The sequence below is a fragment of the Shewanella mangrovisoli genome, assembly GCF_019457635.1.
GTDB lineage: Bacteria > Pseudomonadota > Gammaproteobacteria > Enterobacterales > Shewanellaceae > Shewanella > Shewanella mangrovisoli.
The window spans coordinates 2,190,552-2,248,222 of record NZ_CP080412.1 but is presented as its reverse complement, the minus strand read 5'-3'; the positions used below and the strand labels follow the sequence as shown (position 1 = coordinate 2,248,222).

Here is a 57,671-nt window from a genome sequence, read left to right as displayed (position 1 = left end):
GCAAGCGCCTATGCGACGCAGCTTAAAGTCTTTCGCGCTAAGGTGGCACTTAACTTTTACCAGTCCTTAAACCAGCAAAGCTATCCGGATTTACCTGCTGAATTTAGCAAAAGCTTTGGGGCGAACTGGGTGCAAGCGATTGATTACCCATATAGTTTCAATGCTATCGCCAACGAAGGCCCCCGCTATTATCAATCCCTGTGGCAAGCCAAACTCGCAACGCTTGTTCATCAATCCACCCAAGACTGCCAAGATAAACTTGGGCTTTTTAATCTCCTCGTGGTCAATGAAACCGCACTCACCTTGAGCGAGCAACTGCGCGCCATACTTGGCGAACCCGTAGATGCCGCTGCGCTTATCCAAAGGATTATCCATGTCTCAGGATCTGAAAATCACCCACACACCACAACTGAAACACAAACTCACGCTGCCCATTGCGCTTTTTAGCGGTTTAGCCTTATTTACCGCGCAGAATGCTTTCGCCAATTCGCAAAGCACGCCCATAAGTCACACCTGGCTTGAGAACTCACAAAACGTTCTCAAGCCAAACACCACGGATAAAACCGAATTAAGCCAAAGCGACGTTGCGCAGCTTATTCAACACAACCTTGAAACCCATCTCTATACACTCCCGCCTCGGGTGCAGGGGCATTATGGGATCCGCCTCTATCGCCTGACGGGCGATGAGCAATATGCCAACGCCGCGTTAGTCGATCTTTATGCGGTAACCGAAGCCCAAGCGTTTTATGCCTGCCAAGTGGATAACCCTGAGTTTGTACGTCAAGCCTCAGAGAACGCCATCGCAGAACTGGGGAATGGTCCCAGAGCCAAGGCCCGAAAAAAAGCCCTCGCGCCCTTTCCTGAATTTTTATTTTACTCCGATGTACTACTGCGATTTGCCAGTCGAATCGATGAGTTAGGCTTTACAGGTCCATGCCATAGTCAAATGATCCAAGCCCTCAAAAAAGCCGACTTACGCCAAGGTTTGACCGATCCCGCAATGATTAAAGCCTGGGCAGCGCAGCTAATTAACTATGTGTATTGGGCCAAACAATTGGGGGTGGGAGATTATCTAGAGGATTATAAAACGGCATTTACTCGGGTTTACCCCGACGCGCAGGATGCCACTCTCAGCAAAGCACAGTTTCGCAACAAGCTCTACGGCCTGACGCATTTTATCTTTGCCGCGAGTGAATATTATCAGCATCGGGTGGATGCCACTGAATTTGCATGGATTTTGGACTACTTCGATGCCAACATTGAGCGGATTTTACAGGATGCAACCGACGATATTATTGCCGAAGTCGGCATTAGTTTTCTGCTAGCGGGCAAGACTGACCATCCCGTCGTGGCTCAAACTCGGGCTTATATTGCCAACTCGTTTGATGCCAACAGCCAAATTATCCCCTCACCCAAGGGCAATCCTGACTTAGCCCTTGGTGAGCATCGCAATGTGCTTGCGATAATGTTGCTTAATTGGCCAGAAACCCTCTATCCCGGGCCTTATCTTAACGAACTTAACGCGACGAAAAAGTATTTACCTATGGGCGTGACGCCTAAGGTTATCGATTAATCCATTACCCATAAAGCTTACTGATCAGAGGTTGTCACGCCGCCACATTGCAGCGCGATAACCTCTTTTACAATTAACACGATAATAGTATTGAAAAAACGATCATAGCTCGCCACTATAAGCCTCAATCTATCGCTTTTTTAGAAACCTGTCGTTTTCGACATGAGGACAACCATGACTCGCGCGAAATCCACCCTTGAACAATGGCGTATTTTACAGGCTGTCGTCGACTATGGCGGCTACGCGCAGGCGGCGGAAAAGCTCAACAAGAGCCAATCCTCACTCAATCATGCGGTGGCAAAGTTACAACATCAGCTCGGGATAGAGCTACTCGAAGTTCGAGGCCGCAAAGCTTACCTGACACCGCAGGGCGAAGTATTATTGCGCCGTTCGCGCCATGTGACTCAGGCGGTCAACGAGTTAGAACAACTAGCCAGCAACCTCGAGCAAGGTTGGGAACCCACACTCACCATTGCCCGCGAAATCGTCTATCCGATGGAAAGTCTAGTGTGCGCGCTAAGTGACTTTTTACCCCACAGCCGCGGCACACGCATCATAATGTTGGACTCAGTCATCACAGGTACTCAAGAATTAATCCTTCAGAATAAGGTCGATATTGCGATTTGCGCCGGAATTCCACCAAAGGGCTATTTATCCGAGCCTCTGTGTGAGCAGGAGCTGCATCTGGTTTGCCACCCGAGCCACCCCTTGGCTGAAATGGGTACCTTAGACGATGACAAGCTACTGGCGCAGCACCTGCAACTGGTGATCAAAGACACGGGCCTGCAACCCAATGTGGATATCGGTTGGTTAAAGGCCGAGCAGCGCTGGACAGTATCGAACTTCCATGAGGCGAAAGTCATTTTAAATCAGGGGATTGGTTTCTGCTGGATCCCATCATTCCTTATCCAAGAAGAGTTAGCCGCAGGCAAATTGGTGCGCTTACACCTCCAAGGCAGCCAGAAGCGACGGATTATGTTAAGCCTTGTGATCCCAAATCGTGACCAACAGGGCCCCGCCTCAAAACTGCTGGCCTCTTATCTCCTCAAACATCATGGTGTGAGTACAAGCGAGTAACGACGCTCACCTTCTTCCATCGTGTGCGGCAAAACCAACTCTTGGCTAGCAGGGAATCACTATGGGTTTATCTTTAATAGCGACTGAACTTGCCAAACAAAGCAGGCTTAAGTGATCAGTCTTTATGGCCAAACGCTAGATAGTTAGATTTGAAGACATATCGAGAATAAGAGGCTAGACATTCACATCTAAGAAGCGCGGACGGTGCAATGCTAAGGTCTGAGGGTTGAACAAGCCGCGTGTATTTTGGCGGCTTGAAGACTCGAGCGCTAATTCATTGGAAATAACACTATTCCCCTCATTGCTAGGCGAATGAGTGGTTAGTGCCGAATCATCTATCCGCTCGAGTGAAACATCATCCGAACCTGATTGATTAAGTTCAGCGTTTCCCTTACTCGCCAGCGTTGCCACGGCGACCGAGCCATAGAAGCGCACCGCATTACTGCCGTTTGTTGTGTAACTCAAGCCGCTCTTATTGTCACGAGGCGACGCCAACCGCTGCATAGCAACCTCTGGCGCTTCATCCTTATTTGGTACGGCACCAATCGCTAAGGTCGCCGTTGGCGGCTCAATGGTCTCTGTCGTATCAACTTCAGCGTTACTTGCAGTATCTGAGGTATTGCTTGATGCCACCTGAGCCGCAATGGCTTGCTTAATCTTATCAATCACTTCTGTCACAGGTGCCGATGGTTCATCTTGGGGCGCAGTGATATTGCCATTAGCATCAATCTTGCCCGTGACTTGAATTTGCCGCTCCTTAAGCGGTGGTAAACCTTCAATCTGTGCCTCGGCGCCAATCAGCGTTTCTGTTGTCGGTTGATCAACAATCTGCTGCTGACGTTCCTCAGCAAGTTTAGTCTTGGCCTCATTCATTTTCTGTAACGCTTCTGCGGCAACACGAATATCCGCCGAAGAGGGATCAACAGGTGCCATCGCCGCGGCATAGACTTGCTTCATCTTATTGATGGTCGCCAGTGGATCGCCAGGCACTATCGACACATCGATTTGCACCTCACCGTCAGTCGCATAACGCTGACCATCAGCCCCTTTTTCATACTTGAAACTGGGGCTTTGAGCATATTGACCGCCCACACTGGCATGGGCATGCTCATGGGCTTTGACTTCTGTGTCCCTTGATTTTAATGCTTCCACTTGGGCTTTTTGTTGCTCAATTGCCTTTTCTTGCGCTTGTTTAACTTGCTCTTTCGCTAAATCTTGCTGACGAGTTTGCTCGTCCTGAGCCTGCTGCGCTTGTTTAGTTTGGTCGGCTTTGGCAAAAACCTCGGCTAACGCTTGCTGCTTTTGTTCCTGCTCTTGTATCGCCTGTGTCCTTGCCTGCTTGGCTTGTTCATCTCGCGCATCTTGAGCCTGAATTTGTTCCGTTTGAGTCTGCTGCTGTTGCGTTTGAGCATTTGGGGTTATTCCAGCACCGACTTGGCCACTTTCACCCGAGGGTTCACTAAAAATACGGCTTAACTGCTCACTCAAACCGCTGGATTGTTTGCTATCAGGAATCGCATTTGAATTGGCAAAAGCTGAAGCGCTGGAATGTGATGCTTTGCCTGCCGCATCTGCTTCTGCAAATTCAGTCGCAAAGGGAGAAACCACTGCACTTGAGGCATTTGGCAATATGCCATTTGACTCTGTTGGGCCAATATTCGCACCGACTGGCGTTGATGTGGAGAAAATATTGGCTACCCCCAGGCTCGCCGAGCCAACACTGCTACTGGTAGTGGCAATGGTGGCCGCAAGGCTTGGGGCTGGAGGAGAAAAAGGCGTAACAGCACCACTTGTGGCGCTAAAACCAACATCCGATGCACTTAAGGTTGATACTGATGGCTGAGTGGATATGGCAGCAATTTGGCCCTCCCTCATTCCGCCAATGGAGCGGGGGCCGGTAAGTAAGCTGAAACTACTATTACTTGATGCTAGTAGGCTTGTATCTAACGGCGCCGAATGTGGCTGATTGGATTGTAGTGCTTGTGAAAGCGGCTTATTCGAATGTAACTGTTTTGAATTCAGCTGTGCCGCGGCGTTTTCACCGAGTGAGGTGAAAGCCTTCTGAACGGAGACTGAATCAACATTAGATGAAACATGAGGACTAGCAGGTTTGATATCAGTCAATAACGTGGGCGGTGTCGTACTCATGGGCACAGCTTGGCCCATCGCAGCCCCGAGACTGCTTAATGATGGCGCAAGTGCCCCACTCGCTTCGAATTTTGCTGGATTCAGGTTAACGGTTGAAGCGGAGAGCGTTGCGACCGCCTGACCATTTCCCCCTTGATACGTCTGCCCGCCTTGAGGTTTTCCCCCTTTTGACGATTCAATAGACTTATCTGCACCTAAAAACGAAGTGGATGGCGCGCCAATTTGTGATGACAGCGCCATAACCGACATAACTATACCTTGATGTTGATTATCGAACCTATTGCTTCAGATTCACGTTCAAGCACCTCAGTCGATGCCTCACCTTGTCGCAATGATTTGTTCGCCGACAGTAATGCAGAGGTTTTATCGGGCTCATCTACCGCTTTAGCGGTTTCTGTGGGCGCAGTACTTTGCGAAGGGCTAGGTTTAGCCACATCAATCGTTGCTTGCGTTAACCCTGATTGGGCCGTTTGCAAGCCTTGCAGACCGGAAGCATAAGCAGATTGGATTTGCATAGGAGTTTTCCTGCATCTGGTGATAACTGGGTTAATTATTAATCAAACCTCAGGCAAAGTACAGGTTTATCCCCCTCCATAAAGGCATTTTAAAATCACTTTAAGCCCACGATTAACACGCAATCCAAGCCGATTCCCAATCCTTAAAAACCGGGTTAAATCCCTTGAGTCGCATCTGAGTCATGACCTGCTCAACAGTACGTTCATCGCTTATCTCAAATTGATCTAATTGGCTCTCTGGCGCCTGATAACCGCCTGGTTGCGTGGAACTCCCCGCACTTATCTGCGTAATCCCTAACGGCAGTAAGTTATCCCGAAGTGATGGTGCTTCGCGTGTCGATAAACTGATATCAAGTTGCTGATTAAACAGCCTGAAGGCACAGATCATCTGCACCAGTCCAAGATCGGTTAAATGCACTTTTGGTGCGATGCCGCCAGTACAAGGCCGCAAACGTGGTAAAGAAATACTGAAACGACTACGCCAGTAATGCCGTTCTAAATAGTCCAGATGATGGCCCATCAGTAAAGCATCAAGCCGCCAGTCATCTAAACCCAGTAGCACACCTAGGCCTATCTTATCGACACCCGCGCTGGCAACGCGATCGGGCGTTTCGAGTCGATATGCAAAGTCCTGTTTATTGCCTCGGGTGTGATGCTTGGCATAGGTCGCCGCTTGATAGGTTTCTTGATACACCATCACAGCATCCAGCCCTAGCTCGACAAGCTGACGATAATCAACCTCTTCAAGCGGCTGTACCTCCATGGCTAAATAACTAAACTGCTGTTTTACAATGGGTAAAACATGCTTAAAGTAATCCATCCCCACTTTGGTTTCATGCTCACCCGACACCAGCAAGATGGAGTCGAAGCCACGGGATTTGATAATCGCCATTTCGGCCGCAAGTTCCTGCTCATTGAGCACTTTGCGCTTTAGTTTATTGCTCATGCTAAAGCCGCAATAGTCGCACTCGTTGGCACACAGGTTCGACAGGTATAAGGGCAGATAGAGTCCGATATTGGCCCCAAAGCGTTGCCGAGTGAGCGCCACCGAGCGCTGAGCCATCTCTTCGATATAGGGCTCGGCCGCTGGAGACAACAAGGCGAGTAGACTCTGTAGATTACCCTCGGGTTGCATCAGAGCGCGCTCAACCTCTACTGCCGTGCAGGAATATAACGCCAGCAATAACTTATCCCGTTCAATACGGGCAAATTGGTCGACAAAACTCATTGCTGCAAGAATCCCGTTAGTGGACTGGTATGCACAGCCTGGGTTTGAACTCGGCCAAGCCCCGCTTCAAAGGCGCGGCGCCCACAATCCACCGCATCCTTAAAGCACTGCGCCATTTCAATGGGATAAGTACTGCTCGCGATGGCGGTATTAACCAGCACGGCATCGGCTCCTAGCTCCATCGCGTGGGCCGCATGGGAGGGCGCGCCAATTCCCGCATCAATCACCACGGGCACTTTTGCCTGCTCAATAATCATCTTGATAAAAGGCTCAGTCACCAGCCCCTGATTGGTGCCAATTGGGCTTGCCAGTGGCATCACGGCCGCGCAGCCAACCTCTTCTAAACGTCGGCACAGCACAGGATCGGCATGTACGTAGGGCATCACGATAAACCCGCGTTCACAGAGGATTTTGGCCGCGGCTAATGTTTCGACCGCATCGGGCATTAGGTATTTGGGATCGGGATGAATTTCAAGTTTAACCCATTGTGTTCCCAGCATTTCCCGCGCTAATTCCGCGGCGAATATCGCTTCTTTAGCATTACGCGCGCCCGAGGTATTAGGTAAGAGTCGCACGCCCGCTTGCCTTAGTGGCGTAAGCAAATCATCGGCCCCCGTCTTTAAATCAATTCTTTTCATCGCAACCGTAACCAACTGCGATTTAGACACCTTAATTGACTCCAGCATCAGCTGACTTGAGCTGAACTTACCCGTACCCGTAAATAATCGTGATTCAAATTCCACGCCCGCAATCGTTAACATCTTAACCTCCCGCGACAACGGCAAATACATCAATTTTATCCTCGTGGTGGCAGAGGATAGATGACCATCTGTGTTTTGGTACAACAGCCTCGTTAAGCACTAAGGCAACCGAGTGTTGGCAAATATTTTGTGCTTCTAACAGGGCTTGTAAACTCAGCGATTGTTGAAGTGTCTGGGGCACATTATTGAGATGAATTAAAATCATAACAAACCTCGGTTAGGGACAGATTTGAATGAAGCGGCTGTAGTTGATTGCATTAATGCACTTGGCTTTAATCCGCACACCTCGCACTCGGGATCACGGGTTAAGGCAGCCGAATGCCATTGGAGTGACTTGGCATTGAAACGCCAAAATCGGCCAAGTAACGCTCTAGTGGAGGCTATTGGTTGGCTTGTCTCTTCGAAAGATTGATTACCCGTTTGTTGTGTTGTAGAAGTTGGCGGCGTGGCTAGGAGCAACAATTGCATCGCAAGCAGCGCCTGCATCGATGCCATCACGCCCACACTGGGGCCGAGCACTCCTTGGCTGCTACAGTTTTGTGGCGCGCGAGTATTCGAGGGGAAAATACAGTGATAACAGCCGCCCGTAGGGAAACGCTGCTTATCAACGGCAAACAGTTGGCCGTTGAAAGCGGCAATCGAGGCGCTCACCAGAGGCAAGGCATGCTCAACACACAGCCGATTGATACAATGGCGCGCCGCAAGATTATCCGTACAATCAAGTACTAACCTAGTCCCTACGCCATGGGCTAACAGATTCGAAAATACCGCGTTCGCAGACTCAAGAGTCAAATGCTCAGCAACGGCATCAATCTCACAACCTTGCGCCAACACGGCCAATTTCTGTTTAGCAATGAGGGTTTTGTGATGACCAATATCGTCGTCACTAAAGAGTAATTGACGCGGTAGATTGGACAATTCCACCCTATCGCCGTCGACAAGCGTTAAGCGCCCAACACCAGCGCAGGCTAAATACTGCGCCGCCAGTTGTCCAAGGCCGCCTAGGCCTACGATAAGCACATGAGCCTGTTTCAGCTGCAACTGGCCAGCCTCGCCGACCTCGGGTAAAAATATTTGCCGCGAATAACGAATAAAGTCTTTATCGGCAAGGGATTGCGCCTGCGTTTGTGTCGTGCTCATAGGCTTGACTCCCAGACTTGCGTCAATTCTGCAAGGGCCATTATTGGATCTTTTGCCTCGGTAATCGCCCGAACCACGGCAATATTGCTCACCCCAGTCGCTTTGACTTGCGAAAGATTCGAAGGTCCTATGCCGCCAATTGCGACTAAGGGATAGTGTGCATTTAACAGCTCAACATAATGAGTGAGTTTGAATAAACCCTGCGGCGCCGATGGCATTTGCTTGGTGGTCGTTGGGAAAATATGCCCAAGGGCAATGTAAGATGGCGCATATTGATGGGCACGCAGCAACTCGAAATAACCGTGGCTCGAGATGCCAAAAGCTAATCCTGCTGCGTGAATGGCGTTAAGATCCGTCACCGCTAGATCTTCTTGGCCAAGATGGACCCCAAATGCGCCATGCTTTATCGCTAATTGCCAATGATCATTGATAAAAAGCTGCGCACCATAATGCTTACCTAAGGCAATCGCGGTTTGGATTTGTGCCTCGAGTTCGTCCGACGTTAGCGCATTAAACTTTAGCGCATTAGACTTTATCCTGAGCTGTACCGTCTTCACGCCCGCCGCCAATAACTGCTCGAGTAACAGTAAGTTATCGACAACGGGATAAATCCCTAAGTCAGGATCAAGGCGCTTAAACGCGCCGCATTGCACATCACTGGATTCACTCAAGCTATTATTAGGATAAGCAGTGACGTGAGGATACGCCGTTAAATTGTGCGGCCAAGCGGTACGCGCGAGTGGCCCAGGACCTTTGCCAATCCCCTCTGCATAAGTTAAGCCTTGATTAACATAGGCTTTTGCTACCACAATGGCATCCTGCAATACAAAGCCAAAGGCTAACACCGAGGCGATGGCTGAAGACAGAGTACAACCACTGCCGTGGTTATGGCGCGTATTTATCCGCGCGCTGCTGAGCCAAAAACCGCCATTCGCGTCGAGCGGTGAGCAGCCCGTAACCTGATGACAAATCAGCAGATCTTCCGCCATACGCTGATTATCTTTGGCACTGCGATGATTTGTGATATCGCTTTGTTGATCGCTTAAGCTATCCCTTGTATTAATGACTACACTTGCCTGAGCCGCAAAATCAATATCGCCACCCTTGGCTAATACGCTGCAGTCTAATTGTTCAGAGAGTTGCATTGCCGCAGCGGCGAATTCTGCTTTTGTGTGTAATGGTGACGCTTGTATGTCTTTGGCTACAGTAAGCCTTGCCAACTCCTGCACATTCGGCGTTATCAGACTAATCAAGCCCCTAAAGGGAGTAAAATCCAGAGGCTGGTTCACCGTACTTTTATCCCCGAGTTCATCCCCACAGCTTGCAACCATCACAGGGTCGAGAATAACAGGGACGAGTGGAAACTGGGTTTTAAAACCAGCCAACCAATCGGCAACTAAATGCAGTTGCTGCTGATTCGCGAGTAAGCCAATTTTAATCGCCTGAGGCGGTAAATCGGCTAACAGGGTCGCGAGCTGTGTGAGTAGCATTGCTTCACTCACTGGCTCAACTAAGTCCACCGCCACCGAACTTTGGGCCGTTAACGTGGTGATCACGCTGCATCCATGGCCGCCCAAATCCTTGATGGTGGCTAAGTCGGCTTGGATCCCCGCGCCGCCACCGCTGTCCGAACCCGCAATGGTCCAGACGATAGGTTTAGGCGCTAAGTGGCTATCATGTTTAGCAGGGGTCATTATCAAACCTCCGCAACCTGTACTGAGGGTTGGAGCTCTGTCCCATCCTGATGCTTGGTCGATTCATTGGCAGTATTAGCTGTATTGGCTGCATTAGCATCGCCTAGCGGCAGATACAGTTTGGCACCCGAGGCCGCAAACTCGGCCGACTTTTGCGCCATGGCCGCAGCTAATTCATCTTGGGTTTTGACTGTGATCTGCTGGATAGTTTCTTTGCTAGCTTGCCCTTGTGGAGCAGAGTTAATCAATGCAAGCCCTTCAGTCGTTTCATGATTCTGGCTTGACGAAGCCGCAGCTGACGCTCCCGCCGCTAAACTTGCCGCATAGTCACGTACATCTTGGGTGATCTTCATCGAACAGAATTTGGGGCCACACATAGAGCAAAAATGCGCAACCTTGGCCGACTCCTGTGGCAGGGATTCATCGTGGTAGGCACGTGCAGTATCAGGGTCGAGCCCCAAGTTGTATTGGTCTTCCCAACGGAATTCGAAACGCGCCTTAGATAACGCATTGTCGCGGATCTGCGCGCCCGGGTGACCTTTAGCAATATCGGCCGCATGGGCGGCAATCTTGTAGGCAATCAGCCCTTGCTTGACGTCCTGCTTATTGGGTAAACCTAAGTGTTCTTTTGGCGTCACATAGCAAAGCATGGCGCAGCCATACCATGCGATCATCGCCGCGCCGATCCCAGAGGTGAAATGATCGTAACCGGGTGCAATATCGGTAATTTGTGGACCTAAAGTATAGAACGGCGCTTCGGCGCAGTGGATAAGCTGCTTATCCATATTCTCCTTGATAAGCTGCATCGGGATATGCCCAGGCCCTTCGATAATGGTCTGCACATCGTATTCCCAGGCAATTTTGACTAGCTCGCCTAAGGTCTCCAGCTCGGCAAACTGCGCCTCATCATTGGCATCGGCAATGGAGCCTGGACGCATACCATCGCCTAATGACAGCGACACATCGTAGGCCACGCACAGCTCGCAAATCTCACGGAAATGGGTATAGAGGAAGTTTTCTTGATGGTGGCTCAAGCACCATTTGGCCATAATCGAGCCGCCGCGGGACACAATCCCAGTAACCCGTTTGGCAGTCATGGGCACATAGCGCAATAACACGCCCGCGTGGATGGTAAAGTAATCGACGCCCTGCTCCGCTTGCTCAATCAAGGTATCGCGAAACACTTCCCAGGTCAGGTGCTCAGCCACACCGTTTACTTTTTCCAAAGCTTGATAAATCGGCACTGTGCCAATCGGCACTGGCGAGTTTCGGATGATCCATTCGCGGGTTTCATGGATATACCGCCCTGTAGACAAGTCCATCACAGTGTCCGCCCCCCAACGGGTTGACCAGACTAACTTTTCGACTTCCTCCTCGATGGAGGACGTAACCGCCGAGTTACCGATATTGGCATTCACTTTCACCAAAAAGTTACGGCCAATAATCATAGGTTCAGCTTCTGGGTGATTGATATTTAACGGAATAATGGCGCGGCCACGGGCAATTTCGTCGCGGACAAATTCAGGGGTAATCGATTTACCGATCACGGCGCCAAAGGATTCACCTTGGCCGCGGCGGTTTAAGATTTCATCCTGCACCTCGGCGAGCGCCATATTTTCCCGAATAGCCACATACTCCATTTCGGGGGTAATGATCCCTTGGCGGGCATAGTGTAATTGGCTCACGCGCTTACCCGGTAAGGCACGGCGAGGGCGAACAATCGCACTTGAGCCAACCTCGAAGCGCAGATGGTCAAACCCATCATCCTTCAGGCGCTGCTGGGTAAAATCTGAGGTCGCACAATCGAGCACTTCGGTATCTTGGCGCTCGATAATCCAAGGTAATCTGAGTTTGGCTAGTCCTTGGCGCACGTTAATTTGCGCAGCCGGATCGGAATAAGGACCCGCGCAGTCGTACACCGGAATGGGAGGATTTTTCTCGACTATGGGCGCAGTTGTAGTGCCGCCAATCCGCGTATCGGTTTGCAGAATTTGCCGCATCCCTACACGGAGATCCTCACGGCTTCCCTGCAAATACAGCTTTTGCGAATTAGGATGTTGTAATGGTTTAAGGGTATCGATAAAGGCTTGGGCCTGGGCGCGCGCCGCACGGCGGCTCGTTTGCCCTTGGGTGTTCACGGCAATCGATTCTGAGGACGATTCTAAACTGGACATAAGCAATCTCACTTTAACAAATAAAAATGGGGTTGCTTGTCTGGAGACTTGAGTGTTGAAGCTGAGCCTTGCAAACCCTAAGCGGATTTACGGACTCAATAACGACTAAATCGATGGGTTAATACAGGGCAAAAGGTGGCCGCTGAGACGATTTAATGGATGTTATTATGCTTGTTTCCTTCGCAGGTTTTAACCTGATCAGGTTCAACGGATCCCGAATAAACGGTCTCAGCCAAGAGGCACTCCGACAAGATGGGCAAAAGTATAGGCAGAAGCGCAGTGAACAAACAAGCGTAATTTCAGAATAAAAATTAAATTATCAATCAAAAACAAAGAATACATAACACACTGTATTTAAACGTTTTTAATTTAAATATGTTTTATAACTCATGGATAAAACTATTTTCAGTGAAAATTTATCATCACTATTTTTTAACCTTTTGGCCGCTTTACCATCATTTTATCCAGTTGCGCCTTAATAGCATCGTCAATTTCTTGATTCATTTTCTTGCCACTGCAATTGAAGGGAAACCCTAAATTCTCAGCATAGGGATTAATTTGGGTACCGACTTTAACGACCCGATAGCAGGTATCCCCTTTACGGACAATTCGATTAGGATCCAGTTCTAAATCTAAACTGGTGGGGCCGCTAAAATCATCGGCATTGGGCACAATCAACACCTCCATCTCGGAGCTCATTTCAGATAAATTTGACCGTTTAGTGTAATGATTTGCCTGCTCTAACACTAAATCATCTAAGGCTTGCTCACGCTGACGTTCAAAATAACGCTGGGTAAATAACCCCACACTGCCAGCTGCACCGCTGCTTTGCTCACCAGTATCTGACTGCTGAGTACTTACCGCTTGGGCCGAGCTTGATTGGACTTCTGCCTTTTGAGGATTAACAGCCTCTTTTGCACTCTGCTGGGTTTGCTCCTGTGTTGAAGTCTTTGAAACTGCTCTATTTGACCCTTGTGCACTGACTTCAGGAGGTTTTGCAATCTGTTCTATCGGTTTAGGTGTCGGCTTTACCGTGGGTTTTGACGGCATTTTTGCGGCTGGTTCAACATCCACTGTCAGCTGCGTAGTGTTAGGCGGCGAAGTTATCGGCTCACTAGAAACGGTAGGTTCTTCAACGGAGGAATCTTGAGGCGGATCCGCTGGAGCGGTTTGCGTTGGCGGCGCATAAATAAAGTATGCCTTTAACGCCTTGGTTGTAGTCCGTGCGTTGGAAGATGATTCGGTAAACGACAGCCCTAAGTGTTCCGACTGGGTTCGCCATAGGAAAATCAATAACAACAGCAGTAAGCCATGGCCAAAGATTACCCAAAACAATGGCTTAAGATTGAAATACTGCGACCACTCTCGCCAGCTAAGATTTGAAGATGTTTGAAATGTGCTATCGATATCTTTTTGGTTAGCCTCATGCAAATTAAGGCTTATACCGCTCCCCAAAGGCTCTGCATGAGCGCTAAAAGGCTTAGCGTTCAAATCTGTAGCGCCTTGGGCTGTAGCGCTGAAAGACGTTGCACAAAAAGGCATAGCGGAAAATGCTACAGTCTCATCGTTTGTCACGCGGCCGTACGCATCAAAACTAAGATCATCTTCTGGGGTTATATTCGAGCGAACAGGCAAAATCCATCCCTTAGTACTTTATGGACAAAGTACTTAACAAATCCATGACATCTACGGGGGATTAGAGAAAGCGTATCGCACAAAGTTCCAAGGCATTGACATTAATCAGTCGTAAACAGCCACCATAATGTTGTACAACTAGATAAGAGCTCGCCTAAGTCTCAGTTGATGATGTTACCCTTAAAATAAATTAGCTTACACGTGTAAGCTAATTATGGCTTTCCAATTTATCAACTGATAGACTCAGTCATTATCGCCATCGAGTGGATCAACAGCATGCCAAGCCAGAGTTTGATAGAGCCGCAAATGAGTCATGAAAAATCATTGAATATCAGTGGCTATAGCCTTAGTGAGGAGATAGCCAATAGCATCAGCCATGGCCTAGGGGTGATCGCAGGCGTGGTCGGCTTAGTCTTTATGATCCTCAAGGGCGCCGACCACCTCACCAGTATTCAGCTCACAGGTGTTATTATTTATGGTGCAAGCCTTATCCTGTTGTTTTTAAGTTCTACCCTGTATCACAGCGTGACGCATGTAGGCTGGAAACATAAACTTAAGATTGCCGATCACTGTGCCATCTACTGCTTAATTGCAGGCACCTATACCCCACTGATGTTAATCAGCCTGCAAGGACAACTTTCGACCATTATCCTGACGGCGATTTGGTCCTTGGCTATTGGTGGGATTTTATTTAAGACTTTGTTTATTCATCGCTTTAAAAAAATGAGCCTAGTGCTCTATTTAGTGATGGGTTGGCTGTGTGTGACTGTAATGGGCGATTTGACGGCGGCGATGTCACCGCTAGGATTTAAGCTTCTACTATTGGGCGGGTTGTTTTACACCTTAGGGGTGGTCTTCTATGTTGGTAAACGCATCCCATACAATCACGCGATTTGGCATTTATTTGTATTGGCGGGCGCGATGAGCCATTTCTTTTGTATTTATTTAACCGTGATCTAGACGCTAGGCTACTCGCACAACAGATCCTCATAAGCCATCCTCAGGATGGCTTTTTTATGGCGGCGCTTTAAACCACTGTGCAATAACGCCATCAAGCAGACTTTATCTACAGCAACTCTTCTACGATTCGTTTGAGCAGAAAGGTTTCCCTGTCAATGGATTGCCCTTTATTTGCAAACGTTCGCTGAATTTCTTCATTATGGGCAATCGCTTGGTGGATATTGATCCACTCGGGGCGCATGCCATTTTTAATCTCATGGGCTTCAAGTCTTGGCTCACCTAAGCCGCGCTCGCCAAGGCTCATATCGATTTCGCACAGGTAACAGTAAGAGTCCATGTGTACAACATTTGCGCCCTCACGAAACCAGGAACGATATTCCTCATAACGACCAAAGGGCGCTAACACTTTGGCGGCAATGGCGCCGGTTTCTTCCTGCAACTCGCGGATAAGTCCAACTTCAAGGCTCTCGCCCTTATCTACCCCACCACCAGGCAAACCGTAATCGCGATATTTTTGGGTATAGAGCAGCAAAATATCTTCCCCCGATAGCACTATGGCACGGGCGGCTTGGCGATAAAAAATCTTCGCCTGTTTAAGATTGAGATTGGCAGCTTGGGTGGACTTCAATAAACGCATAATAAAACTCAAGATTAACGGCCTAATAGCATAAACCAACTCGATGGATTTACAGAGTAAAACCGTTTCAACGCCAAGGCTAAGCGCTCAATGACTACATGTTGACCTATGAGGTTAACAATTCAGTTGCTGCAAAATGTGCTGATAGGCCGCCACAATTTGCGACTTGTTTGGTATGCGATGCGCAGGAATACGCTGATAATGGCCTATGGTTTGGTCAAGATACCGCTTGGCTTGGTTGGTTTTATCCGCATTTAGCCCTTGCCACATGATTGAGCCCGTCGCACTTAAGGGCACAGCTTGATTTGTTTTTGAGCTGGTATTCGTCTTTGAGCTAGCATTCTGAGTTAAATGCAGTATTTCGTAGAAACGTTGGTTTTCTTCGAGTAAATATTCATCTTTAAGGGATAAGCCCAATTCCGCCAACGCGCTGCGCACATGGTAATTATGATGCACGGGACACAAAATAAATTCGAGCTGGCAGGCGCCTTGACTAAGGTCATGATTGCCCGAATCAGTTCCACTCTGAGCAACATGTTGAGTTTGCTGGTTTATAACAATACTGCGCACCAATTCAACCAACAACTCACCGCCCACACCCGCAATAATCACTAAGTGCTTGGCTTGTTTGCCGTATTGCACCAGTGGCAAGGCCGCCACGTCGAGGCAATGCACTTGCCATTCACTCTGGGTATTGGCCTGTTGCTCAGCGTTTTGAGTGTTTGAGATAGGCTGCTGGGGGAAAAACCTTGCTAACTCAAGGCTAAGTTGCTGCATCAAGGGTGCGACACAATCGACAAAATGCACCTTAGGTGCAGCATTTCTTTGCAGTAGTAGCATGCCGAGTAAACCATGATCGCAGCAGCAGTCCCAAATATGATCGTATCCAGGGCCCACCATTCGATTGATCTGCTGTAATCGCTGACTGATTTTCACCGCTCACTCCCAAACCCGTTTATATCACTGCCCATATCGGCTTAGTGCCTTAAACACCTAAAGCCCCTTAAACACAATAAGAAAGCCAAGAAAGCCGCGCATTCTACCCGAGTCAGCGGTTAAAACCCATCTCTTTACGCCTTACTATCCGACTGCCGCCTAACCGCTCACTATGGTGAATACGTATGCAAACCATTGCGAGCAAAAACCCATCGCCACTAGTATGCATTGACCCATATTCACTATAAAAACAAGGATCAGGGAATGTTCAGCAATCCTCTTACCCACGCGCGCCACATCAACTCGCCAAAACGACATAGCCGCCATTGGGCCGCCAACCTATTTACGCCCAGCTTGCTAGCACTCAGCATTGGCAGCCTGCTCAGCACCAGTGCCACAGCGCAGACCCTCAACCTAAGCTCCCCCGATAAACAAATCGTCTTGAGTCTGAGTGATGATACGGGCCGCCCCGAATACCAAATTCATTTTCATGGCAAATCGATTATCGAACCGAGCCGCTTAGGCTTAGTCTTTGCCTCACTGGGGGAATTAGGCCAGGGTCTACGCATCAAATCGAGTAACAGCGCCAGCGCAGATGAAAAATGGCAGCAACCTTGGGGTGAGCAAGAGTGGATAAAGGATCAACACAATCAACTGAACGTGGTATTAACCGACGGGAAAATCGACTTAAAACTCGAGTTTAAAGCCTTTGACGATGGCATAGGCTTTCGTTATCACTTAGCGGCTCAAAACGCCCTGCCAGCTAATACACAGCTTGCCATTACCGATGAACTCACCGAATTTAATATTGGTCAGAGTGATAAGGCCACCGCCTGGTGGATCCCCTCTCGGGGATGGAACCGCTACGAATATTTGTATCGCACCAGCGCGCTCAATCAGGTCGACAGAGCCCATACTCCTTTTACCTTTAAACTGGTCGATGGCACCCATTTAAGCATTCACGAGGCGGCGTTAGTTGATTTTGCCTCGATGACCCTCGATCAACAGCGTGATGGCAAGCTCAAGGCCGATCTCACCCCTTGGTCAGATGGTATTCGGGTTAAAACCCAAGCGGGCTTTTATACCCCATGGCGCACGATTCAAATCGCCGACAAGGCCACGGGACTGCTTAATTCGCACCTTATCCTCAACCTGAATGAGCCCAATAAACTGGGGGATGTCACTTGGGTTAAACCGGGCAAATATGTCGGTATTTGGTGGGGTATGCACCTCAATGAAAACACTTGGGGCTCGGGCCCAACACACGGCGCAACCACCAGTGAAACTGAGCGCTATATGGATTTCGCCGCCAAGTACCAGTTTGATGGTGTCTTGGTCGAGGGTTGGAACCAAGGTTGGGATGGTGATTGGTTCCATAATGGCGACCAATTCAGTTTTACCAAGGCCTATGATGATTTCGATTTACCCGCCATTACCGCCTACGGCGCGAAAAAAGGCGTGCGCCTAATTGGTCACCATGAGACAGCAGGCTCAGTGACCCATTACCGTAATCAAATGGATGATGCCTTCGCCCTGTATGAAAAACATGGCGTGACCCAAGTCAAAACCGGCTATGTGGCTGACGGAGGACAAATCAAACGCATCGATGAGAACGGTATTACCCGTCACGAATGGCACGATGGTCAGTTTATGGTTGGCGAATATCTGCAAAGCGTGACCGAAGCCGCCAAGCACCATATCAGCATCAACAGCCATGAGCCGATTAAAGATACAGGGCTTCGTCGCACCTATCCGAACTGGCTTGCCCGCGAAGGCGCACGCGGACAGGAATATAATGCCTGGGGCAGTCCTCCAAATAGCCCAGAGCACACCGCCATGCTGCCCTTTACCCGCATGCTGGCAGGCCCTATGGATTTTACCCCGGGGATTTTTGACTTAGCGCCTAAGGGCTTAGATGCCGAAAACCGCGTGCAAACCACCTTGATGAAGCAGCTCGCCCTGTATGTGGTGCTCTATAGCCCAATCCAAATGGCTGCTGACTTACCGCGTAATTATCAAAAACATTTAGATGCTTTCCAGTTCATCCGCGATGTGCCAACAGACTGGTATCAAAGTATCGCACTGGCTGGCGAAGTGGGTGATTATGTGGTGTTTGCCCGCCAAGCCAAGGACCAACAGGATTGGTACTTAGGCGCGCTGACCGATGAAAATGCCCGCGATGTTAAGGTTAAACTGGATTTCCTCGACCCAAACAAACGTTATCAAGCACAGATCTACCGTGATGGCGCAAAAGCCGATTGGAAAACCAACCCATATGATTATGTGATTGAAACCAAAGAGGTTAGCGCCAAAGATAGCCTGGCATTACAGCTAGCCAGCAGTGGCGGCACAGCGATCCGCTTTAAAGCGCTGTAAACTCAAGCGTTAACATGTACGCTTAAAAACCTCGAGCGACAGTCACTCTTGCAACAGTGACTATTGCAACAGCAATCGAAACGATAGTGGCCATTACAATAGTCACCAAGAAGCCCTTCTTGGTGACTATTTTTTATTATTGAGTTGCTTAGTTTTAGTTACAGCGCCTAACAACCGTTGGCGGATTTCATTTGAGCAGTACCACGGCCCTCCACTAGGATGCAAATCATCGAAAGTTAGCTTAAGCTAAACTCCCCCAATGCTTAATGGTGACGACCTTGCGATACACGGCTAATGAACTCGAAATGTGCAGTTTTAAGCGTTTTGAGACCCAATTTGCCCACTTAGGCTTTAATCATTTTCAAGCCATTGCCCCACTGCGCCCTTGGGTTCAGCGCTATTTTCACTTGCGTGTCGCGGCGGATTTACTCGAGCCAATCGACCAAACCTTCTATCCCGATGGCGGCACAAGCCTGCATTTTTATTTGCCATCGCCCGGCATTGGCGACGCGCCTTCGGTGTATTTTTACTCGGGCCAGCAGCGGCATTACCACAGCTTCGCACCGGGTACCGAGCAAATTACGGTGCGTTTTCAGCCCAGTGGCGCCTTCCATTTACTGGGGGTTGAGTTTGCCGCCATGCAGGCCGATACGACAGCAAGCGTTATCGATGTGACCCAGTGGCCCATCGTCGGTTTAACAACGCTCTTATACCAACTCGTTGATACGCCCAAGCCAAGCCAGCGTATCGCCCTCGTGGAACGTTGGCTATTGCAACGAGCGCAGCAATTAGACTTAAGCTTATCGACGCGAATGAGCCTAGTGCCCGCAACCTTGCCTCGACTCATTCAAACCCAAGCCAATTTGGAGACCTTTTACGGGCAACTCCCCATGAGTCGTCGCCAATTTGAACGCAAATTTAAGCAGGAAACGGGTTTATCGCCCGCGCAGTTATTGCAGCTGAATCGAGTAAAAATTGCCCGCAACCTATTGAGTCAATCGCCGTCGCTTAGCCTCGCGCAGGTGGCCTTCGATTGTGGATTTTACGACCAAGCCCATCTACATCAGCATTTTTTACGGGTGATGCAGCAAACACCGGGACAATATAAAAAACGCAAGATGTCGCAAATCTCCAATATCAAGGACGATTAATCCCTTAGATTCAAGCCTCAACTTACAGGAGGCTTTATGTCAGAACGTATTCCGCGCCAACAGATTTACCAACTCCAACCCGAGCTCGCCAAGGCACTCATTAGCCTAGATAAAGCAGCCGCTGACTCGGCTTTTTCGCCATTATTGGTACATTTAGTCAAACTGAGGGCATCGCAACTCAATGGCTGCGCGTTTTGTCAGCGAATGCACGCCGAAGAAGCGCGACACGACGGTGAAACCCAGCGCCGTTTAGATTTACTGGCCGCTTGGCACGAAGTCGATGATCTCTTTGATGCACGGGAGCAAGCGGCGCTGCGCTGGACGGAAACCTTAACCCGCGTCGCCCAATCGCCAGTGCACGACAGTGAATACGCCGCGCTCGCCGAGCATTATTCAGAGAAGGAGATTGTCGATCTCACCAGCCTAATTATCGCCATTAATGGTTGGAACCGCATCGCGATCGCCTTCCATCTTCAACCGCTCTAGTCGCGCTAAAATTATCGCAAGCCTGTTCTTCAAAGCCAGCAAGGGCACCTACTCTGGTGCCCTCAATACCAGCACTCGCAGCAGTCATGTTTTGGCGAGCATCCAATATCTAACAGCATTGATCGGCTGACTCAGTAAAGAGGGATAGCAGTTTGGTCAAGGAAATATTGATAGTGACTCACGCTAGATAAGGGATTTTTGTAGCCTAGTGGCACTGTTCGGTCTTTAACCAGAGCATGGCTTCAAATTGGGGTGATGAGGATGGTGTCGTGATAAAAAACTTCTCGATATCGACTGAAGTGATACTTTCGCAGCGCGCACTAAAATCGGCATTCATCTGCTTAACAAAACCTGAGGCGAGAATGGCTTCCTTAAATCCCTCCCGTAGGGCCACCACCTTTGGGTTATGTATATTGCCCGAAGAAGCCAAAGCATCGGCTAACTCCTGAGGGTAATGTCGCTGCAGATAAGTGTGCAACTCGTGCTGAAGACCATCGAACTGTGCAAGGGTTGACACTTGTACCGAACGAATCCACACCGACTTGGGAACTGCGGTAATCGCGTCTTTCAAGCTATCTACACCCGTGCTTGAGGCAAAAATCACCGCGTCATGATCTGCTAATCTTGTCTGCCACTTAAGTGGCTCAGCAACTGTGACTTCTGAAAACAGTGCGACTTGAGAGAACAGTGCGAATAAGACTGCCGTGAAATAACGTTTCATTCGAGATCCTTTCGATTTGTCATTACGTCCATAATCGACAGCAAGGTTTATAACTCCAGCGCTAATTGCAGCATATCCTTATGTTGTAATCCCTGTTCAAACAGAGGTTCGTCGTAATGGGTTAAGAAGTGGTCTTTTATCACAGCCTCGACTCTAAACCCCAGTCGCTGATAATAAGTGAGTTGATACCCAAAGCTACCCGTACCCAACTCCACACGAACCACCGACTTTTTCGCCAATTCAGTTAAGGCAAATGACAGTAACACAGAACCAATTCCCTGCCGCTGATAGTCAGGCCGCACCGCCATATTGAAGATTTCCGCAACCTTATCGCGAATGAGCTTAGCCACACACACGGCCACAATCTCATCCTTATACTTGGCGGCAAAACACCAAGCATTATCCAAATACGCTTCGATACTGGCAGTGGAAGGATCGGCCTCTAACAGCAAGGCCATAGGGACTTGTTGCGCAGGCACCCATTCAAGATCCACAGGCTGCATTAAATTTTGGGTATATTCCATTATGTTTTTAGCTCGTATCCCTACCCTTTAAATCTGCTCAACTAAAGCTTCTAAACCTGCTGCGGCCCGAGTAGGTACAAACTCCACCACCTCAAATTCGGCCACCTCTTCGATATAGAAGGGGTCGAGTTTGACAATGGTTTCAAGCTCGGCGCGATTATCAGCCTTGGCAAGGATCACTCCGCCAGTGCGGGGTACCTTACGACCGGAGGCGATAAAGGTGCCCTTGGCATAATATTCATCGAGATAGGCAATATGGGCCGCCAAATGCAGTTCCACATCGGCCAGCGGTTTTTTGTAGGTTAAGGTGATAACAAACATAGGGTTCCTTAAGGGCGTAATACCAAGCCAGAATGAATATTCAATTGCTCTTGCCACACACGTCAATGGCGGCAAGTCGCTAACGGTCAGTAAAGTCTGGCGACATAGTGATGCATTATGCTTTCGCTATCAATAGCCTAGAAAGATGAGTCTGTTGATTAAATTGAAAATGATCCATGTACTTCCACCAATTAGCAGATTTCAACACATTCCCACTCATCACAACGCGAGTAACCCAATTCCAAGACGCTACACTCATCCCCACCGATGTGATAACAGGATACATCTAGGGTTTAAACCCATCCACACCTCACGTAAAATCCACACACTATTAGTTACAAGGCTGTTTCGCCAGGGTTATCAAGGAATGATGAATACGTATGTAAGCGGTTGTGCGTCAATTGGCGCTGCGGCTACTATAAATTCGCTAGTTTCACCCTCTGCTTGTGGGGTTGAACACTGTGAGGTCGTTTCTGGTGGTTGCCTTTGAGGATAGCTGTCAGGCTTAGGTTCTTTTCTGCTACTGAGCATTTGCATCATAGCGTATGAAAATGAATTTATTGGCGAATATGCTTCTGAGGGAGAGGTATATTCGCCATTTTTTCACCCACACGACCAGGCGGTGATGCATTTTCTGTGGAAGCTAGCACAACACGCGTAAAACTGAGCAAAGGCCATTGAATAGGCCACACATTATAACGATAAATGACTCAAGGCAGCCCCGCTGCCCGCTACTGAAGGGAAGTTGCATGTCCGCGGATCAACAAACGGTTACCCCATTAGAGAATTTCTCGCCCAAGGTGGCGCAACGCGCCGTGCATAAGGTACAACCCGAGCTGAATTTCTGGCAAATCTTCAATATGTGCTTTGGCTTTTTGGGGATCCAATTCGGCTTTGCACTGCAAAATGCCAACGTCAGCCGCATTTTCCAAACCCTTGGCGCCTCTATCGATGATATTCCTATCCTGTGGATTGCCGCGCCGTTAACCGGTCTGCTAGTTCAACCTATTATTGGTTATCTGAGCGATAACACATGGGGGCGCTTAGGTCGCCGCCGGCCGTATTTTTTAATCGGCGCCATTTGTACGACTCTTGCTATTTTTGTGATGCCACATTCCCCTACGTTGTGGATTGCCGCAGGTATGCTGTGGATTATGGATGCCTCAATCAATATCGCCATGGAACCCTTCCGTGCCTTTGTGGGGGATAATTTGCCTCCCAAGCAGCGCACCCAAGGCTATGCCATGCAAAGCTTTTTTATCGGCATCGGCGCGGTTGTGGCTTCAGCCCTGCCCTATGTTCTCAGCAACTTCTTTAATGTCGCCAATACAGCGTCCGCAGGCGAAATAGCCGATTCTGTGCGTTATGCCTTCTATTTTGGTGGCGCAGTGCTGTTTCTCAGTGTGGCTTGGACTGTTATCTCCACCAAAGAATATTCCCCCGATGAACTCGACGCCTTCCATGGCAATGCTGACTCAAGTGCTGAGGAGCAACTACATCGCACTCGTACCCATAAGAATTATCAATTTGCCGCTATCGTTTGGATGGCCGTAGGCGCACTACTGACTCTTGCGGTTTGGGCACAGGATTTAGATAAGCAGCTGTATATTTTAACCTTAGGGATTTTTGCCTTTGGCCCATTGCAACTTTACTGCGCACTGCGTTTAGGCAAATCAACGCCCTCACAACGCGCGCAACTGGGCATTGTCTTTAATGTGGTCGACGATTTATTCCATATGCCGAAGGCCATGCATCAGTTAGCGATAGTGCAGTTTTTCTCTTGGTTCGCGCTATTTGCGATGTGGATTTACACCACCTCGGCGGTGACGTCCTACCATTTTGGCAGCAGCGATGTGTTGTCTAAGGCCTATAACGATGGCGCCGATTGGGTGGGTGTACTGTTCGCCTCCTACAACGGATTTTCGGCCATTGCGGCCCTGTTTATCCCACTGCTTGCTAAACGTATCGGCATCAAACTGACCCACACTTTTAATATGTTCTGCGGCGGTTTTGGCTTGATCAGTTTCTATTTTATTAAAGATCCCAGTCTGTTATGGCTGCCTATGATTGGAGTGGGTATCGCCTGGGCCTCGATTCTCTCCGTGCCCTACGCCATGTTATCCGGCGCCTTGCCGCCGAAAAAGATGGGCGTGTACATGGGGATCTTTAACTTCTTTATTGTGATCCCACAGCTGCTCGCAGCCAGTGTTTTAGGCTTAATTCTTAATGGATTATTTGATGGTCAACCCATCTACGCCCTGATCACCGGCGGCGTTCTGATGCTCTGCGCCGGAATTGCCGTGCTCTTTGTTGAGCAACCGAATACTCAGCACACTCAAGTATAAATCCTACAACTCAGCAAACTTGGCGTTTAGGCGTTTGGGCAACTCAACGCCAAGACGCATAACTTACAACAAGAATAAATCGCAATTAGCACCATCTATTGATTGGGGAGATTTTGATGAATATGGAATCAACAACAGTTAGCAGCTTTTCTGACCGCCGCGACTTAAGCCGTAAGCCGATTGCGCTTGCGATCGCCGCAAGCCTTATTGGCGTTGCCAGCTTAACAGGCTGCTCACCCTCGGCCCCCAATACTGACGTATCCACACCGACCGTCGCCAAATCCGCAAACGTACAGATTGCCCCCGGCGCCCCCGGCAAAGCGCCTACTTGGGCGTTCTCCGGTAAAACAGGGATTGGCACCTCCTATGAGCCTTATACTCAAGGGCAATATCAAGATAGTGCCCAAAATCCCATCAGCCGCGTGTGGTTCTCCGTCGCGCAGGGGATTTTAACCGAAACCATGTACGGCCTTATTCACAACGCTCAACTCAAAGAGTTGCAATTTGTGATCATCGGCAATGGCTTTGTCGATACAGAGAAAGACAACACGATCAGTAGCATTGAATACTTAGATACCGATGCCAATGGCCGCCCACAATCCTTGGCCTATAAGATTATCAATCGCGACGTTGAAGGTAAGTATCAGATAGAAAAACATATCTTTACCGACCCCGACCGCGATACGCTGATGATGCGCGTGACGTTTACCGCCTTTGAAGCGGGCATCACACCGCATTTATACGTTAACCCCCATATCGATAATGCGGGTGCGAATGATATTGGCAGAATCGATCATCAAGCCCTTATCGCTCGCACCGCTGATCCACACAGCAGTGTAATGACGGTGAAATCGGATATCGATTTTGCGCAGGCGACCACGGGCTTTGTCGGTGTATCCGATGGTTTGGCCGATTTAGCCGATAATGGCAAGCTCGATACCCTTTATCAGGCCACCAGCAGCGCCGAAAATCCGACTCAAGGCAACATTGCCTTTACCGCCAGTTATCCCACACTCCAAGCGAATCAACCTCTTAATGTGAATTTGGCGATTGGTTTTGGCCATGATGAAACCAGCAGTTTAGCCAATGCCAATGCCAGCCTAACGTCGGGGTATGATGCTGTGCTGAGCCAATACAACGCCGGTTGGCACAGTTATTTACAATCACTGCCCGCGATGCCTGCTATGGCGCAAAGCACCACAGATAATGGCAAACTGCTGTATACCAGTGCCATGGTACTCAAGGCGCAGGAAGATAAAACCTACGCGGGCGCCCTTATCGCGTCGCTTTCTAATCCTTGGGGCGATACCGTCCCTGCTGTCACCCCCAGCACGGGCTACAAAGCCGTTTGGCCCCGTGACTTTTACCAATGCGCCATGGCATTTCTCGCCATGGGCGATACCCAAACGCCTAAAGTCGCCTTTGAGTACCTTAAAAAGGTGCAAGTGAGCGACAAAACCCCAGGCTTTAGCGGCACACCCGGTTGGTTTTTACAAAAGACCCATGTGGATGGCCAAATCGAATGGGTGGGCGTACAGCTCGACCAAACGGCGATGCCGATCATGCTCGGCTGGAAACTCTGGCAGGCAGGCGTACTCAGCCAAGCGGAACTGAGCCATTGGTATCAAGAGATGTTAAAAGCCGCGGCGGACTTTTTAGTTAGCGGCGGAGAGGTGAATCTCGACTGGAATCACACCCAAATTACGCCACCGAAAACCCAACAAGAACGTTGGGAAGAACAAGCTGGTTATTCGCCTTCCACCACGGCCGCAGTGATCGCAGGCTTAGTGGCTGCGAGTGATATTGCCAAGGCAGTAAACGACAGCGATGCTAGTCAGCGTTATTTAGCGACCGCTAAAACGCTTAATCAACAACTTGAAAAACACTTAGTGACGACCCAAGGTTTGCTCACGGATGGCCAAGGCATTAAGGCGCCTTATTATCTTCGCTTAAGCCCGAATGGTGAGCCAAACACCGCCGAGACACTCGCCGCTAATAATGGTCGAGCGGGATTAGATCAACGCCAGATCCTCGATGGCGGCTTTTTAGAACTGGTTCGCTATGGCGTACGTGGCGCAACCGATAAGCTGATTAATCAAAGTCTTGCGCTGGTGGATAACACCGAACTTGAGGACAATTTACGCCTCAAATACAGCTTTACTGCAAAAGATGGCAGTAGTGTACCCGGCTTTAGACGTTACGGTAACGATGGCTACGGTGAAGATACTGTCACGGGCGCAAACTACGCCGAATCGGGCAGTAATAGCGACAACCAACGCGGCCGCGTCTGGCCCTTCTTCACCGGCGAGCGTGGACATTTTGAGCTGGCCCTCGCCAGCGCCAAGGGAGAGCTAACGGGTACTCACGCGCAGCAAACCAAACAGCAGCTTATCAATACCTATGTGCAAGGGATGGAAACCTTCGCCAACGCGGGTCTGATGCTCCCCGAGCAAGCATGGGACGGTGTAGGTAACGCCACTCGCTACCAATATCAACTCGGCCAAGGCACTAACTCCGCCACCCCGCTCGCCTGGACCCACGCTGAATATATCAAGCTGGTGCGTTCAATGAGCGACGGTCGAGTATGGGATAACTACCCTATCGTCCCAGAAGCGTTGAAATAAATCCTACTCGAGACAATCTAAATGTGTCCTTTAGTGCTGATTAGCACTAAGGGACTCTCTTTGGAAACGCTCTTAAGGGGTTATTTCTAAGGTCTATCTCTAAGATCTACTTCTAAGAGCTATCTCTACGATCTAACCTTAAGAGCAATCTAAAGGAACTATCTTAAAGAACTATCCTTGCAGCTATTTAAAGCAGACTTCTTTGTAACTATTTGATTTAAATATGGTAATTCTACCGCGTGGCTTGCACGCTTTTTTGGGCGTATTCCTGAGGCGTGCAACCAAATAAGGCTTTAAATGCTGCGCTAAAACTACTGACACTTAAATACCCAAGGCTATGGGCCACGCTCGTCGTGCTCTCCCCTTGGGTTAACCGCTCAAGGGAGTTGAGTAATCGGTATCTTTGCCGCCATTGCCTGTAGGTCTGCCCGGTTTCGGCTTTAAAGAGTCGTTCTATGGTTCGAATACTCGCCCCCGCGCTTTGGGCTAATTCGGCCAAGGTATACTCCGCCTGCGGTTTTTTGATCAATAACAGGATCACTCGGCCAAGACGTGGATCCGAGCCCGCATTCAAGTAGGTATTCACACTGTCGAGCGCATCTAACTCGTCTATGGCACTTAAACCCAAGCGAAAATACTTGGCTGGTTCCATTGTGGCGTCTTGGCATAGTTTCAGTACCATTTCACGCATTAGCTGCGTCATTGTAACCATCACCACCTGTGTGTCCTGCACTCTGACGCGATAACTGGGGTCGATATATAAATTGCGAAGATGAGCTTGGGTTTCACAGTTAATTTGATGCCGGCAACCACTGGGGAGCCACACAGCATGGGTCGATGGCACCACCCAAACCGCATTGTCGCTTTGAACCCGTAAAATCCCTTTTGCCGCCCAAAGTAACTGCCCCCGAGGGTGAGAATGGGGTTCGACGCCCATTTCGGCCTCAAGATTGCGCGCATTACTCAATACGGGACGATTTGCATCTAACGTGAATGCAAATTGGCTGGGCGCCAACATTGTCGCTTTAGAAATAACATCTGACACATTACCACCTTAAAACGCCATATTAACTGGGCTATCTTAGGCCGCAATATCAATGCCCGCAATATTAAGGTGATCCCCTATGGGTAAGTTAAGTATTAAAAAATGGCTGGTCTTTAGCGCCATGCTCGTCGCAGTCTTGTTGGCCATGTTTCCACTACAGCAGCACTCTGCACTTTTTTCCTACAGCGCATCGGTCGTACTCATCACCCTGTTATTTTGGAGCACTGGCTTTATTCCGCCCTTTATGGCGGGGCTGATCTTTTTTGCCTTGGCCACCATTTTTAAACTGATCGATCCCAGTGCGTTGTTTTCGGGATTCGGTTCGGCGGCGGTGTGGTTAATTATCTCTGGCTTTGTGATTGGTAGCGCCATTTCAGAGTCGGGCTTGAGTCGCCGCCTCGCCGCCGTTATCGCCCCCGCGTTAACCATGAGTTATCCACGCATGATTGCGGGACTGGTCATCAGCGCGATGCTACTGGGATTTGTGATGCCATCCTCCGTGGGGCGCGCGGTAGTGATGCTGCCCATCGGCATGGCCTTGGCCGAGCAGCTCGGTTTTAGCCGTGGCAGCAATGGCCGAATAGGCATAGCCACCGCCCTAGCACTTGCCTGTAATATGCCAAGCCTTGCGGTGCTGCCCGCCAATATTCCCAACATGATTTTGGCTGGTGCGAGCGAAAACCTGTTTAACGTGCATTTTGGCTATGCTGAATATCTGTTTCTGCACTTTCCAATTTTAGGTCTGCTCAAATCGGCCATCATAGTGGCACTCGTGGTGTATTTGTTTCCGGCCAAGATTGATAAAACCCAGATTGCGGCAACGACGGATATCGAAGCGTATGATGTGGTCAAGCAAGTTAAACTCGCTGTGTTACTCATCATCACCCTGCTGTTTTGGATAACAGACTCATGGCATGGGATTAATCCGGCATGGGTGGGGCAAACGACCGCCATCATCCTCTTGCTGCCGAAATGGGGCATTATTGAGCCAAAGCGTTTTAATCAATCAGTTGATTTTTCAACGGTTATCTTTGTTGCCGCCGCGCTAGGATTAGGCGCCCTAGTCAATCAATCTGGGCTCGGTAGCGCACTCGGCCAAGCATTCAGCCAATACTTACCCTTGTCGCAAGGCGCCTCTTTCCTAAACTTTATGTCCTTATCATTGATATCGACCTTAACCGGATTAGTGGCAACCGTGCCTGGTGTGCCTACGGTACTCACCCCCATGGCTGCCGACTTAGCGAATGCGACTGGGTTTTCTCTGCCCGCGGTATTGATGACCCAAGTGATCGGCTTTTCGACGGTGATTTTCCCCTATCAAGCGCCGCCGCTGATTTTGGCAATGCAACTGTCGCAGGAGTCCCTCGCCCATCTACTGAAAGTCACCTTACCCTTAGCGCTGATCACCTTATTAGTGCTGATGCCGCTCGACTACCTCTGGTGGCAGTTGTTGGGCTGGATAAGCTAACTCTCCCCCAGAAGCATTAATCGGTTTTCCTGCGACAAACGTTAAGATAAAGGCGACATTAAGCAATTTATACTTTGGCCAGTTATGCCAAAGCTCGCAGACCAAAGCCCATATGCCTGAGCTTAGGCAAAAGCTCAGCTTAATATCGCCTTAAGCAGTTATTTTGCCTATTGAGCAGAGGGTAACTCAGTAGGCAGTCACTGAGCTGGCAGTAACAGAGCCGTATGCGGCGGCGCCATTAAGCGGATATCTTCAGCAAGCTGTATTAGGCCTTTATCTAGGCTGCTGACAAGAGCCGGATAACCTTCTTCAGGCAAAGAGACACGATATTGGAACGGCTGCTCACGCAGCACTTGCTGCGTATTATCCATCAGGCGCCACTGCCCGCCCACAACAGCCTCACCTGTATAGCTGCCATAAAATTCAGTCACTATCAGGTCGAGTTGGACGGATTTCGCAGGACTATCGGTTGCTAAGGCCCATCTAGCAGATGCGCTGCATGACTGGCTTAGCAAATTGTTTAATCTCAATTGGATTTGCTCGGCCAGAGAACCTGCCCATAAATGCTGCCTTGCTACGACCAGCTCCTGTGCAGAGGTTTGATAGACCAAACCATGGGTATTGAGATAGTCAGTCAAGTTCACCCGATTAACCGTTAATGAGCACGGCTCGCCAGAACGGATAACGCCACGGCTGGTATCCGTTGTACCTGAAACTGCCGTATGTTGCAGGGCGATAAAATAGGTTTGAGGAGTGGGCTGACTGCTACAGCCCGCCATTAAAAATGCAATCAATAACAGTAAAATACGCATATTAGTTACCTTTAACTGGGATGGGGTCTGCGGGCAGATCTGCCCCTAAAATAAGTGCGTTAGGCTTTTGATTCAGCTGACGCGACAAGGGCGCTAATTCTTTCATTAAGGTTTGCAGTTGCTGCAGACTGGTCTGTAGTTCGGCATAAACGCTCGACTCTGGCCCATATCCCTTCGCCGTCAAGCTTACGGCTTTCAAGGTTTGTTGTATTTCTGCGGGCAGCGACATCATTTCTTGCTGCTGTAACACTTGGTCTAAGCTCGCGCCCACCTTATCCCACTGCACCAATGCACTGGCGGTATTTTGTAGCGTGGTATTCACCTCAGAGAAGGTTTTTTCCAGCGGTAAATTATTGAGCTTGCTGATAAGCTGCCCAACTTGCTTTTGGATCTCAGCCACACCCGCGCGCTGCGTCGGGAATACCGGATAGCCCATAAAATCGGCGGTTTGATAGGGCTTAGCATCGGCGTATAAATCCAGGTCGATAAACAAGGCACCCGTGAGTAAATTGCCGGTTTTCAGGCTCGCCCGCAGACCCGAGTGCAACTCTCGCTCGATTTCAGCGCGTAAATTGTCCAAGCCTACCTGTTCGGCATGCTCAAACACCCGCGCTAGTTCGATTTTGACCAATACGGGAATCGTGCCATGGCTAAAGCGACCAAAATGCGGATCGAGTTGCTGCAAAGTGAGCGGTGATTTCACCACTTCGCCTATGGTGATGCCACGGAACTCTACCGTCGCACCGTCGTGTAATCCACGAATAGACTCATCGAATAACATCACGAATTCTAAGTACTTGTCGTATACGCTTTGGCTCGCAAGCTCCTGTGAGTCATACAACCTAAAATCATGGCCATCCTCTGTGATTTTTGCCCCTGCGAGGCGCCCTTCGGGCAAACGGAAACTCACACCACCAGAGAGCAAGGTTTCGAGCGACCCCACCTGCAGATTTAACCCTTTGGCCGAGAGTTGCATGTTAATGCCAGAGGTCAACCAAAACTGGCTGTTATCCCGAACGAGTTCATCGTAGGGTTTATTGATAAACAGCTGGTAAAAGGCTTCGCGCCGCTCGGTGTTAAAGCCTAAGGTTTCCACTCGGCCGACTCTAAAACCTTCATACAGCACAGGATCGCCCACACTTAACTTACCGGCCTGCGGGCTAGTCAGGGTGATCCGCATCCCCTCCTCGTCGGCCGATGCCACTGGCGGATTGTCCAGCACAGTAAATTCATACTGGGGCGTCGAAGATTTCCCTGGCTCTAGTTCGATATAAGCGCCTGAGAGCAAGGTATCTAATCCCGAGACGCCTTCCATACCAATCCGTGGTTTTACCACCCAAAAACGTGCATCTTGCTTTAACATGCGTTTGGCATCATTTGAAATCCGCGCAGTTGCAACAATGGCGCTGTAGTCATCGCTCAATTTAATGCTTTCTATCACCCCAACATTCACATTGCGGGATTTTAAAAAGGTTTTACCGACTTCTATGCCCTCGGCGGTTTTTAAATGCAGCTGGATTTCGGTCCCTAATTGGCTGAAATAGCTATACAACATCCAGCAGCCAATCATGGCGGCGATGATAGGGATCAACCACACGGGCGAAAGCTGTCTAACCTTAGACTCTTTCGCTCGGATATTTTCATTATTTATCATGTTACTACTCATATTAAATGGGTTATTTTTCGCAGTTGTTGGTGCTGGATTGTCGCCACAGCACGCGAGAATCAAAGGCGATTGCCGACAGCATGGTTAAGATCACCACCATGGCAAAGGACAGGGCCGCAGGGCCGGGTTTAATCGCCATTAGCTCATCGAGCTGGACCAGTGCCGTGAGTAAGGCCACCACAAAAATATCAATCATCGACCAACGACCAATAAATTCAGTCACGCGGTATAGCTGTTGATTTTTAATGGCTTGGTCTGATGAATGGGCCTTACCCGCTTGGCGGAACAAATAAGCCAGAGAAGCGATTTTGGCCGTGGGGATCACTATGCTGGCGAAGAAGATAATTGAGGCCACAGGGTAAGAGCCCAAATGCCATAACAGCACGACACCACTGATAATGGTTGACGCCTCGGTTTGGCCGACGCTGGTGGTGTACATAATCGGATAGAAGTTTGCCGGAATATAAAACACCGTTGCTGCGAGCAAAAATGCCCACGCGGCTTGCATACTGTTTGCGGGTAAGTACTTGTGCACAGCGCCAGCGCAGCGGCTACATTCAGTCGCATCGATGGCATTTAACTGACCACAAATAGGGCAAACGCCATGATTCTGTTGCAGGTGCGACTCACCTCCCCTCACGTACGGCGTTGCGACTCTCGGCGTTAATTGATCCCATACCCATGAGCTGTCGACTAGACTGACAAACTTCACTAGCAGTAAGGTATAAATGCAAAACGCCCAGAAAGAAGGGCCAAAGCCGACTTCTGCCAACGACAGAATTTTCACCATGGCGACTAAGATCCCCACAAGGAACACATCCGCCATTAACCAAGACTCAAAACGAAATACCCACTTGCTAGCGCGTTTAAGCCAGCTCAGTTCAATCGTTCTCCCTTGCTGGACTAAATAGGCCTGTCGATAAATCAGCATTGAAAAACTGATATAAATCAGTGGCAAGATCACCACACACAGTAAGATGACCAAGGCCAACAGACTGTTACTGGCATAGTGCATACTGATCAGCGCCGACCACAGACTCGCCTTTTGGGATAAGCCCTGCACGCTAAAGGATAAGAAAGGAAACCCCAGACTCAGCCCTAGCATGATTAAGGTCGCGGCCCCATAGGCCCAAATCGGCTGAAAGGGAGTGGCCAACACGGACTGCAATCCATGCTGACATCTTGGGCAATGGGTACGATAGCCAGGCTGAGGCTCTGTGTAAGGCGTGACTAAACCACACTCCTCGCAGGCCTGTAACACGCCATCATGGCGGGAATAAATGTTCTGTGACACGGCAACTCCTCACTCTGGTCACGATTAAAGAGGATTATTAGCAACGAATAATCGTCATGAAATCAGGCGCCCCTGCCGCTGTAGTACCACTTAACGGCAAGAGCACCCTTATACAATCTTTAATCCGCGGTGTTTGCCAGAGTCCAATCGCCGCCCAATGCCTTATAAAGCGACACCACACTCGAGGCCGTTTGTAGGCGGGCTAACACTTCCGCATCCTTCATATTGTTTTTCACATTCTGCGCAGTTAACACGCTCAAGTGATTTTCTAAACCGGCGCGATACAGCGAAGTCGCTTTTTGTACCGCGACCTCAGATTGCGCCTCTGCCTTTGCAATAAATCGATGATATTGCTGGTTATTGCCATAATGCTTTAGCACGGTTTCGACTTCATTGATGGCGTTATTCACCGCCTGCTGATAGCTAAGCGCCGCGGTTTTAAAACCCGCTTCCTGTATCTCCACCATGGCTTGAGTGCGGCCACCATCGAAGACATTCCAGCTCACGCCCGCACCTAAAGCCCAAGTAAGGGAATCCGATGAGAAGAGATCGTCAATATGATCGGCCGATAATCCCGGTGCCCCCGTTAAGAAAAAGCTCGGATACTTAGCCGCAATCGCCGCGCCAAGCTCTTGGTTTTTGGCGGCCATTTCACGCTCGGCAATGGCAATATCTAAACGGCGTGTCAGTAACTCTGAAGGTACGCCCGTTGGGATTAACTCCGTCATTGCGGGTAATGCCGCGGTGCTTAACCGTCCTGACGTCTCATTGAGGTTTTCCCCGAGCAAAATCGCCAATCGATGCAAATGCGCCTGCTCGGCCGAACTTAACATGGGTAACATGGCCTCGCTGGCGGCAAGCGCCGCCTTGGCATTAGCGACATCCAGCGGCGAGCCATAACCATTGCGCTCCAAGGATTCCACCAAGGCCAAGACTTCGGCTTGTTCGGCAATGTTTTGCCTTGCGATCGCCATCCGCTCCTGCGTACCACGGTATTGCAGATAGTTATCGATAACCTCCGCCGTCATTAGGGTTGTCAAATTAGCGCGGTACAATTGCGCCTGCTCGGCACGGATTTCTGCGGCCTGCGTTAAACTCGCGATTCGGCCAAACAAATCCGCCTCCCAAGCAATGGTCGCGCCCACGGTTGTACTGTTCGGGTCGCGATTCATCAACTTAAGGTTGCCGCCCCCCAAACCTGCGGGCAGATCGATGCCTCCAACCGCACTGCCCATCAGCGGATCGTTTTCACTGATGCGCATATCGAGGTACCCCGCGCCCACCGAAATGGTCGGTACTTTTAACGATGACACCGCCGCCTGATAGGCCCGTGCGGCGCGCACACGCTCGCTGGCGATCTGCAGACTAATATTTTGCTGCTGCGCCTTTACGACCAGCGCATTGAGCTGAGGGTCGTTAAACTGACGCCACCAAGCTTGGTAAGCCAAGGCCTCTTGGCTCACGCCCTCTGTCGCCGCATTCAAATACAGCTCATTGACTTTCACCTTTGGCGGTGCGTAATCAGGCGACATACTGCATCCGCCAAGCAAGCTCATTGCCGTAAAGGCCATTAATAGATGTTTATTCATGTTTAGGCCCCTTTGGCACTGCTAATAACCGATGGTGTGTTGTCCGTTTGAGCATCGACTAATGCATCTTCCTCACGCTCTTCTCGACGATAAAAGAGTCGATACAAGGCAGGCATCACAAACAAGGACAGCACAGACGCTGCGGTCAAACCGCCAATAATGGTCGCGGCCATTTGGTCAAACAGTCTGTCGGTCAACAAGGGGATCATCCCCAGCGCCGTCGTCAGCGCCGCCATTGAAATCGCCATAGTGCGGTTGAGCGTCGCCGCCTTAATCGCCTCGGCAATTCTGCGGCCATTGCGGCGTTCGAGTTCAATCTGATCCATTAGCACAATGCCATTTTTGATGATCATTCCCGACAGACAGATCATGCCGACGATCGCCATAAAGCCGAAGGGTTTGTCCAATAAGAGTAAACTCCAGACTATGCCTATCGCCGCCAATGGCAGAGTAATCATAATGATCAGCGGTTGACGGAAGGCGTTAAACATCGCCACCAAAATAATCACCATCAACAGGGTTGCCTTAGGGTTTTGCTGCATCAAGTCGTCAATCGAGCGCTGTTCATCATAGTATTCACCGCCCCATTCCATCCGATAGCCTTCGGGCAGCGCAATCGCCTCGATATCTGCCGCAATGCTTTGGCGTACGTTCGATGCGGTATCGCCACTCACGCCCGCTTGAGCGGTGATTGCAGGTAAGCGGTTGCGACGCCACACCATGCTTTCCTCACCTTTAATCTCAATACTCTCAACCACTTGCCCCATAGGTACGCTGTGTGTGCCGAGTAATGAACGCACGGGAATATTTTCAAAATGCTCTAAAGAGGCATCGGCGCTACGCAATTTAATCGGGATCAAATCGTCACCGTGTCGCATAGTGCCAACATGGGTGCCTTCGGTGACACGATTGATAGCATTGGCAATATCGGTGCGTGTCACGCCAGCTAAACGGGCGGCATGCAAATCCACCTGTGGCGTCATGACTTTGCTCTCTTGTCGCCAGTCATCGCGAACGTATTTTAAATTTGGATGTTGGCGCATGATGTCCTTAGCCTGATTGGCTAAGCTATGCAGCACCTCGGGATCCGGGCCAATAAAACGCGCTTCAATCGAATATTTATCCTTAGTCGCCAGCTTTAACTCCCTAAATCTTGGCTCTGCATAGGGAAATTCCTTGGCTAACCAGGCATCGCCACGCTGCACTAAGGTGTCGATATCATCGAAACTGCGCATATTGACGAGGATCTGGCCATAGCTCGCATCCAAAGGCTCAGGCTCGACCGTGACCGAGAACCGCGGTGCACTTTCGCCCACATAACTGGAGATGCTTGCCACCTCAGGTTGCGCCAGTAACCAATGCTCGACCTTACGCATATCCGTCGAGGTCTGCTCGATGCGCCCGCCATTGGGCAGCCAATAATCGAGGAACACGATGGCGCGATCGGACGACGGCATAAAATTCACTTTCAATAACGGCGCGATCAGTAAGGTGCCCAGCAGTAAAGGCACGGTAAAGAGAATGGTCTTCTTCGGGTTTTCTACGACCCACTCCACCGCTTGTTGATACATCAGCGTGTAGCGAGAAGGCGGTTTCGCATTTTCAGCATCGACTTCGCTGGTTTTTCCCAAGAAATACCAACACATCAGCGGGGTAACGACCATGGCGATAATCCATGAGAGCAGCAGCGAGCTACACAACACCTGCACAATCGAGAGTGAAAACTCCGCCGAGTCGGTTTGTGATAGCAGCACGGGCGCCGTGCCCATAGCGGCAATCACAGTGGCACCGAGGAGCGGCATGGCCATTTCTTTAATGCTGTCGATAACCGCCTGAGTACGCTCTATACCCTGCTTGATCTTGGCTTGGAACAGATCGACAATCACAATGGCATTATCCACCAGCATCCCTAGCGCTAATACAAAGGAGCCGAGGGAAACCCGCTGCAAATCGACGCTGGTTAGATTCATATAAATCAAGGTGAACAAAATAGTGAGCAGCAGACTCACTCCCACAATCGCGGCGCTGCGCCATCCCATAAAGATCAGCAGCACGACAACCACAATCACCACACTCTCAATTAAGTTAACGATAAAGTTGTTAACCGACTTTTGAACTTCTTCCGGTTGATAGGCAATCACCCCAATGCCCGCACCATCTGGTAACTTGGCTTGATAATCAGCCAGCACCGCCTTTAAGGTATCGCCGATGCTGACCACGTTTATGCCATTCACAGGGCTGACGGCCAAGGTAATCGCCTGTTGGCCGTTATAGCGGCTGAGTGTTGAGGCAGGATCTTGATACGCCATAGTCACATCGGCAATATCCCCTAAGCGGATCACCGCCGATTGCAGCCCATTTAAGCCAGTCTGAATGCTGAGATTGCGAATATCCTCAATACTCTTAAAGGTATCGCCCTGCTCCACGCGTAGGTTTTCGATGCCAAGATCAAAATCCCCCGCCACAATCGGCATATTCTGGCTATGCAATTGCTCAATTAATTGCAGCATGGTGAGGTTAGCTTCCGCCAAACGCTCCTCGGAGATGCGGATATTCACCTCCTGCTCGTTAATGCCGTGCAGCTGAACTTTCTTCACCCCATCGACGGCTTTAATGCGGCGCTGTAACTCTCGCGCATGATCCTTCAATTCCGCCATTTCCATGTTGTCGCCATAGACAGCGAACAACATGCCGTAGACTTCAGAGAATTCATCTTGAACTATGCTGATTTGCGCCTGCACTGGCAGCTCTAATTTGACGTCTTCCACTTTACGGCGCATCAAATCCCACTGTTGTGGCAAGGCCTCCGAGTTCACTTTTTCCTTCAGATCGACAAAGATCATCGAACTGCCCGGACGAGATAGTGAACGTAACTTCCAGAGGGATTCCATCTCCTCGAGCTTAGTTTCAATTTTATCGGTAACTAACTGCTCGACTTCCTTGGCATTCGCGCCGGGATAGAGGGTCACAATCACCGCACTTTTTACGGTAAAAGACGGATCTTCCAGCTTGCCTAGGTCGAAGTAGGAATAAATCCCCGCGATGATCGACAGCACAGTGAAGAAAATAACAAAGGTTTTTTGCCTTAGCGCAAAGGTTGAAAGACTCATGATTTAACCGACGCCCCACGTAAAATGGTGACAGCTTGGCCTTCTTCGACAAAAGCGCCGCCCGCAATCACGATGGGCTCACCAGAGGTTAAGCCGCCGGTCACGCATAAAGAATCGTCGGTCTGACTCACAGATTCCACGGGAGTCGCACTCACATGCTCGGCAATGACACGATTGACATAAAGTTGGTTCTCGCGGCTCGTAACCGCCATGGCAGGAATACAATAGATAGGTTTATCACTAGCATAAGGCAGAGCGACGTCCACACTCACCGCCTTGCCCGCGACTAACTGTTTTGGAACATGCGCTAGATTAAAGGTCACCTCATAGGTGCGCTTTAGGCGATCGGGCACTGACGCGATTTTGGCAACTACAGCGGGTACGGCTTCCGTGCCCTTAAACCAAGTCACTTGGCCTTCGGTGCCAAGTTTTAGGTTCCAGATCTGGCTCTCGGGCACATCCACTACCGCATTGAGTCGTTCTGGGCGATGAATGGTCAGGATTGTTGTGCCAACATTGACTTGTTCATGCTGATCGACAAAGGTTTTACCCACCACACCGTCATAGGGCGCGGTCAGCTCAGTGTAACGCAGGGCATCCTGGGCTTTTTTCAGCGACTGGCTGACTAATTCAACGCCCGCTTTCGCGCGCGCTTCGGCGGCCACGGCACGGTCTAACTTCACGCTGGCAATCGCGCGGTCATTAATCGCACTTTTAACCCTTTGCAGTTCGATTTTTGCTAATTGATGGGCGGTTTTCGCCTCATCCAACTTAGCCGTCAGCTCCAGAACACTGACTTGAAAATCATGGGGATCGAGCCTTGCAATCACTTGTCCCTTGGTAACCTCTACTCCTTCTTCGGCCAACAGTTCAGCGAGGACGCCTTGGACTCGGAAGGACAAATCCGCACGATTCTCCGACTCCAACACGCCGCTAAACTTGTAACCTTTATCCGTGACAGCTGCGGGCAGTTCCATCACTTGTACTAACGGACGTTTTGAGGTTGTGAGGGTTTGGTCTTCACTGCTGCCACAGCCTGCGAGCACTAATGCAATGCCCGCACAACACAAACCCGTTCCGATTTTGATTGGTTTTACTCTGTTCACCACAATTTCCTGTAACTAGGACTAAGGCGGCACAGAGTAAAGGAGGTGAATTTATTGGACAATAATCAAAAAAGGTACATCAATGTCACGAATTTTGTGACAATGTGACATCCGGTGTCTTACTCGCCTCATGAATTAAGCTATCGATTAGCAGCCGAGCCGCATGGGTCATGCCTTTGCGGCTAGGATAGACTAACCAGGCATCGTCAACGTAAACCTCATACTCGGGTAAAACTTCAACCAAATTACCCAATTGCAAGTGTTCAACCACACTTAATTCGGATAATAAACTGATCCCTGCACCACTTAAAATGGCATGACGAATATATTGGCTACTGTTAGAAACCAGTCGACTTTTTACTCGATATTCACCTAAATTAAATTTCCAACGATCTTCTAATTCACCATTTTGTAAACGATAGATCATTAATGCATGTTGACTGAGATCATCCAGTGATGTTGGCATACCATGGGCCGCAATATAATCAGGGCTTGCATATAATTTGCGACACACGCGCATTAACGGTCGAGCGACAAAAGAATTATCTTTGATATTCCCGATATGAATACAGGCATCCAAACCATAATTTAAGATATCGTGATAACCAAGATTACTTACATGGGTTTCTAAGGTAATAAGAGGGTAATTTTTTAAAAAGTCCTGCAATAAATGATGGGTCACAACATCGGCATCGCCAACTAAACCTAGCTTGACCGATCCCGTTGGCATATTACGTTGATTTTTGACCGACTCATTCAAGGATTCGAGCCTTGGGATAATCTCCATCAACTGCTGATGGTAGTTTTCGCCTGTGGGTGTCAGCGACAATTGGCGTGTCGTGCGGGTAAACAGCTTAGTCCCCAGATCCGCCTCTAACTCACCGATACGGCGACTGACCGAAGCCCGCGGGCTCCCAATCGAACTGGCCGCGGCAGCAAAACTGCCTAACTCAACGACCAACAAAAACAGCCTAAGATCATTAATTCTCACATTCACCTCGTTCTATTTGTCCGCCATCAGCGTAGCGCTCGCGTGACGATCCGCTAGCCTCGAATCTTATCGCCGCAATGCTGCACACTATACAGGATAGCAAATTGATTTATCGACCTTTTGCATCTCGCTAGATCAGGATAAGGCGTGAGCAATAAAACAGCCTTTTTAGAAGCGGTAAATTGACCGAATAATATTTAAGCAGGTTAAGAGTAAAACGACTAGTTTAGACACAATACCAACACCACTAAATACAACCTATCTTTATTGGTGACAGGATGTTTCAAATTCCTCGATAAATGCGACTATTTTAAAACTGAGAGTTTTGAAATGTAGAACTTTGACCATTCTGACAAAAATAAAATGTTAAATTATGTTTTTAAGACTTATTTAAGGTTTATTTTTAAGCACTTACTAACGTTTATTTAATTTGCCACTTCAACACTAACTTGACACAGATCACATTATTTAAAACTACTTATCCTCGACTCTTTAATAATAAAATTGACATTGTAAAGACGATGTTTAGTTACATTGAGATACATCTAGTCATTTTCGCACGCCATACCGCCATTCTTTATTTTTTAGCACACTTAATTAGCCTTTTAAATATTACAAATGCAACAGCGTCGCAGCTATTGAATAACAATTAAGCGGTTGATATTAAAGTTGTTAATGATAATTTTCCGGCTATGGAGGGCAGTTGCAAATAAATATAAGCCATGATGAAAACCTTCCTGATCATCACGGCATAACAAAGGGAATGAAAATATGACTACGCAAACAACCGTGGCACGTGCGGTTCGTTTTAGTTTACTCGCTTTAGTATCAACATCCTTATCGCCGTTGGTATTTGCCGCCGATGAAGCGGCCGTTATCGATGATAAAGTGGAGCGTATCGAAGTCACGGGTTCACGTATTAAACGTACCGATCTTGAAAATGCCTCCCCTATCGTGGTGGTGAGCGCAGCAGATATCGAAAAAGGCGGCTTTAACTCAGTGCAAGACGTGTTAGGTAACCTGTCGCAAAACTCTGGCGGCTCGATGACCCAGCAGGAAGTGCACGGCTTTACCCCTGCGGCATCGGCCGTCAACCTGCGTGGTGTGGGCGCTGGCCGCGTACTGACGTTAATCAATGGCAAACGTGTGCCTAAATATCCGTTTGGTGCTGGTGGGACTGACAGCTTTGTCGATACTGCCAACATTCCGTTAGGGGCGATTGAGCGCATCGAGATTTTAACCACAGGCGCCTCGGCAATTTACGGCTCAGATGCGATGGGCGGTGTTATTAACATCATCTTGAAAAAAGACGTTGAACAAAGCACCTTCAAATACCGTCACTCCGATACCTTCGATGGTGGTCTGCAAAATAACCAGTTCTCCTTTATGACGGGTGTCAGCAGTGATAAAGCAAACCTGACCTTCTTCGCCGAGTATGAAGACCGCCAAGCGTTAAAGGCCTCGGATCGTCCTGAATGGGGAACCGATATTGTTCCGGGTAACTACTATTCCAGTTACAGCTCCTATGGCGCCAACCTTGTGGATAGCAATGGTAAATTACTCAAGACCTTAAGCGCCGCAGAATGTGATGCGCGCGGCTATGTGATGATGGCCAATGGTAAGTGTGGTTTCGATCGCTCCGCACAGCGCGACTTTTCGCCAGAGCAAAAACGTTACTCAACCATGATCAACCTCACCAAAGACTTAAACGACAATCATCAGCTGTATTCGCGCCTCGATTACACCCATGCCTCGACCTACACTGAAATTGAATCGGCAACGGTCGGCGAAGATTTTATGTTCAATGTATCGGGCAATAACGTCACTATTGTTGATGAACTCAATGGGTTATCCCAAGTTTTCGATAAAAATACCGCCTTCGGCGGAGATTTTGCCGGCGCCGCCGATGGGGACTATTACTACACTCGCCGTATGTCTGAGTTAGGTCCGCGTACCTCTGACTTTGAGACTAACAATTTCTCCTTCTTATTAGGCAGCAAAGGTTACCTCACCGATTCAATCGAGTACGACACCTCATGGTCGATTGCACGCCAAACGGTGGAATCCACCACCGCAGGCTCGCCAACCTACCAAAGCATGTGGAACTACCTCACCGCGGGCACAAACGGTAATTCGCTACTGGATGTGATCTCGGCAGAAGATGCAGCATTGCTGGATTTCCAAGGTGGCAAGAAGGGGCAATCCACCCTATCGAGCTTCAATGCGGGGATCAGTGGCGATGCCTTTGAATTACCAGCAGGCACAGTGGCTTATGCCGTGGGCGTCGAATACGGAAAAGAATGGTTCTACGATAAGTCAGATAGTTTCACCAGCAATGGTGGCGTGATTGGTAAAGGTGGCAGCAGCGCCCAAGGTGAACGTGAGCAATATGCTGGTTATGCCGAAGTCGCCGTGCCCGTGATCGAAAACCTCACAGTCACCCTTGCGGGCCGTTACGACTACTATGACGATTTATCCGATGTCGGTGGTCAATTTAGCCCACAGGTCGCGGTCGAGTATCGCCCGATTGATAACCTGTTGTTACGCGGTCTGTATGCGGAAACCTTCCGCGCACCGGATATGCAGCGCTTATTTGGTGAGCCAACGGCAGCCTATAGCACAGTGATCGACACTCCAACCTGTGAAGCCGCAGGTGGCACAGGCCCAGCCTGTGAGAAGATTGACTCACTGCCAATTACTATCGGTGCCAACCCAGAGCTGGAAGCGGAAACCGGTAAAAACTATAACCTTGGAATGGTGTGGGATTATAACGATCTCAATTTAACCTTGGACTACTGGATTGTTGAAATCGATAACCTAGTGAACAGTCCAAGCGCCCAGTATATCTTGGATCACGCTGACGCCTTCGCCGATAAGATTTTCCGCGATGCCAGCGGCAAGTTAATTCAAGTGAATACTCAAGCGATTAACATGTCATCCCAAGAAACCTCGGGTATCGACTTCTCGGTAGGTTATCGCTATGAAACGTCAGGCTACGGCGATTTAACCGCACGGTTAGAGGGCACCTATTTGCTGAAATGGGAAGAGCAATTAACCCCAGATTCTGAGCCTTTAGATCTGATCGATGGTGACGGCTCTGCCCCGCAAATCCGTGGTAACTTAAATCTGGGTTGGAACTACGATGACTTCGCCACTAACCTGCTGATCAAGTACACAGATAGCATGAATGGCCAGCGTAAAGAGGCATTCATTAACAATGGCTTAGCGGACAAGTATGCCGTCACAATCGACAGCCATGTCGAAGTAAACTGGGCCGCCAGCTATATGTTAACCGATGCGATTAAGTTCTCTGGCGGTATTAATAATATCTTCGATGCAGGCCCTGAGATTGATGAAACCCAAAACTCTTGGCCGCATTATCCACGTTCTTACTACAACGTTGTTGGGCGTGAATATTATTTAGCGGTAGAGATGAACTTCTAATCAACCTCATGTTTTGATTAGCTGTGCTTCCTAAAACACAAAGCCGAGCAATTGCTCGGCTTTTATCTATAGGCTTCACGCTCAGTTACGCATAGGTATCAATCGATTTGCCTTGACTCGCCTCACGGGCGCGCTCCTTGGTAGACTCACTCAGCTCTTCCACTTTGGCTGGCGTAGGCTGAGCGGGCAACACAGTGGGTGAAGACGACGGTTGGCGGCATAGCTGTGCGCTAACATTGGGCTGCTTGCACTGATATTCATTGCGATCCCCTAGTCGATTTAGGCTCAACACTTAGCCTAGAAGCCAATACTTAACTGACGCTTAAGCGTTTCGTCACTGTTTGCCTGAATACTTCTAGCTGCATTCTGAATAGTTACCGCCCACACAAGCTTATATCCCCCTTGTGGCATCCAGCGCACAATGCCACAATGCGAGCAAAATCAATGCGTGCCAACGGCGCCCCTCGATAGGAGCATCATCTTGACCCTTTTTGGTATTAAAAATTGCGATACAGTGCGTAAAGCACGTAAATGGATTGAAACTCATCAACTTTCGGTCAACTTCCATGACTTTAGGGAAGATGGATTAGCAGAAAAGGATCTTCAGCATTGGTGTCAAATTGCAGGATGGGAAACCGTCTTTAATAAACGCAGTACCAGTTTTCGCGCCTTGAGTGATGCCGATAAAGCGGATATCGACCAGGCCAAAGCCATTCAACTGATGCTCACTCACCCGACGCTGATCAAGCGTCCTGTGCTCACCGTGGGTGAACAAGTGTTGGTAGGCTTTAACGAAGCCGAATATAAGAAGGTGTTTTCCCTATGACGCACGCTTCGAAAATTGGCCCAGTTACCGAACTGACTAAAGAGTTGATCGCCCGTCCTTCGGTCACCCCGCTGGATGAAGGCTGCCAAACCCTGATGGCCGAACGTCTTACCGCCATTGGCTTTAATATTGAGCCCATGGTCTTTGAAGACACCACCAATATGTGGGCGCGTCGCGGTAATGAAGGCCCAGTATTTTGTTTTGCCGGCCATACCGATGTGGTCCCCGCGGGCGATTTGAGCCGCTGGCATACCCCGCCTTTTGAGCCCACCATTATCGACGGTTATCTTTATGGCCGCGGCGCCGCCGACATGAAAGGCTCGTTGGCGGCGATGATCGTTGCGACCGAACGTTTTGTGGCTAAGCACCCCAATCATCCCGGTTCGATTGCGTTTTTGATCACCAGTGATGAAGAAGGCCCCTTTATCAATGGCACCACACGGGTAATCGACACCCTAGAAGCCCGTAATGAAAAAATCACTTGGGCGCTGGTGGGCGAGCCCTCATCGACCCTAAAACTCGGTGATGTAGTCAAAAATGGTCGCCGTGGTAGTCTCACCGCCAACTTGACCGTTAAGGGCATTCAGGGCCATGTGGCCTATCCGCACCTTGCAGATAACCCAATTCACAAAGCCGCACCATTTTTAGCCGAGTTAAGCCAAACCCATTGGGATAATGGCAACGAATTCTTCCCGCCCACCAGCATGCAAATCGCCAATATTAACGGCGGCACGGGCGCATCGAACGTGATCCCAGGCACCCTAGAGGTGATGTTTAATTTCCGTTATTCGACCGAAGTGACCGCCGAGATATTAATCGAGCGCGTAGAAGCCTTATTAACCGCCCACGAACTGGATTATGACCTCAGCTGGACCTTCAACGGCCTGCCCTTTTTAACTGGCGAAGGCCCACTGTTAGACGCAACTCGCCATGCGATTCGTCAGATCACTGGCTATGATACCGATCCGCAAACCACGGGCGGTACCTCTGATGGACGCTTTATTGCGCCAACCGGCGCCAAAGTGTTGGAACTCGGCCCAGTGAACGCCACTATCCATAAAGTGAACGAGTGCGTAAAAATCGACGATCTCGAGCAGTTAGCCCTGTGCTACGAAGTGATTTTGGAACAGTTACTGTGTTAAACGCCACGCCACGCTTAGCCAATACTGCCCAGCTCTATGGAATAGAAAGTGGAATAGAGAGCGGAATAGAGAGTGGTGTCGCAAGCGGTTTAGACACGGGCTTAAATACCGACTTATCCGCTGCTGTAACACAAGTTCCGGCGGATAGACTGCAGCTAGTCGAACTGCTGAGCCCCTATCACCCGAGCGAAACTCGCTTCATGCTGGAAGCCCAAACTGCCATCGCCTTTAAGGCGATGGAGGACAGCGCCGCTAAAGATGGGATAGCTCTCGCGATTTGCTCGGCCTATCGTCCTTTTGACCGGCAACTCGCCATTTGGAACGCCAAGGCCAGCGGTAAGCGCGTTGTGCTGGATATCAACGAGCAGCCCGTGGATATCAGTCCACTGAGCGATGATGCATTAGTCGATTTGATTTTACTCTGGTCGGCACTGCCTGGCGCGTCACGTCATCACTGGGGCACGGATATCGATGTGTTTGATGCCAAGCAAATCGAGGTAAAATCCCTGCGTTTAGTGGAAGCCGAATACATTGACGGCGGCCCCTGCGCCCACTTGCACCACTGGCTACTCCAGCACGCCAAAACCTTTGGGTTTTATTTTCCTTTTCAGCGCGGTAAAAGTGCCGTCAGCGCCGAGCCTTGGCATATCAGCTATTTCCCCGTGTCTCAAACCCTGTTACCCCAATTTGAGGTGCAGGCCTTAGCGCAGGTTATCCAGCACAGCGATATGCTGCTTAAAGAAGCGGTGCTCGCCCGCTTGCCTGTGCTTGTGGCGGAATATGTACATCGAATTGCAAAGCCTTAAGGGTTAGCAATTCAACAACTTGATGGCGCCCTACACTCGGCGCTTATCTTTAAAAAGTAGGTTTTATGGATTTTTCTTCATACAGACAACAAATTAGCATCGCGGGTAGTCAACTCAGTTACCTCGATATAGGCTCAGGCCCAGCACTGTTATTTGGCCACAGTTACCTCTGGGATAGCGCCATGTGGGCGCCGCAAATTGCCAGCTTGAGTCAACAGTATCGCTGCATCGTGCCGGATCTTTGGGGACACGGCCAATCGGGCGCCGTCCCAGACAGCTGCAACAGTCTCTTAGACATCAGCGAGCATATGCTAACCCTGATGGATACTCTCAATATCGAACAATTTGCGGTTATCGGTTTATCCGTGGGCGCCATGTGGGGCGCAGAGTTAGTGCTTAAAGCGCCGACGCGCGTCAATGCACTGGTGATGCTCGACAGTTTTATCGGGTTTGAACCCGAGATCACCCGCGCCAAATATTTTGGCATGCTGGACATGATCCAAGCCGCCGGCAGTATTCCAGCACCACTTATCAGCGCTATTTCACCGCTGTTTTTTGCCGATAATGCCAAAGAAAATAACCCCGAATTATTGCAGCGTTTTGAAGCCTACTTGGCCGCGCAAACGCCAGAGACTATCCCCAGCATAGTTAAGCTTGGGCGGATGATTTTTGGCCGCCGCGATACCATGGAATTTGCCGAGCAATTTACTCTGCCCTGTTTAGTCATGGTCGGGGTAGAAGACAAGGCTCGCAGCGTACTCGAAAGTTACCTGATGAGCGATGCCATCGACGGTAGTCAATTAGTGCATATTCCTAACGCTGGGCATATTTCCAGCCTAGAGCAAGCTGATTTTGTCACTGAGCATTTAACTCGGTTTTTAGCGAAGGTATTGTAACTGCGCACCTATCATCAATGTGTCACTACACTGTGGCACATTGGATAGACCAGCAAGCGTAAATTTACTGGTATACTCTTGCTAAAAATGTGCTGCTTGCATCACTTAGGGCAATAAAGACATTTTAATATGTCAATAAAACAATAGGTTAAAATGAAACTACTCAAACCCTTATTCGATAACAACCGCCGCTGGGCCGGACGCATCCGCCAAGAGCACCCTGATTTTTTTGAGCAACTGGCAAAACAGCAGAACCCTGAATATCTTTGGATTGGTTGTTCCGACAGCCGAGTACCTTCAAACCAAATCATCGATTTAATGCCGGGCGAAGTCTTCGTTCACCGCAATATTGCCAACATGGTGATCCACACCGATCTTAACTGCCTGTCTGTACTGCAATACGCCATCGATGTGCTTAAGGTGAAGCACATTATGGTAGTCGGCCACTACGGCTGTGGTGGTGTACGTGCGGCCATGGGCAGCCAGCGCTTAGGCCTTATCGACAACTGGCTCGGCCATTTACGCGATATTTACCGCATCTACCACGATGAATTAATGCAAATGGATGAAGCCAAGCGTTTCGACCGCCTGTGTGAACTCAACGTAATTGAGCAAGTGGCCAACGTCACCAGCACCACCATCGTGCAGGAAGCGTGGGCTCGCGGCCAAGAACTGGCGATCCACGGCTGGATTTACGGTATCGATAATGGTCTGTTAACCGACCTTGATGTGACTGTCGATCGCGCGCAAAAGATTTAAATCGGTTTGAGTGAAACGCGCCATAAGCGCGACGTTTTCTCCGCCAAAAACCTGCCCAGTGCAGGTTTTTTGTTTTAATGCATCTATCGCACGCCACATACAAGATCCACCCGCAAGATTGAACCTGCAAAGATAAACGCCAAAGTCTTCCCCACTCGCCCCATAGACTCTGCATAACGCCGTTAAGCTCACGCTAATCGGCTAAACCATGAGCTAAACCTCGCTTAATGGACTCGTATGCCTCAAATACAACGGCTCGCAAAGGTTAACAAGCACGAACACACGCAATAACACAGGGTTAAGTGAGCAAAATCTAAGCTCGAAACGTCAACATGACCTTATTTTCATCAATAAAACATCGCAAGGGATCTTTAGCCCAGTTATAATCCGCCAGTTAATTGCAGCGCGACCATGCGCCACAAATTCTAAGGAGATACCTTCCATGCCCGGTTTTGAATTATTTGGTCCAGAAGAAAAGCAAGAAGTCGCCGATGTGATGGAGCACGGCTTTACCTTCCGTTATAACTTCGACCATATGCGTAATGATCGCTGGAAGACTCGCGATATGGAGCAACTGCTCTGCGAGAAAATGAATGTTAAGCATGCTCACCTCTTATCTAGCGGTACTGCTGCGCTGCAAACAGCCTTAATGGCGGCAGGCATTGGTGCTGGCGACGAAGTAATCGTGCCACCTTTTACCTTTGTTGCTTCTGTAGAAGCCATTTTCATGGCCGGTGCAGTGCCTATTTTTGCCGAAATCGACGAGACCCTGTGTCTATCACCAGAAGGCATTGAAGCGGCGATCACCCCACGTACTAAAGCGGTAAACTTAGTACACATGTGTGGCTCTATGGGCAAGATGGACGAAATCAAAGCCGTCTGCGCTAAGCACAACATCGTATTGTTAGAAGATGCTTGCCAAGCCATTGGCGGCAGCTACAAGGGCCAAGCCCTAGGCACTATCGGTGATGTCGGTTGTTACTCTTTCGATTCTGTTAAAACCATCACCTGTGGTGAAGGCGGCGCGGTAATCACCAATAACACCGAAATCTACGATCACGCCCATATGTTCTCCGATCACGGCCATGACCATATTGGTAAAGACCGTGGCGCCGAGTCACACCCAATTATGGGTCTGAACTTCCGTATCTCTGAAATGAACGCGGCCTTAGGTTTAGCCCAGTTACGTAAACTCGATACCATTATCGACATTCAACGTAAAAACAAAAAAGTCATTAAAGAAGCGATGGCGAGCATTCCTGAAGTCAGCTTCCGCGAAATCCCCGATCCAGAGGGTGATTCAGCTGGCTTCTTAAGCTTTATGTTACCAACAGAAACTCGTACCCAAGAGATCAGCAAAAAACTGGCTGAGAATGGCGTTGACGGTTGCTTCTACTGGTACGTGAACAACTGGCATTATCTGAAAAACTGGAAACACATTCAGGAGCTTAAGGCCCCTGCTGCGTTGCCAATCACATTAATCGCCGACAGACCTGACTATACTCAAATTTCTGTGCCGAAATCTGATGCCATTATGAGCCGCACTATTTCCATGCTCATTAAATTGTCTTGGACCGATGCTCAGATTGCCGAGCGTATTGAAAACATTAAGAAAGCATTTGCCCAATAATTAAACGGGAGTTTTTGCAATGAGTTTTAAAAATTTTAAAGTAGTTGAAAAGATGATCTTCGGTCGTGGCTCCTTCGCACAATTAGACGAAGTATTAGCTGCACAGCGTAAGGCCGACGATGACTTCGTGGTATTTTTAGTCGATGACGTTCACCAAGGCAAACCACTCGAAGCACGCATCCCAGTGAAAGCCCAAGACCTACTGATTTGGGTTAACGTAGATGATGAGCCAAGCACAGTGCAAATCGACACCCTGACCGAACAAGTGCAAGCCTTCAACGGCAAGCAACCAGTTAGCGTCGTCGGTTTAGGTGGCGGTTCAACCATGGACGTGGCAAAAGCTGTGTCACTAATGCTGACCAACCCAGGCGGCTCTGCCATGTACCAAGGTTGGGATTTAATCAAAAACCCAGCGGTTCACCACATTGGTATTCCAACGATTTCTGGTACCGGTGCTGAAGCGTCACGCACCGCAGTATTGTGTGGCCCAGTGCGTAAACTGGGTCTGAACTCAGATTACACAGTGTTCGACCAAATCATCATGGACTCTGAGTTAATCGATGGCGTTGAAACTGACCAATGGTTCTACACAGGTATGGATTGCTATATCCACTGCGTTGAATCATTAGAAGGTACCTTCTTAAACGAATTCTCTAAGTCATACGCCGAAAAAGCCATGGAGCTTTGCCGCCAAGTGTACTTAGAAGATCACCCAGAAAAAGACGACAAGCTGATGATGGCGTCATTTATGGGCGGTATGAGTATCGCTTACAGCCAAGTGGGTGCATGCCACGCGGTATCTTATGGTCTGTCTTACATTCTCGGCTACCACCATGGTATCGGTAACTGTATCGCCTTCGACGTGTTAGAAGAATTCTACCCAGAAGGTGTGGCTGAATTCCGTCTGATGATGAAGAAGCACAACATCACTCTGCCGAAGAACATCTGTAAAGATCTGCCAGATGAAACCATCGCGAAAATGGTTGCCGTGACTAAGAGCATGGGGCCATTATGGGCAAACGTGTACGGCCCAACATGGGAAGAGAAAGTCACTGACGAAATGTTGACTGCTCTGTTCCGTCGCATTTAAGCTCTCAAGCAGATGACAAGGGCTCGTTGTGAGCCCTTTTGTCTATCTACACTGCATATCTTTGATAAATTAGGATAATTTAATGAATGTGACTCTGTTAATCCCGGCGCGTTACGGTTCAAGCCGCTTCCCGGGCAAGCCCTTAGCCCCGATTAACGGCAAGCCGATGATCCAACACGTGTACGAACGCGCGTCGTTAGCCAAAGGCCTCACCAATATTTATGTTGCAACCGATGATGAGCGTATTAAAAGCGCCGTAGAAGGTTTCGGTGGCAAAGTAGTCATGACCAGCCCTGATGCCGCATCGGGCACAGACCGTATCAATGATGCGATTAACCAATTAGGTTTGAAGGATGACGATCTGGTCATTAACCTTCAAGGCGACCAACCGCTAATCGACCCGACTTCCATCGAGCAAGTGATCAGCCTCTTCGAACGTCATCCCGGCGAGTTCGAAATGGCGACCCTCGGCTATGAAATTGTCAACAAAGCCGAGCTCGACGATCCTATGCATGTGAAGATGGTGTTCGATAACGACTACTACGCGCTGTATTTCTCCCGCGCACGTATTCCCTTCGGCCGCGATACCAAAGATTATCCAGTTTACAAGCACTTAGGCGTGTATGCTTACACCCGTAGATTCGTGCAAGCCTTCGCCGCCCTCCCCTTAGGTCGTCTCGAAGATCTGGAAAAGTTAGAGCAGCTACGCGCCCTAGAACATGGCCATAAGATCAAAGTCGCCATCAGCGCCTTCGACTCAATCGAAGTTGACACGCCGGAAGATATTCGTAAGTGTGAGCAGCGTTTAGCCGTTGATTAATCAGGCCCTTGCTCAATAAGGAGTTGCCATGTCGAGCTTAGAAGTGTGGATCATTATTATTTTGGTGGTCGGGGTGATTGCCAGCAATCTTGCCGCACTGAAATACAGTGCCAAATTCAAACTGCCACAGTTTGGTCAGCACGATAAAGAGAAACAGTTAAAGACCGATAATCGCGCCAATCCCTCACCCGATGCCGATAAGTCTGCGGATGTGACAATTGAGAATGGCGATAAATCAACCCAAGTTGAGCAAGATAAACCCTAAGCGAATGGCTTTACTCCCCAGATTTATTCTTCAAAAAGGCGCACTAGCGCCTTTTTTATGGGAGAGAAATAACGTTTCAGCCTAGCTTGGCGTATACAACCAACCTTTCACAGCAAAGATGAAGCATTGAATAATAAAGATTAATACTCGCCACTAAAATGCGTTGGATAAGAACGTGCCTCACGTATTGAAGTTTCATACAAGCCGAAGCAAGACGCGTGGAAAGGAACAAAGGCGTGTCAGGACGTCAGCTGTATCAGGTGAATTTCGGGTAAAAATGTCTATGGGGTAACGCCTAAATTTAGCGCGGAAAACCGCGCAGTGGGTTGACGCGCCACCAACGCTTTTTGCTAACGATAAAATTTGATTGTTAGGATACGGCACGGCTCATGTAGTAAAACCGATCATCTTCACTTGTTAAACCAAACCCTTGTCTCTTATACAAATGAACGGCAGGGCTATTTTTAAACACTTTAAGCTTCAAAATGTGAAAGCCATGCTCTTTAGCCAGACGTTCTGCCTCAGCAATAGCGATTGAGCCAATCCCACGATTCTGGTAACTCTGATCCACTTGTAAATCTCGTAACCAGCACGCTTCAATGTCAAAAGATAATCTAACAACACCAACAAGCTTTTCTTCAAACAAAATATCAAAGTTCACAAGCTCTTGTGTCATTTGCTCAATTTGAGCTTGATCCCAATCTACATAGTATTGTGCATAATATGGCCGCATATTCGACAGAGTAAAGTATGCTGCTTTTGCTAAATCCTTAGCCAGTCTAATCTAGTCTCCTAACGCCTGCACTTGTTAACCCTTGCTTGCCACAATATTGAATATGGTAGATTCACCAATGTTAAGGCTGTTGGTAATAAAGAATGCCTCTACCTTTAAATCAAGAGGTATTTGACGCGATGGGTGCCCATCCAGCCACGCAAGTAACAATGTCATTTTCCCATCTTTATACTCACCAACTAGCGGAACGTCAGGAAATATAGCATCCGGCAACAGCCCCTCTTTAACACGGAAATAGACAGCAAATTCTTCAATTGAATAGGTCGATTCTTTCGGCAACGAGATTTCTAACAGGATAACCCCTGCGTCATCGCACGAGCAGCCTGATTTAGCCAAACCTCTTGTGATACTTGAAACCTTGACTACCGGAGCTGGAACTTTTTCCCAGTAATCTCCTTTCTCACCTTTTTGAGCTGGTCCAGGATGTTCTTCCCAGCCTTCCAAGGTGGGTTTAAAAAGGTCCGCACCTCCAAAGGAACAAGCGAATGTAGATTGGCTAAAAGCAGTAAATACAAGAATTAAAAATATGCTTAGATGCTTCATAATTCTCCTAGGGGGTTAACGCCTACAGCGTAGGTTTGTCCTGCTGGCTGTAATTGTTAAGCGCTTTATGTTGATTGTTTTGCATGCCAAGCATAGTACCTTTCGCTGCTACTCCAATTGGAAACAGTATTGCCCTCTAAAGCTTTTATTGCATCCCTCAAAGGCTCTGTAAGAGTTGTGTTAAAGTTACCGACTAGCCGCCCATTTGAAACATAAACATATTTTTTTTCGAAAAGATCGTCACAGCCTAATTTACACATTAGGGCTGCAACATTCCCAAAATCCAGCTTTTCTTCTGTGCTGCATTTTGACCTTTTCTTTATATGCGCAGCCACTAACATGTTTTCAGGTAAATCACGGCTACATAATATGCAAGGTGCGTGCTCGCGACCATTTAACAAAAATGCTCGGAGTAGTGATTGTTCAGCACGACGTTTTGTCACTGAATCAGGGTCAAGATCGAGATCCTCTATAGCTTTAGGCAAAGCTTTAGATAAGTTATTTGCCTGATCACTGACTTCAATATTTTTGTTAACTATGAACGAAGGCGCATTTGGAATATCAGGATTTGACATTCTTGCACCATAACCTTGTTGAACGAGAGCTTCTAATTGTTCAAGGTTCTTTACCCGCACATAATCTGCCTTGTACCTGGTACGGGTTGCGACATACATTCCATCCTCGTGTAGATGAGGAAACAAAGGAGTGCCTTCGTATTCTCCTCTACTGACTTTAGCTTGCAATGACATTCTGTTTCTCTTTTACGCTTAACGACCCGTGCATGCGCGCGAACTTGTGAGCGTCGCTGCAGCCGCAGGTTGCAAATGACGCGGCTTGTTATAAATCAATCGCCGTGATTGTTGGTTCATCATCGTATGTAACTATTTCAACAAAATCGTCGTCTGATACAACCGCAAAATGACAATATTTCTCTTTGTCCATAGAGCGATCTCTTTCTTCATAACAAAAATTGATTAACTCCGTGTCAAACAACTCGAATATGAAACTGCTAGCAAATACAGGCCCTTCAAACTGACTCTGGAATCTCAAAAGATCGCCTTCATCCATTACCCTGAATAAAGTAGGTGATCTAAACATAACGACATAAGAACTATCCAGTTTTCTGTATTCAATTTGGATTGTTAGTAAACCATAAGAGTATGAAAGATTGGCTAAAAATCTGTTCTGACCTAGATGTTCTTTGAGTCCTTTCCATGGTTCAACGTGCACACATCTCTCCTGATTTATAACGCCCGCCACAAACGCGAGCAACTTGTTGCGAGTCGAGCGCCCAAAGGGCGCGCTTTTGATGGCGATTGTTATATTTGCTTTGCGCCACTTAGGTACCCAGTAATTAACTTTCTATTGTGTTCATTTAAACGAGGCATAGAGCATTCAGATAACCTTTGTTCCGCTGTTTTACCCGAGGTATCTGTTAAGTCATGTTTAGCTCCGTTAACAATAAGCAACTTCACGATATTAGGGAAGCCTGCAGTGACTGCTCTGATTAGAGGTGTTGTATCAGAATAACTAGAATTTAAGTCAGCACCGGCTTTTATGAAAAGAGAGACTATATCCTCAGCACCACACTGAATTGCCATAATCAACGGCATGCCATTTGGATTCGCCCCAGCAGCAAGCAACTCTCGAGCTGATTTGACGTCACAGTCTGCCGCCTGAATTAATGAATCATCCAATTCCTTTTGACTCAAAATTTAACCTCGATACTGAACTTAACTCAGCCGACGCGTAGCGGTCGGCTGCAGTTTCTTGTTATATGGCCTATCGCAAGCGAACATGTTTGGCCACTCTGTTTTGTAGTAACCGGACAAGCTCAGGGTCCATTCGGTCATAGTTATCTGGTATATCTAGGCACACAAGCTTTTTTCCATGAAGCAAGTCTTTGAATTTCTTTGAGACCTTATTCCTGTGGGTCTTTTCCATGACGATTATAACGTCTGCCCACTCAACCAAATCTCCGCTTACGACCGTCTCGGCGTCAGCATTCGTTCCTGCTCCTATTGCATTGACCCCTTCGTACTGAGAAAAGACTTCTTCTCCAGTCGGGCTCCGCAATCTATTCTCACTGCATACGAAGAGCAGGTTCATAACTTTTCCGCCATATAACGCAAAGCACAACGGCGACGAGCCGCGCAGCGGGTTGACATCCCAGCGGCCGGCAGGCTGCGCGTGATGCGTATTCTTATGTTTCATTTACTAGGGCCGCTTTTAAACCCACATTATTAATAACCGCAACCCGAGATAAGCCTTTTACAAAACGATCGAATGCGGCAGGTTCTACCTTAAATGAGAACGAAGCGGCAAAACATACCTTCTCTCGAGGATAACGCGTACCTCTAGATACGATTTGTATAGCTGCAAGTATGCGCCCAGAACTATCAATGCAAGAGAACTTAATATCGAAGTAAGACAACTGATCACTCTCACCAGAGCAAAACTGAACGCGATCCTCTCGTTTCTTGGGAAAGCCAATCAGTTGTGCGCAAAACGCTTGAAACTGGGCTTCGTTAACGTAGCAATCGGCAGTACCGGCAAAGCCGCAACTTTCGCCCTTAACTTTTAGTTTCAGCAAATCATCTATTTCGGATAATTGCTCAAATTCCAAATGTTCACTCATGACTGTCCTGAAACATAACGCCCTGTTAATTGGCAAAATTTAGTTGGCTATAATCTTGAGCGGAGCGAAATCAGCCAACTGAATTTTGCCCACTATTCAACAGCTTGTTATATGCCTAGCTGCACCATTCCGCTAAAACATCGCTTGAAGAGCAACCATGCATTTTCAAGTCTAAAGGATCCACTCCAAATGCAAGCGCAAACTCCGGCTCCCCTTCAATTGTTATCAACCAATTAATGCCTATTCTAGCTATTCCCCAAACGGTCGCGGGTTTATATGATTCGAAATCACCACCTTCAATTATTGTCGACGTAACTTCAACTAAAACTGGGTCAATGACAGATTCAAGCAACTGTTCCGAAAGCTGTTTGACATACTCCTCATAGCTCCTTCCTTTAGGAGCAATAACTTGAGGTTCACAGCTTTTCAAAGAGGCCTCAATCTTCGTGATGGCGTCGATTCTATTCATGGCATATAACATCTATGGACACCCCGTTTTTTGCAAGAGAAATCAGACGATAACAAATGTGGTTTTGCAGCCATCTATTCGGATTCCTTGTAAGAGACTTGCTCTTGATCCCCGATGAACTTCGCTGGCTTGGCTCTAATCATTTTATCGTTTTCTAAGAAACGATGTTAGGCACAGAATTTCCAAGTCACGGTCTAACCTGTATTGTCATCACTTGCTTTCACTTAGCAAAACTGGATGTACTTTTCACTTAATAGGTTCGTTCTACGCTAAAATTTTCTTCTTTGGCCAATACAGCCCAAGAGATACGAACCAGTTTATTAGCTAACGCTACAATCACTTTATTTTTATGCATTCTCTTGAGCAACGAGGTTACCCATCCAAAGAACGGTTTTCCTTCTTTCAAATGTCTCATCACTGCTCTAGCACCATGGATAAACATACGTCTTAAGTAGGTATCTCCTCGCTTACTGATACCTAGCAGCAGTGACTTACCTCCACTCGAGTGCTGACTTGGCACTAATCCCATCCAAGCGGATAACTGGCGCCCTGATGAAAACGCTTTTGCATCACCAATACTGGCAACTAATGCGGATGAGGTTAGGCGACCAACACCAGGGATACCCCTGACCTTCTGACACTCATCACTGACTTCACTCGCGAGATCTATCTGCTTATCCAAATATTCCGCATACTGTTCAAGCTCTCTTAAACGTGTTTGCATTAATTTAATGTGCCCAACCAGCAGCTTTGGCAACTGATACTCTACCAAGCTAAAACCTTCTCTAAACCATTTTCTTAGCTGAAATCTTCCTGCAGGAACACTCACACCAAATTCTTGAAGGCTTGCCCTGATTCTATTGATTAATGCGGTACGGTCTCTGATTACGCCTTCTCTTTCTCGATGAAGCAGCAATAAAGCTTGTTGCTCTTCACTTTTAACGGAAACAAATCGCATCGTTGGTCGGCGAACAGCTTCACAAATCGCTTCAGCATCAGCCATATCGTTCTTATTTGTCTTTACGTAAGGCTTTACATACTGAGGTGGCATGAGCCTGACTTCATGGCCTAGCTTCCTTATTTCTCGAGCCCAATAATGAGAACTGGCACAGGCTTCCATTCCTATAAGACAAGGGGCTATATTGCTTAAAAACTTAATGACTTTATTTCTTCTTAAGGCTCTATTTACTAGTTTTTTCCCTGCCTTATCAAACGCACATAATTGAAAAACTGACTTGGCTAAATCAATTCCGATTGTATAAATATCACTCATGACGGTCTCCTTTTAAACTGACTTTCTCAGTATAGGAGGGGTGTCCATTTCATTATTTTATTAGTGCGCATGCGCGTTTACCTCGTTGAACCAATGAAAACGCGCACGATTAAGTATCTGTATGCAAAGAACTTATCAGCTTTCTGCCAAATACACCATCTGGAAAAACG

Annotated in this window: 51 protein-coding genes and 1 riboswitch (1 of these 52 only partly in view); of the genes, 20 read left to right on the top strand and 31 right to left on the bottom strand. The window is 48.6% G+C overall.

Annotation, left to right across the window (positions count from 1 at the left end; all coding sequences use genetic code 11):
- The 3 genes from K0H60_RS09885 to K0H60_RS09875 all read left to right on the top strand — a co-directional run.
- Nucleotides 1–447: the end of a M3 family metallopeptidase gene (locus tag K0H60_RS09885; protein WP_220058039.1), read on the top strand. The gene continues 1,491 nt to the left of window position 1, outside the view; 447 of the gene's 1,938 nt are visible here — the last part of the coding sequence; its start codon lies beyond the left edge, outside the window; the stop codon is at nucleotides 445–447.
- Nucleotides 374–1,573 (top strand): DUF3541 domain-containing protein, encoded by a 1,200-nt coding sequence (locus K0H60_RS09880; RefSeq protein WP_220058038.1) that lies wholly within the window; start codon nucleotides 374–376, stop codon nucleotides 1,571–1,573. Before K0H60_RS09885 ends, K0H60_RS09880 begins: the two co-directional genes overlap by 74 nt.
- A gap of 174 nt (nucleotides 1,574–1,747) precedes the next feature.
- Entirely contained in the window at nucleotides 1,748–2,650 is a 903-nt protein-coding gene (locus tag K0H60_RS09875) for a LysR family transcriptional regulator (RefSeq protein ID WP_011622660.1), read from the top strand.
- A 174-nt stretch (nucleotides 2,651–2,824) separates the two neighbouring features.
- Here K0H60_RS09875 and K0H60_RS09870 read toward each other — a convergent pair whose 3' ends face one another.
- From K0H60_RS09870 to K0H60_RS09830, 9 genes are all read right to left on the bottom strand, one after another.
- Entirely contained in the window at nucleotides 2,825–5,047 is a 2,223-nt protein-coding gene (locus K0H60_RS09870; protein WP_220058037.1) for a putative metalloprotease CJM1_0395 family protein, read from the bottom strand.
- 2 nt (nucleotides 5,048–5,049) lie between these two features.
- Entirely contained in the window at nucleotides 5,050–5,313 is a 264-nt protein-coding gene (locus tag K0H60_RS09865) for a chemotaxis protein (protein WP_220058036.1), read from the bottom strand.
- Nucleotides 5,314–5,425: 112 nt separating this feature from the next.
- Complete coding sequence (thiH, locus tag K0H60_RS09860; RefSeq protein WP_220058035.1) at nucleotides 5,426–6,541, bottom strand: 2-iminoacetate synthase ThiH; 1,116 nt, start codon at nucleotides 6,539–6,541, stop codon at nucleotides 5,426–5,428.
- Nucleotides 6,538–7,302, bottom strand: coding sequence for a thiazole synthase (locus K0H60_RS09855; RefSeq protein WP_220058034.1), 765 nt, complete (start codon nucleotides 7,300–7,302; stop codon nucleotides 6,538–6,540). Before K0H60_RS09855 ends, thiH begins: the two co-directional genes overlap by 4 nt.
- Nucleotide 7,303: 1 nt before the next feature.
- The gene (gene thiS / locus K0H60_RS09850; protein WP_220058033.1) at nucleotides 7,304–7,507 is read right to left on the bottom strand and encodes a sulfur carrier protein ThiS; all 204 of its coding nucleotides are present in this window, start codon (nucleotides 7,505–7,507) and stop codon (nucleotides 7,304–7,306) included.
- Nucleotides 7,504–8,442: a HesA/MoeB/ThiF family protein gene (locus K0H60_RS09845; protein WP_220058032.1), complete on the bottom strand. Its 939-nt coding sequence runs from the start codon at nucleotides 8,440–8,442 to the stop codon at nucleotides 7,504–7,506. Before K0H60_RS09845 ends, thiS begins: the two co-directional genes overlap by 4 nt.
- Nucleotides 8,439–10,136, bottom strand: coding sequence for a thiamine phosphate synthase (gene thiE / locus K0H60_RS09840; RefSeq protein ID WP_220058031.1), 1,698 nt, complete (start codon nucleotides 10,134–10,136; stop codon nucleotides 8,439–8,441). Before thiE ends, K0H60_RS09845 begins: the two co-directional genes overlap by 4 nt.
- Nucleotides 10,137–10,138: 2 nt before the next feature.
- Nucleotides 10,139–12,310: a phosphomethylpyrimidine synthase ThiC gene (gene thiC, locus K0H60_RS09835; protein ID WP_220058030.1), complete on the bottom strand. Its 2,172-nt coding sequence runs from the start codon at nucleotides 12,308–12,310 to the stop codon at nucleotides 10,139–10,141.
- Nucleotides 12,311–12,468: 158 nt separating this feature from the next.
- A riboswitch (TPP riboswitch) is annotated at nucleotides 12,469–12,567 on the bottom strand.
- Nucleotides 12,568–12,742: 175 nt separating this feature from the next.
- The gene (locus K0H60_RS09830) at nucleotides 12,743–13,945 is read right to left on the bottom strand and encodes a hypothetical protein (protein ID WP_220058029.1); all 1,203 of its coding nucleotides are present in this window, start codon (nucleotides 13,943–13,945) and stop codon (nucleotides 12,743–12,745) included.
- Nucleotides 13,946–14,221: 276 nt separating this feature from the next.
- Here K0H60_RS09830 and trhA point away from each other — a divergent pair, with 276 nt between their 5' ends.
- Nucleotides 14,222–14,905 (top strand): PAQR family membrane homeostasis protein TrhA, encoded by a 684-nt coding sequence (gene trhA, locus K0H60_RS09825; RefSeq protein WP_220058028.1) that lies wholly within the window; start codon nucleotides 14,222–14,224, stop codon nucleotides 14,903–14,905.
- A gap of 106 nt (nucleotides 14,906–15,011) precedes the next feature.
- Here trhA and K0H60_RS09820 read toward each other — a convergent pair whose 3' ends face one another.
- Nucleotides 15,012–15,542, bottom strand: coding sequence for an NUDIX hydrolase (locus K0H60_RS09820; protein ID WP_023267005.1), 531 nt, complete (start codon nucleotides 15,540–15,542; stop codon nucleotides 15,012–15,014).
- 114 nt (nucleotides 15,543–15,656) lie between these two features.
- Complete coding sequence (locus K0H60_RS09815) at nucleotides 15,657–16,478, bottom strand: tRNA (adenine(22)-N(1))-methyltransferase (RefSeq protein WP_220058027.1); 822 nt, start codon at nucleotides 16,476–16,478, stop codon at nucleotides 15,657–15,659.
- 264 nt (nucleotides 16,479–16,742) lie between these two features.
- Here K0H60_RS09815 and K0H60_RS09810 point away from each other — a divergent pair, with 264 nt between their 5' ends.
- The 3 genes from K0H60_RS09810 to K0H60_RS09800 all read left to right on the top strand — a co-directional run bounded on the left by K0H60_RS09810 (nucleotide 16,743) and on the right by K0H60_RS09800 (nucleotide 20,491).
- A complete protein-coding gene (locus K0H60_RS09810) occupies nucleotides 16,743–18,854 on the top strand; it encodes a glycoside hydrolase family 97 protein (protein ID WP_220058026.1) in 2,112 nt (703 codons plus the stop codon).
- Between the two features lie 266 nt (nucleotides 18,855–19,120).
- Complete coding sequence (locus K0H60_RS09805; RefSeq protein WP_220058025.1) at nucleotides 19,121–20,005, top strand: helix-turn-helix domain-containing protein; 885 nt, start codon at nucleotides 19,121–19,123, stop codon at nucleotides 20,003–20,005.
- Between the two features lie 36 nt (nucleotides 20,006–20,041).
- A complete protein-coding gene (locus K0H60_RS09800; RefSeq protein ID WP_220058024.1) occupies nucleotides 20,042–20,491 on the top strand; it encodes a carboxymuconolactone decarboxylase family protein in 450 nt (149 codons plus the stop codon).
- 205 nt (nucleotides 20,492–20,696) lie between these two features.
- Here the strand turns inward: K0H60_RS09800 and K0H60_RS09795 are convergent, their stop codons facing one another.
- The 3 genes from K0H60_RS09795 to K0H60_RS09785 are packed head-to-tail and all read right to left on the bottom strand — an operon-like array spanning nucleotide 20,697 to nucleotide 22,057.
- Entirely contained in the window at nucleotides 20,697–21,212 is a 516-nt protein-coding gene (locus K0H60_RS09795) for a hypothetical protein (protein ID WP_220058023.1), read from the bottom strand.
- Nucleotides 21,213–21,259: 47 nt separating this feature from the next.
- Nucleotides 21,260–21,736: a GNAT family N-acetyltransferase gene (locus tag K0H60_RS09790; RefSeq protein WP_220058022.1), complete on the bottom strand. Its 477-nt coding sequence runs from the start codon at nucleotides 21,734–21,736 to the stop codon at nucleotides 21,260–21,262.
- 27 nt (nucleotides 21,737–21,763) lie between these two features.
- Nucleotides 21,764–22,057: a YciI family protein gene (locus K0H60_RS09785; RefSeq protein ID WP_220058021.1), complete on the bottom strand. Its 294-nt coding sequence runs from the start codon at nucleotides 22,055–22,057 to the stop codon at nucleotides 21,764–21,766.
- A gap of 749 nt (nucleotides 22,058–22,806) precedes the next feature.
- On the opposite strand from K0H60_RS09785, the gene K0H60_RS09780 reads away from it, so the two are divergent.
- Nucleotides 22,807–24,402, top strand: a complete 1,596-nt coding sequence (locus K0H60_RS09780) for an MFS transporter (RefSeq protein ID WP_220058020.1) — start codon at nucleotides 22,807–22,809, stop codon at nucleotides 24,400–24,402.
- A 116-nt stretch (nucleotides 24,403–24,518) separates the two neighbouring features.
- Nucleotides 24,519–27,026 (top strand): glucan 1,4-alpha-glucosidase, encoded by a 2,508-nt coding sequence (locus K0H60_RS09775; protein ID WP_220058019.1) that lies wholly within the window; start codon nucleotides 24,519–24,521, stop codon nucleotides 27,024–27,026.
- Nucleotides 27,027–27,258: 232 nt separating this feature from the next.
- Here the strand turns inward: K0H60_RS09775 and K0H60_RS09770 are convergent, their stop codons facing one another.
- A complete protein-coding gene (locus K0H60_RS09770; RefSeq protein WP_220058018.1) occupies nucleotides 27,259–28,071 on the bottom strand; it encodes an AraC family transcriptional regulator in 813 nt (270 codons plus the stop codon).
- 79 nt (nucleotides 28,072–28,150) lie between these two features.
- On the opposite strand from K0H60_RS09770, the gene K0H60_RS09765 reads away from it, so the two are divergent.
- Entirely contained in the window at nucleotides 28,151–29,539 is a 1,389-nt protein-coding gene (locus K0H60_RS09765; RefSeq protein WP_220058017.1) for an SLC13 family permease, read from the top strand.
- 197 nt (nucleotides 29,540–29,736) lie between these two features.
- On the opposite strand, the gene K0H60_RS09760 is transcribed toward K0H60_RS09765, so the two are convergent.
- The 7 genes from K0H60_RS09760 to K0H60_RS09730 form a co-directional block, all read right to left on the bottom strand.
- Entirely contained in the window at nucleotides 29,737–30,351 is a 615-nt protein-coding gene (locus K0H60_RS09760) for a PqiC family protein (protein WP_220058016.1), read from the bottom strand.
- Between the two features lies 1 nt (nucleotide 30,352).
- Nucleotides 30,353–32,005, bottom strand: coding sequence for an intermembrane transport protein PqiB (pqiB, locus tag K0H60_RS09755; protein WP_258405810.1), 1,653 nt, complete (start codon nucleotides 32,003–32,005; stop codon nucleotides 30,353–30,355).
- 22 nt (nucleotides 32,006–32,027) lie between these two features.
- Nucleotides 32,028–33,311: a paraquat-inducible protein A gene (locus K0H60_RS09750; protein WP_220058014.1), complete on the bottom strand. Its 1,284-nt coding sequence runs from the start codon at nucleotides 33,309–33,311 to the stop codon at nucleotides 32,028–32,030.
- Nucleotides 33,312–33,430: 119 nt separating this feature from the next.
- Nucleotides 33,431–34,900 (bottom strand): efflux transporter outer membrane subunit, encoded by a 1,470-nt coding sequence (locus K0H60_RS09745; RefSeq protein ID WP_220058013.1) that lies wholly within the window; start codon nucleotides 34,898–34,900, stop codon nucleotides 33,431–33,433.
- A 2-nt stretch (nucleotides 34,901–34,902) separates the two neighbouring features.
- The gene (locus K0H60_RS09740; RefSeq protein ID WP_220058012.1) at nucleotides 34,903–38,010 is read right to left on the bottom strand and encodes an efflux RND transporter permease subunit; all 3,108 of its coding nucleotides are present in this window, start codon (nucleotides 38,008–38,010) and stop codon (nucleotides 34,903–34,905) included.
- Nucleotides 38,007–39,116 carry an efflux RND transporter periplasmic adaptor subunit gene (locus tag K0H60_RS09735; protein WP_258405809.1) on the bottom strand — a complete coding sequence of 370 codons (1,110 nt, stop codon included), beginning with the start codon at nucleotides 39,114–39,116 and terminating at the stop codon, nucleotides 38,007–38,009. The genes K0H60_RS09740 and K0H60_RS09735 overlap by 4 nt, the downstream gene beginning before the upstream one ends.
- A gap of 85 nt (nucleotides 39,117–39,201) precedes the next feature.
- Nucleotides 39,202–40,107: a LysR family transcriptional regulator gene (locus tag K0H60_RS09730; protein ID WP_220058010.1), complete on the bottom strand. Its 906-nt coding sequence runs from the start codon at nucleotides 40,105–40,107 to the stop codon at nucleotides 39,202–39,204.
- A 771-nt stretch (nucleotides 40,108–40,878) separates the two neighbouring features.
- Here K0H60_RS09730 and K0H60_RS09725 point away from each other — a divergent pair.
- Complete coding sequence (locus K0H60_RS09725; RefSeq protein ID WP_220058009.1) at nucleotides 40,879–43,551, top strand: TonB-dependent receptor plug domain-containing protein; 2,673 nt, start codon at nucleotides 40,879–40,881, stop codon at nucleotides 43,549–43,551.
- An 85-nt stretch (nucleotides 43,552–43,636) separates the two neighbouring features.
- Here the strand turns inward: K0H60_RS09725 and K0H60_RS09720 are convergent, their stop codons facing one another.
- On the bottom strand, nucleotides 43,637–43,840 hold the full coding sequence (locus K0H60_RS09720) for a hypothetical protein (RefSeq protein ID WP_220058008.1): 204 nt from the start codon (nucleotides 43,838–43,840) through the stop codon (nucleotides 43,637–43,639).
- A 192-nt stretch (nucleotides 43,841–44,032) separates the two neighbouring features.
- On the opposite strand from K0H60_RS09720, the gene K0H60_RS09715 reads away from it, so the two are divergent.
- From K0H60_RS09715 to K0H60_RS09675, 9 genes are all read left to right on the top strand, one after another.
- Nucleotides 44,033–44,377: an ArsC family reductase gene (locus K0H60_RS09715; protein ID WP_041412621.1), complete on the top strand. Its 345-nt coding sequence runs from the start codon at nucleotides 44,033–44,035 to the stop codon at nucleotides 44,375–44,377.
- Nucleotides 44,374–45,519 carry a succinyl-diaminopimelate desuccinylase gene (gene dapE / locus K0H60_RS09710; protein WP_220058007.1) on the top strand — a complete coding sequence of 382 codons (1,146 nt, stop codon included), beginning with the start codon at nucleotides 44,374–44,376 and terminating at the stop codon, nucleotides 45,517–45,519. The genes K0H60_RS09715 and dapE overlap by 4 nt, the downstream gene beginning before the upstream one ends.
- The gene (locus K0H60_RS09705) at nucleotides 45,513–46,325 is read left to right on the top strand and encodes a M15 family metallopeptidase (RefSeq protein WP_220058006.1); all 813 of its coding nucleotides are present in this window, start codon (nucleotides 45,513–45,515) and stop codon (nucleotides 46,323–46,325) included. The genes dapE and K0H60_RS09705 overlap by 7 nt, the downstream gene beginning before the upstream one ends.
- A gap of 65 nt (nucleotides 46,326–46,390) precedes the next feature.
- Nucleotides 46,391–47,221 carry an alpha/beta fold hydrolase gene (locus K0H60_RS09700; protein WP_220058005.1) on the top strand — a complete coding sequence of 277 codons (831 nt, stop codon included), beginning with the start codon at nucleotides 46,391–46,393 and terminating at the stop codon, nucleotides 47,219–47,221.
- 153 nt (nucleotides 47,222–47,374) lie between these two features.
- On the top strand, nucleotides 47,375–47,980 hold the full coding sequence (gene can / locus K0H60_RS09695; protein WP_011716907.1) for a carbonate dehydratase: 606 nt from the start codon (nucleotides 47,375–47,377) through the stop codon (nucleotides 47,978–47,980).
- 442 nt (nucleotides 47,981–48,422) lie between these two features.
- Complete coding sequence (gene kdnA / locus K0H60_RS09690; RefSeq protein ID WP_220058004.1) at nucleotides 48,423–49,610, top strand: 8-amino-3,8-dideoxy-alpha-D-manno-octulosonate transaminase KdnA; 1,188 nt, start codon at nucleotides 48,423–48,425, stop codon at nucleotides 49,608–49,610.
- Nucleotides 49,611–49,629: 19 nt separating this feature from the next.
- Nucleotides 49,630–50,700 carry a 3-deoxy-alpha-D-manno-octulosonate 8-oxidase KdnB gene (gene kdnB / locus K0H60_RS09685; protein WP_088211218.1) on the top strand — a complete coding sequence of 357 codons (1,071 nt, stop codon included), beginning with the start codon at nucleotides 49,630–49,632 and terminating at the stop codon, nucleotides 50,698–50,700.
- 82 nt (nucleotides 50,701–50,782) lie between these two features.
- The gene (gene kdsB, locus K0H60_RS09680) at nucleotides 50,783–51,520 is read left to right on the top strand and encodes an 8-amino-3,8-dideoxy-manno-octulosonate cytidylyltransferase KdsB (RefSeq protein ID WP_011622622.1); all 738 of its coding nucleotides are present in this window, start codon (nucleotides 50,783–50,785) and stop codon (nucleotides 51,518–51,520) included.
- A gap of 28 nt (nucleotides 51,521–51,548) precedes the next feature.
- Nucleotides 51,549–51,785, top strand: a complete 237-nt coding sequence (locus tag K0H60_RS09675; RefSeq protein ID WP_220058003.1) for a DUF2897 family protein — start codon at nucleotides 51,549–51,551, stop codon at nucleotides 51,783–51,785.
- Between the two features lie 370 nt (nucleotides 51,786–52,155).
- Here K0H60_RS09675 and K0H60_RS09670 read toward each other — a convergent pair whose 3' ends face one another.
- From K0H60_RS09670 to K0H60_RS09635, 8 genes are all read right to left on the bottom strand, one after another.
- The gene (locus K0H60_RS09670; RefSeq protein WP_220058002.1) at nucleotides 52,156–52,518 is read right to left on the bottom strand and encodes a GNAT family N-acetyltransferase; all 363 of its coding nucleotides are present in this window, start codon (nucleotides 52,516–52,518) and stop codon (nucleotides 52,156–52,158) included.
- 75 nt (nucleotides 52,519–52,593) lie between these two features.
- Complete coding sequence (locus K0H60_RS09665) at nucleotides 52,594–53,121, bottom strand: hypothetical protein (protein WP_220058001.1); 528 nt, start codon at nucleotides 53,119–53,121, stop codon at nucleotides 52,594–52,596.
- A gap of 65 nt (nucleotides 53,122–53,186) precedes the next feature.
- Nucleotides 53,187–53,870 carry a hypothetical protein gene (locus K0H60_RS09660; protein WP_220058000.1) on the bottom strand — a complete coding sequence of 228 codons (684 nt, stop codon included), beginning with the start codon at nucleotides 53,868–53,870 and terminating at the stop codon, nucleotides 53,187–53,189.
- An 88-nt stretch (nucleotides 53,871–53,958) separates the two neighbouring features.
- Entirely contained in the window at nucleotides 53,959–54,351 is a 393-nt protein-coding gene (locus K0H60_RS20545) for a hypothetical protein (RefSeq protein ID WP_258405808.1), read from the bottom strand.
- An 89-nt stretch (nucleotides 54,352–54,440) separates the two neighbouring features.
- Nucleotides 54,441–54,833 carry an ankyrin repeat domain-containing protein gene (locus tag K0H60_RS09650; RefSeq protein ID WP_220057999.1) on the bottom strand — a complete coding sequence of 131 codons (393 nt, stop codon included), beginning with the start codon at nucleotides 54,831–54,833 and terminating at the stop codon, nucleotides 54,441–54,443.
- A gap of 491 nt (nucleotides 54,834–55,324) precedes the next feature.
- On the bottom strand, nucleotides 55,325–55,759 hold the full coding sequence (locus tag K0H60_RS09645; RefSeq protein ID WP_220057998.1) for a hypothetical protein: 435 nt from the start codon (nucleotides 55,757–55,759) through the stop codon (nucleotides 55,325–55,327).
- A 115-nt stretch (nucleotides 55,760–55,874) separates the two neighbouring features.
- Nucleotides 55,875–56,240: a hypothetical protein gene (locus K0H60_RS09640; protein WP_220057997.1), complete on the bottom strand. Its 366-nt coding sequence runs from the start codon at nucleotides 56,238–56,240 to the stop codon at nucleotides 55,875–55,877.
- 238 nt (nucleotides 56,241–56,478) lie between these two features.
- On the bottom strand, nucleotides 56,479–57,501 hold the full coding sequence (locus tag K0H60_RS09635; protein ID WP_220057996.1) for an IS110 family RNA-guided transposase: 1,023 nt from the start codon (nucleotides 57,499–57,501) through the stop codon (nucleotides 56,479–56,481).
- Between the last annotated feature and the right edge of the window lie 170 nt (nucleotides 57,502–57,671).

What these genes read in the sequence shown, in the direction of transcription:
- K0H60_RS09640 (WP_220057997.1), bottom strand. Translation starts at nt 56,240, where the DNA reads ATGTTATATGCCATGAATAGAATCGACGCCATCACGAAGATTGAGGCC.
- K0H60_RS09810 (WP_220058026.1), top strand. Translation starts at nt 16,743, where the DNA reads ATGTTCAGCAATCCTCTTACCCACGCGCGCCACATCAACTCGCCAAAA.
- K0H60_RS09820 (WP_023267005.1), bottom strand. Translation starts at nt 15,542, where the DNA reads ATGCGTTTATTGAAGTCCACCCAAGCTGCCAATCTCAATCTTAAACAG.
- thiS (WP_220058033.1), bottom strand. Translation starts at nt 7,507, where the DNA reads ATGATTTTAATTCATCTCAATAATGTGCCCCAGACACTTCAACAATCG.
- K0H60_RS09870 (WP_220058037.1), bottom strand. Translation starts at nt 5,047, where the DNA reads ATGTCGGTTATGGCGCTGTCATCACAAATTGGCGCGCCATCCACTTCG.
- K0H60_RS09745 (WP_220058013.1), bottom strand. Translation starts at nt 34,900, where the DNA reads ATGAATAAACATCTATTAATGGCCTTTACGGCAATGAGCTTGCTTGGC.
- K0H60_RS09675 (WP_220058003.1), top strand. Translation starts at nt 51,549, where the DNA reads ATGTCGAGCTTAGAAGTGTGGATCATTATTATTTTGGTGGTCGGGGTG.
- K0H60_RS09865 (WP_220058036.1), bottom strand. Translation starts at nt 5,313, where the DNA reads ATGCAAATCCAATCTGCTTATGCTTCCGGTCTGCAAGGCTTGCAAACG.
- K0H60_RS09700 (WP_220058005.1), top strand. Translation starts at nt 46,391, where the DNA reads ATGGATTTTTCTTCATACAGACAACAAATTAGCATCGCGGGTAGTCAA.
- K0H60_RS09780 (WP_220058020.1), top strand. Translation starts at nt 22,807, where the DNA reads ATGTCCGCGGATCAACAAACGGTTACCCCATTAGAGAATTTCTCGCCC.
- K0H60_RS09765 (WP_220058017.1), top strand. Translation starts at nt 28,151, where the DNA reads ATGGGTAAGTTAAGTATTAAAAAATGGCTGGTCTTTAGCGCCATGCTC.
- K0H60_RS09775 (WP_220058019.1), top strand. Translation starts at nt 24,519, where the DNA reads ATGAATATGGAATCAACAACAGTTAGCAGCTTTTCTGACCGCCGCGAC.
- K0H60_RS09880 (WP_220058038.1), top strand. Translation starts at nt 374, where the DNA reads ATGTCTCAGGATCTGAAAATCACCCACACACCACAACTGAAACACAAA.
- K0H60_RS09855 (WP_220058034.1), bottom strand. Translation starts at nt 7,302, where the DNA reads ATGTTAACGATTGCGGGCGTGGAATTTGAATCACGATTATTTACGGGT.
- K0H60_RS09665 (WP_220058001.1), bottom strand. Translation starts at nt 53,121, where the DNA reads ATGAAGCATCTAAGCATATTTTTAATTCTTGTATTTACTGCTTTTAGC.
- K0H60_RS09670 (WP_220058002.1), bottom strand. Translation starts at nt 52,518, where the DNA reads ATGCGGCCATATTATGCACAATACTATGTAGATTGGGATCAAGCTCAA.
- kdnB (WP_088211218.1), top strand. Translation starts at nt 49,630, where the DNA reads ATGAGTTTTAAAAATTTTAAAGTAGTTGAAAAGATGATCTTCGGTCGT.
- K0H60_RS09785 (WP_220058021.1), bottom strand. Translation starts at nt 22,057, where the DNA reads ATGTTTGTTATCACCTTAACCTACAAAAAACCGCTGGCCGATGTGGAA.
- thiH (WP_220058035.1), bottom strand. Translation starts at nt 6,541, where the DNA reads ATGAGTTTTGTCGACCAATTTGCCCGTATTGAACGGGATAAGTTATTG.
- K0H60_RS09795 (WP_220058023.1), bottom strand. Translation starts at nt 21,212, where the DNA reads ATGAAACGTTATTTCACGGCAGTCTTATTCGCACTGTTCTCTCAAGTC.
- can (WP_011716907.1), top strand. Translation starts at nt 47,375, where the DNA reads ATGAAACTACTCAAACCCTTATTCGATAACAACCGCCGCTGGGCCGGA.
- K0H60_RS09660 (WP_220058000.1), bottom strand. Translation starts at nt 53,870, where the DNA reads ATGTCATTGCAAGCTAAAGTCAGTAGAGGAGAATACGAAGGCACTCCT.
- K0H60_RS09845 (WP_220058032.1), bottom strand. Translation starts at nt 8,442, where the DNA reads ATGAGCACGACACAAACGCAGGCGCAATCCCTTGCCGATAAAGACTTT.
- trhA (WP_220058028.1), top strand. Translation starts at nt 14,222, where the DNA reads ATGCCAAGCCAGAGTTTGATAGAGCCGCAAATGAGTCATGAAAAATCA.
- K0H60_RS09875 (WP_011622660.1), top strand. Translation starts at nt 1,748, where the DNA reads ATGACTCGCGCGAAATCCACCCTTGAACAATGGCGTATTTTACAGGCT.
- thiE (WP_220058031.1), bottom strand. Translation starts at nt 10,136, where the DNA reads ATGACCCCTGCTAAACATGATAGCCACTTAGCGCCTAAACCTATCGTC.
- K0H60_RS09740 (WP_220058012.1), bottom strand. Translation starts at nt 38,010, where the DNA reads ATGAGTCTTTCAACCTTTGCGCTAAGGCAAAAAACCTTTGTTATTTTC.
- K0H60_RS09790 (WP_220058022.1), bottom strand. Translation starts at nt 21,736, where the DNA reads ATGGAATATACCCAAAATTTAATGCAGCCTGTGGATCTTGAATGGGTG.
- K0H60_RS09635 (WP_220057996.1), bottom strand. Translation starts at nt 57,501, where the DNA reads ATGAGTGATATTTATACAATCGGAATTGATTTAGCCAAGTCAGTTTTT.
- pqiB (WP_258405810.1), bottom strand. Translation starts at nt 32,005, where the DNA reads ATGATAAATAATGAAAATATCCGAGCGAAAGAGTCTAAGGTTAGACAG.
- K0H60_RS09725 (WP_220058009.1), top strand. Translation starts at nt 40,879, where the DNA reads ATGACTACGCAAACAACCGTGGCACGTGCGGTTCGTTTTAGTTTACTC.
- dapE (WP_220058007.1), top strand. Translation starts at nt 44,374, where the DNA reads ATGACGCACGCTTCGAAAATTGGCCCAGTTACCGAACTGACTAAAGAG.
- kdsB (WP_011622622.1), top strand. Translation starts at nt 50,783, where the DNA reads ATGAATGTGACTCTGTTAATCCCGGCGCGTTACGGTTCAAGCCGCTTC.
- K0H60_RS09645 (WP_220057998.1), bottom strand. Translation starts at nt 55,759, where the DNA reads ATGAGTGAACATTTGGAATTTGAGCAATTATCCGAAATAGATGATTTG.
- thiC (WP_220058030.1), bottom strand. Translation starts at nt 12,310, where the DNA reads ATGTCCAGTTTAGAATCGTCCTCAGAATCGATTGCCGTGAACACCCAA.
- K0H60_RS09760 (WP_220058016.1), bottom strand. Translation starts at nt 30,351, where the DNA reads ATGCGTATTTTACTGTTATTGATTGCATTTTTAATGGCGGGCTGTAGC.
- K0H60_RS09800 (WP_220058024.1), top strand. Translation starts at nt 20,042, where the DNA reads ATGTCAGAACGTATTCCGCGCCAACAGATTTACCAACTCCAACCCGAG.
- K0H60_RS09805 (WP_220058025.1), top strand. Translation starts at nt 19,121, where the DNA reads ATGGTGACGACCTTGCGATACACGGCTAATGAACTCGAAATGTGCAGT.
- kdnA (WP_220058004.1), top strand. Translation starts at nt 48,423, where the DNA reads ATGCCCGGTTTTGAATTATTTGGTCCAGAAGAAAAGCAAGAAGTCGCC.